The following is a 56,648-nucleotide window of genomic DNA, read 5'->3' on the forward strand; positions in this document are numbered from 1 at the left end:
GCGCCACCACCCTCAACGAGTACCGCGAATTCATCGAGAAGGATGCCGCGCTCGAGCGCCGCTTCCAGCAGGTGTACGTGGGTGAGCCATCCGTTGAAGACACCATCGCTATTTTGCGCGGGCTTAAGGAGCGATACGAGGCGCACCACAAGGTGGCGATCGCGGACGCGGCTCTCGTGGCCGCGGCATCCCTCAGCCACCGCTACATTCCCTCGCGCCAGCTGCCCGACAAGGCCATCGACCTTATTGACGAGGCAGCGAGCCGGCTGCGCATGGAGATCGACTCGGCGCCCGTGGAGATCGACGAGCTGCGCCGCGGCGTGGACCGCCTCAGAATCGAGGAGATAGCGCTCAAGAAGGAGAAGGACGACGCATCCAAGGAGCGGCTGGCAAAGCTGCGCGAAGACCTGCGCGAACGCGAGTCGAAACTCGCCGAGCTGCAGCAGCGCTGGGACGCCGAGCGGGCATCCCTCAACCGCGTGGGTGAATTGAAGACCCAGCTCGACAACGCGCGGATGCTGCGCGACCGCGCGATGCGCGAGACCAACTACCAGGAGATGTCGCGTCTCGAATACGAGGTCATTCCGCCCATCGAGCGGGAGATCGAGGCCGCGCAGCGAGCGGAGAACGACCCGAGCGTCGAACGCATGGTGAGCGACCAGGTGAGCGAAGAGGACATCGCCGAGGTCATCGCCGCATGGACCGGTATTCCCGTCGGGCGCCTGCTGCAGGGCGAGACCGAGAAGCTGCTGCACCTTGAGAACGAGCTGGGCAAGCGACTCATCGGCCAGAAGCAGGCCGTGCGGGCGGTCTCTGAGGCGGTGCGCCGCACGCGCGCCGGAATCGCCGACCCCGACCGGCCCACTGGTTCGTTCCTGTTCCTTGGCCCGACCGGTGTCGGCAAGACCGAGCTGGCTCGGGCGCTCGCCGAGTTTCTCTTCGACGACGAGAAGGCGATGATCCGCATCGACATGAGCGAATACGGCGAGAAGTTCTCCGTCTCGCGGCTCGTCGGTGCCCCTCCCGGCTATGTCGGTTACGACCAGGGCGGTCAGCTCACCGAGGCTGTGCGGCGGCGTCCGTACTCGGTCGTGCTGTTCGATGAGGTCGAGAAGGCGCACCCCGAGGTGTTCGACGTTCTGCTGCAGGTGCTCGACGATGGTCGCCTCACCGATGGTCAGGGCCGCACGGTCGACTTTCGCAACACGATCCTCATTCTCACCTCCAATCTGGGGTCCCACTTTCTGGTCGATCCGAGCCTGTCGCCCGAGCAGAAGGAGCAGGCCGTACGCCAACTCGTGCGTGAGTCGTTCAAGCCCGAGTTCGTGAACCGGCTCGACGACATTGTGGTGTTCTCCACGCTCACGCAGCAGGAGCTCGGCGAGATCGTCGAACTCTACGTGGATCGACTGCAGAAGCGGCTCACCGCCCGCCGTCTCGACCTGGCGGTGACCCCGGATGCCCGCGCCTGGCTCGCCGAGCGCGGCTACGACCCCATCTATGGAGCGCGCCCACTGCGCCGCCTGATGCAGCGGGAGATCGACGACCGGCTGGCGACAGCGCTGCTGGACGGCAGCATCCACGACGGGGACACCGCCCGCGTCGACATTGCGGCCGACGGCGACTCCCTGACGGTCGTCGCCGCCCCGTTGGTCGAGTAGTTCGCGACGTAAGCTTGAACCCATGCGCGCAACGGTGATTCATGGGGAACGAGACATTCGATTCGAGGAGGTCCCGGATCCGGTTCTGAGCACGGGCGGCGACGCGATTGTGCGCGTCGTGGCGGCGTGCGTGTGCGGTTCCGACCTGTGGCAGTATCGCGGTATCCAGCCCACGACCGAGCCGCACCGCATCGGCCACGAATTCGTCGGCATCGTCGAAGCGGTCGGCCCCGAAGTGCAGAAGATCCAGGTCGGTGACTTTGTAATAGCCCCGTTCTACGACTGCGACTTCACCTGCGTGAACTGCCGCAACGGCGTGAGCACCTCCTGCCTGCACGGCGGATGGTGGGGCTCCGACGACCGGCTCGGGGGCTTCGCAGACGGCGCGCAGGGCGAGCGTGTGCGTGTTCCCCACGCCGACGGCACCCTCGTCGCCACGCCCACCCAGCCGGATGCCGCCCTCATACCCAGCCTGCTGACACTCGCCGATGTGATGGGCACCGGCCACCACGCCGCCGTCTCCGCCGGCGTGACGACGGGCAGCACCGTGGTGGTTGTCGGGGACGGCGCCGTCGGGCTGTGCGCGGTGCTCGCGGCGCACCGCCTGGGTGCCTCGCGCATCGTCGCCATGTCGCGCCACCAGAGCCGGCAGGATCTTGCCCGCGAATTCGGAGCGACAGACATCGTTGCCGAACGCGGGGACCAGGGCGTCGCCCGCATCAAGGAGATGTTCGACGGCATCGGGCCCGACTGCGTGCTGGAATGCGTCGGTACCAAGGAGTCGATGGACCAGGCGATCCGCTCCGCCCGGCCCGGTGGCATGGTCGGCTATGTTGGTGTGCCGAACGGTGGCCCGGAGTTGCCGGTGCGTCGCCTCTTCAACTCGAACGTCGGTGTGAACGGCGGCGTCGCCCCCGTGCGCAACTACGTCGAGGAGTTGCTGCCGGAGGTGCTCGACGGCCGGCTCGACCCGGGCCGTGTCTTCGACCTCGAACTGCCGCTCGCGGATGTCGCAGAGGCCTACGCGGCGATGGACGAGCGCCGCGCCATCAAGGTGCTGCTGCGCCCGTAGTCGACGCCCCGGTCCGGGCTACTCGTTGACGAGAATGAGCTCGGTCAGCGGCAAGCGGGTGCGCGGTGTGAGTTCACGCTCACGCAACGCCTCGGGCAGCTCCTCAGCGGATGCGAGAACGCCTATTGCCGCAACGGAGACGGGCTCGAAACGCTCTTCGATGGAGAATGCCTGGCGCAGGCCGTCCGCAACGAATCCGCCCATCTGGTGCACATGCAGACCATCGTGATGAGCCTGCACGGAAAGGTGCGCAAGAGCCTGGCCGAGATCGTACTTGGCCCACGGGCGTGCCTTGCCATCGGCATCCGTCACCTCGGCGACACCCACGATGAGCGCGCTGGCGGATGCGGCCCAGACCGTGTTGAAGCCCATCAGGTTCTCGACGATCGTGTGGAATGCCGCGCTGCCGCGACGCGCCACGATGAAGCGCGACGGCTGCGAGTTGGCGGCCGACGGCGCCCAGCGGGCAGCCTCGAGGGCGGCGGTCAGCTTCTGCTCGTCGAGCGGGGCGGAGGCGTTATAAGAGCGGGGGCTCCAGCGCTCGGCGAGTACCTCGTGTATCGGGGTGCTGGTCTCGGCGGTGTGCGAAACGAATGCGGTGGCAAGCGACATGCGGGCCTGACTTCCTGGAGTTGACATGGATCTGTGCTCGGCGCCGTTGCCACTAGATGCAAACGCATGAACTGCAGGGATATTCCGCGCAGGTGAAAAAAGTGGGGGGCCGCCGGGCAGACGCCTGTTACGCGGCCAGCTCTTCGGTGATCGCCGCCACGAAGGCGTCGATGTCGCCCTCCGTGGTGTCCCAGGAACACATCCAGCGCACCTCGCCGCGCGCAGCATCCCAGTCGTAAAACCGAAAGCGCTCACGCAGCCGGTCGGCGACGCCGGGGGGCAGCACGGCGAAGACGGCGTTGGCCTGCGTCACCTGGCTGAACGACAGCCCCGAGATGGATCCGTCGTCGATGCCGCGCTCCAGCGCACTGCGCAGCCGGGTCGCCATGGCGTTGGCGTGGCGTGCGGAACGCAGCCACAGGTCATCCGACAGCAGCGCGATGAGCTGCGCCGAGGCGAAGCGCATCTTGGAGGCCAGCTGCATGTCGAGCTTGCGCAGATAGGTGAGCCCCTCGGATGCTTCCGGGTTGAGCACCACTATCGCCTCACCGAATAGCAACCCGTTCTTGGTGCCGCCGAAGCTGAGCACGTCCACGCCGGCGTCGCGAGTGAAGGCGCGCAGCGGCTGATCGAGGGTGGCGGCGGCGTTGGCCAGGCGGGCGCCGTCCATGTGCAGCTTCATGCCCTTGGAGTGCGCGTGCTCGGAGATGGCGCGCACCTCGTCCTGCGTGTAGCGCGTACCGAGCTCGGTGGTCTGTGTGATCGAGACCACGAGCGGCTGAGCGCGGTGCTCGTCGCCCCAGCCCCAGGCCTGGCGGTCGATGAGCTCGGGCGTGAGTTTGCCGTCCGGAGTGTCCACCGTGAGCAGCTTGATTCCGGCCACCCGCTCGGGGGCGCCGTTCTCGTCCGTGTGGATGTGCGCGGTGCTCGCGCAGACGACCGCACCCCAGCGCGGCAGCATCGACTGCAGGCCCACCACATTGGCGCCGGTGCCGTTGAACACCGGAAAGGCCTGCACGCCCTCGCCGAACTGCTCGGCGAATACCTGCTGCAGCCGCTCGGTGTACGCATCCTCACCGTATGCAACCTGGTGCCCGCCGTTCGCGCCGGCGAGTGCGGCGAGAATCTCGGGGTGCACGCCGGCGTAATTGTCGGATGCGAATCCACGGTAATCGGGGTCATGCAGCTGTTCAGTCACGCCCACCAGTCTCTCATTGCGGGAGCGAGCACACGCATCCGCTCACCCGCGCAGGGCCTCCTTCAGGGGCACGCGGGCGCCGGTGCGCAGCAGCGAGTTGGAGTAGACGCGTGCGCCGAAGACAATCACCACGGCCGTCGTGGCCAGCAGAATCACGAGTGAGACCAGCGGCTCCCACCATTGCGCCGTGCCCAGGAAGATGCGCATGGGCATCCCCACCGGCGCCGAGAACGGCACGTATGACATGATCGCCAGAACCGTGGGGTTGTCGTTGAAGAAGATCACGAGAAAGTACGGGGCCATCACAAGCAGCATCACCGGGGAGGTGACGGCGCCCACATCTTCCTGGCGCGAAACGAGCGCTGCTGCCGCCGCATACAGCGCGGCAATCAGCACGAAACCGAAGACAAAAAACACCACGAACCAGATGACCGATGGCCCGAGGCTCGACAGCAGCGACCTCTGGCCGGTGAGCATGAGCGCGACGCTGGCAAGTATGGCGGTGGCCAGAATCTGCGCGAACGCCAGCAGGCTATTGCCAATCACCTTGCCGGCAAGCAGGATGCGTGCGCTGATCGTCGACAGCAGAATCTCCACGACCCGGGTCTGCTTCTCCTCCACCACGCTCTGCGCGATGGTGGTGCCGAAGGTCATGGCCGACATGAAGAACACGAGACCGAAGCCGATGGCCACGAAGTAGCTGAGCAGTGGGTTCTGGGTGGGCTTCTTCAGCAGCGTGACCTCGGGGGCGATGCTGAGCCGGCTGACCACATCCGTCGGCGCCGATTCGAGCGCAATGACGCGAACCGCTGGAGTCGCGTCTGTCGTGCCGGCCTGCGCATCCGCCGGCACCACCGCTGCATCGACCTTGCCATCGCGTACGAGCTTCTCGGCTGCCGCCACATCGGCTGCGGCCACCTCGTCGAAGCCGCCCGCCGTGTGCACCACGGCCGCGGCGCCGCCGACCACGGCAACCTTGGTGGGCGAGGCGGAGGCACTGGCAATGCTACCGATCACGATGGAGGCCAGCACGGCCAGCAGCAGCAGGCCGGTGGAGATGAGGAACGCCTTGCTGCGCAGCCGGGAACGGATCTCGCGTTCGGCGACCAGCCAGACCGGGCCGCCCGGCGACAGCACGGATGCGCGGTCACCAGTGGGTGCGGAGCCCCGGCTCGGCGTCGAGGTCTGCACGGTGCGTGTCGAGCTCATTTGATGATCTCCCTGAAGATGTGGGCGAGCGAGGGCTGGTGCGGGCCGAACGATGCGACGTGACCACGCTCGATGGCGAGGCGCAGCACCTGCTGCGCCGTGGCATCCGTCGCGGTCTCGAAGACGGCATAGTCGCCGTCGAGCTCGAGCACCGTCACGTCGGCGACCTCACGCACCCAGCCGGCGTCTCCGCCGAGCAGCATCTCGTACCGGGGCAGGGAGTGCTCGCGGCGCAACTGTTCGGTGGGCCCGGCGGTGCGGATCGCTCCATCGGCGATGATCACGAGGTCGTCGCAGAGTCGCTCCACGATGTCGAGCTGGTGCGAGGAGAACAGCACGGGCGCTCCGGCGTTCGCCCGCTCCTTGAGCACGCCGAGCACCACATCGACGGCTATGGGGTCGAGGCCCGAGAACGGCTCGTCGAGCACGAGAATCTCGGGGTCGTGCACCAGTGCCGCGGCGATCTGCGCACGCTGCTGGTTGCCGAGCGAAAGCGTCTCGACGTCGTCGCCGGCGCGTTCGGTGAGCTCCAGGCGCTCGAGAAGAGCGGATGCGTTGCGCTGCGCCTCCTGCGCGCTCAACCCATGCAGGCGGGCCAGATAGACCAGCTGTTCGGCCACGCGCATCTTCGGGTACAGGCCGCGCTCCTCCGGCATGTATCCGAAACGGCGACGATCGTGGGTTCCCACCGGGGCGCCGTTCAACAGCACGGTGCCGCTGTCGGCGGAGAGCACGCCGAGCGCGATGCGCATGGTGGTGGTCTTGCCGGCCCCGTTGCTGCCGACGAAGCCGGTCAGGCGCCCGGGCTGCACCGTGAACGACACGTCCTTCAGCACATGGTGGTCGCCGAACGACCTGTTGACTTTCGCAATCTCCAGCACGTACTACTCCCTGGACTGTCTCGCAGGCCCCGTGGTGGCGCGTGCTCTGCTTCAACGCTAGAGGTGGCACTGGTGTCGTGGCATCCCCCGCGCGGCGGGTTGCGGGCATCCGCGCCTCTCCGCCGTGCGAGGGAGGGGACCCGCTGTGGCAGGATGTGAAAAATGGCCAGGGTGTTGACGATCTACCTCGCGTCGCGCGCGGTGACGACGGCGTTCATGGCGACCCTGTTTCTTGTGGCGAGCGGGCAGGGCTGGAGCTTCGCGAGCCACCGTGCGCATGCCACGTTCTTCACCTTCTCGGGGTCGTGGGACAGCTCGTTCTACAAGCGCATCGCGCTCGAGGGCTATCCGCTGCAGCTGCCGACGGATGCCGCTGGTCACGTCGAGCCCAACGCCTGGGCGTTTCTGCCGGTGTTCCCCTGGCTGTCCCGCGGGGTGATGGCCGTGACCGGCCTGGAGTTCTACACGGCCGGCGTCATCGTTGCTACGGTGTTCGGGGCGGCTGCGGCAGTGGTGCTCTACAAGCTGCTGGTGCGTCGCGTCGCAGACCGGCCCGCGCTCTGGGCGGTGATCTTCTTCTGCTTCGGCCCGCTATCGTTCATGCTGCAGGTGGCATATGCCGAGAGCCTCTTCCTGTTCCTGCTGTTCTGTGCGCTGTGGGCGATGGTCACGCAGCGGTATCTGCTCATGATTCCGTTCGGTGTGCTCGCGGCGTTCACGCGCCCGGGCGCGCTGGCGCTGGCGCTCGCTCTCGGCATCCAGCTGCTCGTGAGGCTGCTGCGCCGGGAGACGGTGGGTTGGCGCAAGGCGAGCGCGATCATCGTGGCCGGGGCGGTGATAGCGGCGGCAGGGTTGGCGTGGCCCGTCATCGCCTCGGCGGTCACGGGCCACCCCGGCGCATATCTGGAGACGGAGCTGTCCTGGTGGACCGGATTCGTGGGCCGGGTGAGTTTCGTGCCGCTCACACCGTGGTTCATCATGGCCGGACGATATCTGGGGGTCGCGGGCATTGTGCTGGTGATTGCCGTGATAGCGGGCTTCGCGTGGTGGCTCTCGCGACGCTCCCTGCGACGCGTTGGCGAAGACATTGTGGGCTTCGGCGCAAGCTATGGCCTCTACCTTGTGGCCGTGTTTCTGCCGCAGCAGAGCCTGTTCCGGCTGCTGATGCCGCTCGCTCCGCTGCTCGGCGACCCCGCGCTGTCGCGCACGCGGCTGCGGCGTGGCGTTCTGCTGGGCGCAGCTATCGCGCTGCAACCTGTCGCGATAGTGCTGCTCTGGTTTCTGGGATACCCGTAGGCCCGGCTTCGTCACGAGAGATCGCGCGGGATCGCGCGGAGTTCTCTAGGGTGGGGAGTGGATCACAGGGGGTGAACCGTGCAGATTACCTGCCCATATTGCGGCGCGCCCGCCGAGGCGACCCGCAATCCGTTCCAGGGAGCGGGTCTCGCCGTGCACTCCTCCCTGCTCAAGTGCAGCGGATGCGACAGGGTCGTTCTCGACGTCGACCCGCGTCAGCTGCAGCCGCAGCCCCCGCGCCGCGGTCTCTGGGCGCGGATGCGCGCATCCATTCGCCGCTTCTTCGCTTAGCGGCTTGGGCCCTGCCCCGCCTGTGTGTCACGCGTCTCGCATACTTCGCTGAGGGGCAAGCTTTGGCCCCTGATTTCGCGAAAAATGGGGCCAAAGTTCGCCCCTCAGCGGGTTCGGGGCACCGCTATGCCGTGTTCGTAGGCGTAGATCACGGCCTGGATGCGGTCGCGCAGCGCGAGCTTCATGAGAATCTTCGAGACGTGGGTCTTCACCGTGGCCTCGCCCAGGTATAGCCGTCCGGCGATCTCGGTGTTGGAGAGCCCCTCGGCGAGCAGCGTGAGCACCTCGGCCTCGCGAGTCGTCAACGATGAGGTGGCGGAGGGCTTGCTCGAATCGGTCGTCGCATCCGGAATCGACGTGGCCGCGCCGGTGTCGGCAGCGAACCGCTCCACCACGCGCCGGGTCGCCTCGGGCGAGAGCAGCGCGTCGCCGCGGGCGACCGTGCGTACGGCCTCGATGAGCCGCTCGGGCGGAGAGTTCTTCAGCAGAAATCCGCCGGCCCCCGCGCGCAGCGCCTGGAAGAGGTAGTCCTCTCGATCGAAGGTCGTGAGAATGATGACCGCGGCGTCGATCGTGGGGTCGGCGGTGAGTTGCGCCGTCGCCTCAAGGCCGTCCATGTCGGGCATCTGCACGTCCATGCAGATCACGTCGGGCCGCAGCTCGCGCGCACGTGCGATCGCCTCACGCCCGGTCGCTGCTTCACCCACCACGCGGATGCCGTCCTCCGACTCGAGGATCACCCGGAACCCGGCGCGCACCAGATCGTGGTCGTCGACGACGAGCACGCGCAGCGGGGTGGGGTCGTTGCTCATGATGCGGGCTCCAGCGACGCGGAGGCGGAGGCGGTCAATTCGAACCGCGCGCGAACGCGAAAGCCACCGCGCGGCTTGGGGCCGATCTCGATCTGGCCGCCGACCGCTGCAACACGCTCGCGCATGCCGATGTGTCCGAGCCCGCTGCCGGCATTTCGCCGGGAGCCGCCGCCCGTGTCGGTCACTTCGAGCTCAAGCGCACCCGCCAGATACCGGATGCGCACCGTCGCGCTCGCGGCGGCACCGGCGTGTTTGCGCGTGTTCGTCAGCGCCTCCTGAACGATGCGGTAGGCGCTGAGGCCGATGGTCGCCGGTACGGGCCGCGGCGTTCCGACGCGCTGAAGGGTTGTGGTCAGGCCTGCCTCGTTTGCGCGGTCGACGAGCTCGTCGAGCTGGGCGAGGCTGCGGGTGCTGCTGGCGCTGGCCGTCTCGGGGAGTCGGCCGGCGGCATCCATCTCATCGGAGCGCAGCGCGGTCAGCAGCCGGTGCAGTTCGTCGACGGCCGTGCGCGCGCTCGACTCGATGGCCTCGAGTGAACGCGTCGCGGTCGCCGGGTCGCGCTCGAGCACGCGGCGGGCGGCGCCGGCCTGCACTCCCATGAGCGACACGTGGTGGGCTACCACGTCGTGCAGCTCGCGGGCAATGCGCAGGCGCTCGAGCGCGATGGCCTGCGCGGCTGTGCGCTCGCGCTCGGCGGCGAGTTCGCGGGTGCGGGTCTCGAGCGCTGCGGTGTTGCGCGCCGTGCGATAGGACGAGTCGCCGAAGTAGTAGGCGGCGCCGAAGTACAGCACATTGGTGAAAATCTGAATCAGGCCGATGGCCAGATAGGGCGACACGAGACCTGCGCGGGAGACATTCGGAACGGCGGTGGGGTCGCCGACCTGCAGCCAGAGCGAGCCGAACAGCCAGATGAACATCGACACGATGATGAGACCGCGCACCGCGGCGGCACGGGCGCGATTGCTGTGCCAGGCGCCGACCGTATAGAAGGCGAAGAAGGTGGTGATGTTGCCGACGAGCATCTCGGGAACGCTGAGCTGCTGGCCCACCACGAAGGTTGCCGTGACCACGAGGGCGACGGTGCACGGCCAGCGTCGACGCGCGGCGAGCGGCAGCGCGATGAACGCGACCCAGAGCACGTCGACCCACACGGGCGCGGGGTGCGGATAGAAGCCGGCGCGGGCATACAGCGAGAGGCTCAGCGCGGCGCCGAGTGCAAAAACCACGGCGAGAATCGCGTCGTTGCGGTAGCCGCGGCGGTCGGGCGTGGGCCGCGCCCAGGCCTCGAAGGCGGCGGCGGATGCTGTGGCGTGCATCCCTCAACGCTACAGAGCGCGGTGGGCCGCGGCATCCGTCGGCTGGCGGACGCCGAGACGCTGGTTGAGGAGCGAGGGACGAGCGTCTCGAAACCTGCGGCGGCTCTGGTTTCGAGACGAGGCCTCGTTCCTCGACCTCTCCTCAACCAGCGGAGAGCGGCACCCGCGCCGCGTTGAGCTCGGCGGCGGGCGCATCCCACAGCCCGACGACCCGCGCGGCGAGCTCGCCTTCGAGACCCTCGAGCGAGCGCACCACGAAGATCGTCGCGGCTGCGGTGTCGCCGGCCTTGGCGAAGCCCTGCGCGACGGCGCGTGTCCACGTCTCGGCCGCCGCCTTGAGGGCGGCGTAATTCGCCCCACCGGCGGTCGGATGCTCCACCGAGACTGACGAGACCATCGCCAGCCGCCCGGCCGGTGACGCCACCAGATCGTCGTAGAACGCGCGGCTGGTCAGGCGCAGGGCGGTGAGCGACTGCTCGAGAAACTCCCAGTCATCGTCGGACTGCCCCGCGAGGCCGCCCCCGCCGCGCCAGCCGCCCACGAGATGGATGAGACCGTCGAGGGGGCCTACCGTCTCGTGAACGTGGGTGGCGAGTGCGGCGACGGCAGCGGCATCCGTGAGATCGCAGAGAAGCGGAACCGTTCCTGGAAGGTCGCGCGCCAGCGCATCGAGTCGCCCGCGATTGGAGCCGACGGTGACGACGCGCGCGCCAGCCCCGAGCAGAGCGGATGCCGCGGCCCGCCCTGACGCGCCCGTCGCCCCCGCGATCAGCACGATGCGGCCTGCAGCGGGTGTCGGCTCAGGCATCGGCGGTGATACCCGCGGTCGACTCGATCACGTCGCCCATCTTCTTGGCGAGCGCCTCGTAGAACATCGAGAGGGGGAATTCGTCGTCGAGCACGGCGTCAGTGTAGCCCTTGGGCAGGCCGGCGAGAACCTCGTCGCTCAACCCCCGTGCCCACGCGCTCGCCGGATTCGGTGTCAGTGTCGCCGAGACCAGCTCGTACGCAGCCAGCCAGTGCGCCTTCTTCGGCCGGTCGATGGAACGCCAGTACAGCTCGTTGATCTCGTCGCTGAGCGCGATGACCACCGAGGTCACCTGCGCCCAGTCGATCGTGAGCTTCGTGTCGGTCCAGTGCAGCACGCCGTGCTGGTGCATCCACGCGAACAACAGCTGGCCGCCGAGTCCGTCGTAGTTGCGCACCCGGCTGCCCGTGATGGCGAAGCGGAAGATGCGGTCGAAGATCACCGCATACTGCACGAGTTTCGCGTGCTCGCGGGCCGCGGGCGAGGCATCCTCGTCGCGTTCGATCTTCACAGACTCACGAAACGCCGTCAGGTCGCAGCGCAGCTCCTCGAGCGAGTATAGAAAATACGGCATGCGCTGCTTGATCATGAACGGGTCGAACGGCAGGTCGCCACGCATGTGCGTGCGATCGTGGATGAGATCCCACATCACGAACGTCTGCTCCGTGAGCGCCTGGTCGTCGAGCAATCGCGCCGCGTCCGCCGGCAGATCGAGCCTCGTGATTTCGGATGCTGCGCGCACCACCCGCCGAAACCGTGCGGCCTCGCGGTCGGCGAAGATCGCACCCCACGTAAACGTGGGGATCTCGCGCATGGCCACCGATTCGGGGAACAGCACGGCCGCGTGGGTGTCGTATCCGGCGGTGAAATCGACGAAACGGATGGGCACATACAGTTTGTTGCCGTAGTCGCCGGCCTCCAGCTCGCTCACGAACTCGGGCCAGAGCACCTCGATCAGCACCGCCTCCACGAGCCGGTCGGTCGAGCCGTTCTGGGTGTACATCGGGAACACGACCAGGTGCCGCAGACCATTCTCACGGTGCTGCTGCGGCTGGAAGGCGACGAGGGCGTCGAGAAAGTCGGGCACGCCGAATCCGCCGTCGGCCCAGCGCGTGAAGTCGGCGACGACCGCGTCAAGGTAATCGGCGTCGTGCGGGAACAGCGGGGCGAGATCGCGGATCGCGGCGACTATCGCATCGACGTGCTCGCCGGCGGCGTCGCCGGTAGCGGCCTCCGTCGCGGCCTCGGGAATCGAGCCGTCCTTGGTCTGCAGCGTCTGCAGCGCGGTCGCGGCGGCTTTGAGGGCCAGCCAGGCCGGGTCGGATGCGATGTGCTCGAGCCGCCGGGCGGCATCCGGGGTCAGAGCGTCTTCGACGACCTCGGGCTCTCCAACGATGGCATCGCTCGTCACGCTGGTGACATTGAGACTGGACATGGTGAACCTCCCGTCGCTTCGGTCGGCCGCGACTGCGGCGCTGCGAATTCTTGCTCTCACTCCAGCGTATGCGCGCATCAGAAGCGTTTTCTTGTTACTTTCGTAGATCTGTTGCGCACCCCGCGCACCCCGCGCACGACTTCGCCGTGAGGCGACCTCGGGTTTCGAGACGAGGCCTCGTTCCTCGACCTCTCCTCAACCTGCTGAACCTCTTCGCTGGTTGAGGAGCGAGGAACGAGCGTCTCGAAACCCCGCCGCCCGGTCTTCGTGTGGGATTTCGAGACGGCGGCTTCGCGCGCCTCCTCAATCAGCGTTCGCGGCGACGATCTCGGCGATGCGGGCCGGTACCGTCGCATCCTGCAGCGAACTCGTGTCGCCGAGCGGGCGGCCCGCGGCGATGTCCTCGAGCAGCCGACGCATGATCTTGCCCGAGCGAGTCTTCGGCACATCCGGCACGAGATAGATGTCGCGCGGCTTCGCGATGGGCCCTATCACGCGGGTCACGTGGGCACGCAGTTCAGCTACGAGAGCAGCGGATGCGTCGGCATCCGTGCCGCCGACGCCCGACGGGATCACGAACGCCGCGATGGCTTCGCCGGTCGTCGCATCCGCCACCCGCACCACGCCCGCCTCGCCCACGGCCGCACGCGCGACGAGCGCCGACTCGATTTCGATCGTCGACAGGCGGTGCCCCGACACGTTGATCACATCGTCGACGCGGCCCAGCAGCCAGATGTCCCCGTCGTCGTCGTATTTCGCGCCGTCGCCCGAGAAGTAGTACCCCTGCGTGGCAAAGCGCGCCCAGTAGGAGTCGCGATACCGTTCGGGGTTGCCCCAGACGGTGCGTGCCATGCCCGGATACGTGCCGTCTATCACGAGGTAGCCGCCCGATCCGCGCGGCACCTGAACGCCGTCATCGTCGACCACGAGCGTGCGCAGCCCCGGCAGCGCCCGCAGCGCCGACCCCGGCTTGAGCGTCGAGACCCCAGGCAGCGGCGCCATCACCGCGGCCCCGGTCTCCGACTGCCACCACGTGTCGACAATGGGCGCCCGGCCGCCGCCGATGTTCTCGTAAAACCACACCCAGGCTTCGGGGTTGATCGCCTCTCCAACCGTACCGAGCAGGCGGATGCTGGACAGGTCGTACGAGGCGGGAACGCCATCCGCAAACCACGTCATGAAGGTGCGGATCAGCGTCGGCGCCGTGTAATACGTCGTCACCCCGTAGCGCTCGATGATCTCGAAGTGCCGGGCGGTGTGCGGCGTGTTCGGCGTGCCCTCGTAGATGACACTCGTCACCCCGTTCGACAGCGGACCGTAAAGCACATACGTGTGCGCTGTCACCCAGGCGAGATCGGCCGTGCACCAGTACACGTCGGTCTCGGGCTTGGCGTCGAAGACCGCCCAGTGGCTCCATGAGGCGTGCGTGAGATACCCGCCGCTCGTGTGTACGAGACCCTTCGGCTTGCCCGTCGTGCCCGAGGTGTACATGATGAACAGCGGCGTCTCGGCGTCGAAGAATTCGGGTTCGTGAATCTCGGATGCGACGCCCACGCTTTCGTGCCACCACACGTCGCGCCCGTCCGTCCACGGAATGTCGGGCGTCGCCTCGCCCGTTCGCCGCACCACGAGCACGTGCTCGATGCTGTCAACGCCGGCCACAGCAGCATCCGCCGCCTCCTTGACGGCGACGGCCGTGCCGCGCCGGTACTGACCATCGCTCGTGACGAGCAGTTTGGCGCCCGTGTCTTCGACGCGAAAGCGCAGCGCCTCGGCCGAGAAGCCGCCGAAGACCAGCGAATGAACGGCGCCGATGCGCGCGATGGCCAGCGTGATAACGATGGTCTCGACTATTACGGGCAGGTAGACGACCACGCGGTCGCCCTGTTCGATGCCGAGCGCGGTGAGCGCGTTCGCGGCCTTGGACACTTCGCGCTGCAGCTCGGCGTAGCTGATGCTGCGCCTGTCGCCCGGCTCGCCCTCGAAGTGAAACGCGACCCTGTCGCCGTTTCCGGATGCCACGTGCCGGTCCACGCAGTTCACCGCCACGTTCAGCTTCCCCCCGGCAAACCATTCGGCCTTCGGGATGGAGAGCTCGCCGGTGTCGGAAGTCGAAGCCGGACGCCACGTGTGCGCGGTTTGCCATGGTTCGGCCCAGTCCAGCCGGCCGGCCTGTTCCTCCCAGAACGCGACGGGGTCTGCCGCCGCGCGATCCCACCACGTCGCATCCACATTGGCCTGGGCGGCGAAGTCGGCGGGAGCGGGGTAGCGGCGCGTCTCGCTCAGCAGGTTCTGAATGGTGGGCTGGCTGGGGGCTGTGGGCACCATTCACGGTAACCCGTGGCATCCGCTCGCCTGGTCGCGTGGGGAAACCGGGCGTAATACGCTGCCTCCTCCCGTGACAGCTCCGGGCCGCCTGCACAATTCAGGCTGCATGTACGGCGCACCGGTCACCCAGCATGGGCGCGCGGCGTGTCCTCGCGTCCGGCCTGAATTGTGCGCGGCGGTGAGGCTTCACTGGTGAAGTGCCCAGCGAAAAATTGCGATGATGGACGGATGACGAGAACGGTTGCGGGCGCCACGGTGCTCATCACGGGAGCGGCCAGCGGCATGGGCCTGCTCTTCGCCGAACGCGCTGTCGCCGAGCGCGCGAAGGCCGTGATTCTCTGGGACATCAACGGGCGTGCTCTCGCCGCCGCCGCGAAATCGCTGCGGGCTGCTGCGCACCCGGGCACGAGCGTCCACCCGTACACGGTCGATATCGGCGAACTCGGCGCCATCGCGCAGACCGCGCAGAAGGTGCGCCAGGAGGTCGGCGGCCCCGACGTGCTCATCAACAACGCCGGCATCGTGCGCGGCAAATTCTTCTGGGAGCACGACAACGGCGCCGACACCCGCCCCACCATGCAGGTCAACGCCCTGGCTCCCATGTACATCGCCCGCGAATTCCTGCCCGGCATGATCGACGGCGGCACCGGCACCGACGGCGTCGCACCGGCCAGCAACCGGATGCCGCGCGCGGCCCGCATCGTCACCATCGCCTCAGCCGCCGGTACCGTCGCGAATCCGCGCATGAGCGTGTACGCGGCGTCGAAGTGGGCGCTCATCGGCTGGAGCGAGTCACTGCGCCTCGAGCTCGTGCAACAGGGCTTCGGGCACGTGAAGGTCACCACGGTGATGCCGAGCTACATTTCGACGGGCCTGTTCGCCGGCGCGCGCGGGCCGCTGCTCACGCCGGTGCTCACCCCCGAGTACGTGGTCGGCCGGGTCTGGAAAGCCATGCTCGCCGGCACACCGACCCTCGCCCTGCCGTGGACGGTGAACCTCGCGAGAGCCGTGCGCGGCGCCTTGCCCACCCGAGCGTGGGATGCCGTGGCCGACCGCGTCTTCGGCATCTATCACTCGATGGACGAGTTCACCGGCCGCTGACTGTCGCCCCGCGACGATTCGCCGGGTTCGGTTCCTGGCCCCGCGGAAGCGTCCACCGGCGCGCCCACCGCATCCACGAGCTCAAGCCCTGCCGTGTCGAGGTGCACGTGGTTGCCACCATCGATGTCCAGGCTCTCCGGCAGAACGTCGCGCTCGATGGTCGTGGCGAGCGGCTCTTCCTTGATGAAGCAGAGCAGGATCAGTGCCACGAGAATCAGCGGAACCATGTAGAGGAACACCGGGGTGAGCGCGTCGTTGTATGCGCCGATGATGATGTCCTTGACGGCGCTGGGCAGCTTGGCCACGATCTGCGGTGTGAACGAGTTGCTCGAGCCGCTCTGCCCACCGGCGCCAGCGGGCATCCGCTCGGTCAGAAGCGTGGCCAGGCGGGAGGCGAACAGGCTTCCGACGATCGCGCTGCCCAGGGAGGCACCGATCTGACGGAAGTAGTTGTTCGAGGCGGTTGCCGTACCGACCTGCGCGATCGGGAAGCTGTTCTGCACGATGAGCACCAGGATCTGCATCGACAGCCCGAGCCCGAGACCCATGATGGCCAGGTAGGCGCAGATGACCCAGATGGGCATGCCGGCGGTCATCGTGGAAAGGAGGAACAGCGCGACGGCCACGATGGCGGTGCCGAGGATCGGCGCCCACTTGTAGCGGCCCGTCTTGCTCACGATCTGGCCGGAGCCGATGGAGGAGATGAGCAGGGCAGCCATCATCGGGATCATCAGGAACCCAGCCTGGGTGGCGTTGGCGCCGGTGACCATCTGCAGGTAGGTCGGCAGGTAAGCCAGCGCACCGAACATCGCGATGCCGATGATGAGGCCGGCGACGGTGGTCAGGTTGAAGTTGAGTTTCTTGAACAGGTGCAGCGGCATGATCGGCTCGGATGCGCGACGCTCACGCAGCACGAAGAGCACACCGGCGACCACCGTGCCGACGATCAACAGGATGATCGTGGGCGAATCCCAGTCGTACGTCGTACCACCCCAGGTGCTGACGAACACGAGCCCGGCCGAGGCGAGGGCGATGAGGGCCATTCCCCAGCCGTCGATGCGCGTCTTGCGCTTGGTGGTCGCGGGCAGGCGCAGGAAGAAAGCGGCGGATGCGATGGCCAGGATGCCCAGCGGAATGTTCATCCACAGGCCCCAGCGCCAGCCGATGCCGTCGGTGAACCAGCCGCCGAGCAGCGGGCCGGCCACCGAAGAGAGGGCGAAGACGCCACCCATGATGCCCATGTACTTTCCACGCTCACGAGCGGGAACGACATCGGCGATGATCGCCTGGGAGAGAATCATGAGGCCACCGCCACCGATGCCCTGCACGGCGCGCCCGATGATGAGCCAGGTCATGTCGCCGGCCCAGCCGCCGATGATCGAGCCGAGGATGAAGACACTGATCGCGCCGATGAAGATGCCCTTGCGGCCGATCAGGTCGCCGATCTTGCCGTAGATGGGCAGCATGATCGTGGAGGCCAGAATGTAGACCGTGATCACCCAGGTCATCTCGTTGACACCGTTGAGCTCGCCGACGATCGTCGGCAGCGCGGTGCTGAAGATGGTCTGGTCGAGCGATGCCAACAGCATTGTGACCATCAAGCCGGCAAAGACGAGCAGGATGCTGCGCTTGTTCGTGGGGGTGGCTTCCGTGGAAGCCGGAGTGAGTGTTTGAGTCATCGGAGTCTTTCTGTTACTTCTCGTACGAGCGTGATCGCTCGCTGTTCAAGTTCTTCTATGGGGGCTTTGCCGTCGGCTTCGGCCCACTCCTTGACGGCGGCGCGGATGCTGCCGCCGCACACCATCAGCACGACCTGCGCCATCGGCGCCGTACGTGAGGCATCGACATCTGCGAAGCGGGGGTCGCGTGCCATCAAGGTCTGCGTGGTGGCGGTGAGCTGTTCCAGCATCCGGTTCATCTGGGCCATGTGGCGCCTCAGCAGTTGCGGGTGCTGCTGCAGGATCGTCATGCGCGAGTGGTGCAGATCGGTGTCGCCGATCGAGGAGCCGAGCACGCTGAAGAGCAGCCCCATCAGCGATTCGATGAGGTCAGAGCCGGCGGTGCCGGACAGATGTTGCGTGACGGTTTCGTCGGTGATCTCGGGGTCGTGCAGCCCGAGGATCGCATCTTCTTTGCTTTCGAAATAGTTGAAGAAGGTGCGGGGCGAAACGTCGGCGAGCTCGCTCATGGCATCGACCGTGAGGTGTTCCAGTCCGTCGCGCAGCACGATGTCGACGGCGGCGTGCTCCAGACGGGAGCGGGTCTCCTGTCGTTTGCGGTCGCGAAGACCGACGGGCTGCAATTCATTCACTCGAATATAATTGCACAACCTGCAGAATTGCGCAAATGAAGAATTGCGTTCACGCACTCTTGCAGGAGTGCAACGCTGCTGTCGGGGTTAGGGTCCTATGTCCACTTTCGAACCGCCCACTTCTCGAAGAGGCTCAGGATCGCATCCGTGAGCTTGCCGAAGATGGCCAGCAGCACTATCGCCAAAAAGAGGCGATCCGTTCGGCCGTTGTTCGACGAGTCGCTGAGCAGGAAGCCGAGCCCCATCGAGGATGCGATCAGCTCGGCGGCCACGAGGAACAGCCACGCCTGGGCGAGTGCGAGCCGCAGCCCCGAGATGACCGAGGGCAGCACGGCCGGCAGCTGGATGGTGGTGAACAGCTTCACCCCGCGCAGGCCGAACGCGCGGCCGGCCTCGACGAGCTGCCGATCCACGTGGCGCAGCGCGGTCGCCACCATCGTGTAGACGGGAAAGAAGGCGCCGATGGCGATGAGGGTGATCTTGGAGTCTTCGCCGATCTTCATCCACAGAATGAGCAGCGGCACCCAGGCCAGCGACGGTACGGCGCGGATTGCCCCGAGGGTCGAACCGAAGAAGATGTCCCAGAATTTGCTGAGGCCCACTATCGCGCCGAGGACGAGGCCCAGGCCGGCGCCTATCGCGAAGCCGATGAGAACGCGCTGGGCCGAGATGGCGATGTACAGGCCCAGCAGCCCGCGGTCGGCCAGGTCGAACGCCGCCTCCACCACCGCTATCGGCGGCGGCAACTGAGCGCTGCTGTATTGGCCAGAGGTGGCCAGCAGCTGCCAAGTGAGAAGTATTGCCAACGGCAGCAGCAGCCCACCCGTGATGCGGAACCAGCGCCGCGAGGTGAGCTTACGCCGCCCGGCTGTCGACGGGGCGCCGTTACGATCCCGGCGAGGCGCCGCCGAGGCGCCGAATGTGGAAACCGTCACGGCCGCCTCGGCGTTCGCCTCACTGGTGTAACTCATTGCTGCGGATGCCTACTTGCCGATGACGCTCGGGTCGGCCTTCTTCACGAAGGTGGGGTTGAGCAGCGACTTCAGGGCCTTATCGATGTCGCTCTGCGACTTCACGTCGCCGGAGGCGACGAAGATCGGGCCGACCGTCTTGAGCACCTTCAGTTGTGCGTCGCCGGGAATGGGCGACACGTCGAGGTTGGTGCGCTCAGCAATGACCTTCGTGGCGACCTCCGGCGAGATGCCCGCGACGTCGCTGAGAATCGAGGCCGTCTCCTCGGGGTTCTTCAGTGCCCAGGCGCGTGCGTACTCGTAGGTGTTGACCACCGTCTGCGCGACATCCGGCTTGGCCTTGAGGAAGGCCTCATTGGCGTTCAGAAAGCCGTAGGTGTTGAAGCCGACGTTGCGGTAGATGAGCTTGGCGCCGCTCGTCTCGGCGTTGGCCATGATCGGGTCGAGGCCGCTCCATGCCTGAACGGAGCCGTTCTGCAGCGCGCTCCAGCCATCGGCGTGCTGCAGGTTCTGAATGGTGACGTCCTTCGTGGTGAGGCCGTTGGCCTCGAGCGACTGCAGCAGGAAGAAGTACGGGTCGGTGCCCTTCGTGGCTGCGATCTGCTTGCCCTTGAGCTGCGCGACCGAGGTGATCTTCGAGCCGGGGGCCACCACGATGGCCGACCACTCGGGCTGCGAGTAGATGTCGATCACCTGAATCTCGGAGCCGTTGGCGCGCGCGAGCAGCGCGGCCGAGCCGGCGGTCGACCCGATGTCGACGGCGCCCGAGCGCAGCGCCTCATTGGCCTTGTTGGAGCCAGCGGACTGCAGCCAGTTGACCGTGATGTCCTGCTTCTTCAGGGCGGCCTCAAGCCAGCCCTTCTTCTTGATCACCAGGCTCAGTGGGTTGTACGTGGCGAAGTCGATGTTGAGCGTGCCGCCCTTTGTCACGCCGTCGCTGCTCGAACCGGAGGCGTTGGCATTCTCGCCGGCGACGCATCCGCCCAACAACAGTGTGGTGGCGGCGGCCGCGGCAATGAGCGCGGCGGTCAGTGTGCGTCTGTTCTTCATGGATGCCTCAAGGTTTCTGTGTGGGAGTGAATGCTGCTGTGCTGCTGCGTTGTACTGCGGATGCTGCCGGTGCGGTCAATAGGGAAAGGTCGGCATGGTGGTGCTGGTCTCGATGCCGCGCGCGGCGCCGTGCCGGTCGATGCCGAGGCCGGCCAGCAGGCGGCCGCGCATCTCGGCGAGTTCGGCCGAGCCGCGATCGCGCGGCCGGTGGCCCGGCACGGTGAGGGTCTCGAGAATCGTTGCACCGGTCGTTGCCTCGTCGGCGTTCTGCGGTCGGCCGAGCAGAATGATGCGGTCGGCCAGCTGCAGGGCCTCGTCCACATCGTGCGTGACGAGTAGCACTGTGGTGGGCGCTGCGGCGTGGATGTCGAGAAGCAGGTCCTGCATCTTCAGCCGGGTGAGAGCATCCAGCGCGCCGAACGGCTCGTCGAGCAGCAGCACGCCGGGGTTGCGGGCGAGGGCGCGGGCCAGCGAGGCGCGCTGCGCCATGCCGCCCGAGACCTCGCGGGGCCGCAGTGAGGCGGATGCGCCCAGTTCAACGAGATCGAGCAGCTCGGCGACGCGGCTCGCGCCGACTTCGCGCGGGGTTCCCGGCCGCAGCCCGAGCGACACATTGTTCTCGAGGCTGCGCCACGGCAGCAGGCGGGGTTCCTGGAAACCGACAGCGCAGCGTGAGTCGATGCCGGCCACGAGCGTGCCGTCGATCTTCACCGATCCGGTGGTCGGCGCGTCGAGGCCGCCGGCGATGCGCAACAGCGTGGACTTGCCGCATCCGCTCGCGCCGAGAATCGCCACCACTTCGCCGGGGTTGACGGTGAGAGAGACGTCCCGCAGAACCCGCTTCGGCTCGGCGGAGGCGCCGCGGTTCTTCTCAGGAAAGAAGGTGCGTCCGAGCCCTAAGAACTCCACCGCGAAGGCCGTGTTGGCGGCCGATTCGCCCGCGGATGCCGAACGATCGACCGCAGGGCGGTCGATCGTGGCACGCGCACGCGATGGCGTCGACATGTAAAGACTCCAGGGTGTTGCGAGGGTTGATTGGGCGTGAGCACGCAGGCTCGGACTGTGCGACGCTATCGCAGGCACCCTGACGAGCGCACGCGCGCGTGCAACGAAACGTAACGTTCGCACGAGGCGGGTCGCGGGGTGGTATCGCCCGTCAGAGGTCGTGGCGCTTCAGCCAGTCGGTGAGCACCGTGGCGAACTCTTGCGGATGCTCCACGCTGGGCAGGTGCGCCGTGTCGCTGAAGATGTAGCCGTCGGCATCCGGAATCGCGGCCGCCAGGTACGCCTGCTGGGCCAGAACCGCCGACAGGTCGAACTCGCCGACCGTCACGAGCGCAGGCACCTCGATGTCGCAGACGCGGTCGTATGCGGGAGGTTCCAGCGCGACCACGACGGGGGCGTCGGCGCCGTGGCCCGCGTTGGGGCGGTTCAGCGAGTACGCCTCCACGACGAATGAGGCATCGATGCCCTGCCGGTCGCGGGCCGGCCCGAACGCCCAGAGTTCCGTCTCGAGCTGTGCCAGACGGTGCCAGTCCTTTGCCTCGTACGCGTCGTCGAGGGCGTCGAAGGCGGCATCCTCCTCGTCGGTGAGTTCGGTGTCGGGGAATCCGCCGGGGCCGGATCCGATGGTGACCAGTGCGTTCACGCGATCCGCGGCATCCACGGCGAGGTCGATGGCGATGCGCCCGCCGCGCGAGCAACCCACCACGACCGCGCTGGCCACGCCGAGGTGGTCGAGCACGGCGAGAGCATCCGCCCGGTCGGAGAACGGCACGTTCTCCGTGCGACTCTGCCCGAAACCGCGGGCATCGAAGCGCACCACGAAATGGTCGTCGGCCAGTGCTGGTATGAGACTGTCCCACATGCGCAGCGTGGCGATGCCCGCATGGATGAGCAGCACCGCCGGCTTGGAGATGTGGCCGTCTGTCTCGTAATACAGCGTTGCGCCTGGCACGTCGAGGTGGGGCATGCCCTGAGCCTACGCATGCGACAGGCTCGGGCGCCAGAGCGCGCCGATGCACTCTAGGCTGGGGCAATGGGCGGAGTGCTGGTCGGGTTCGCGATCATCGGCTTCGTCATACTGGTGGGCTACGTGGTCGGTCGCATCGGAATCGGCGGCCCCGGGGCGCAGGGCACTCTCAATCGCATTGCCTTCTTCGTGACCAACCCGGCGTTGTTGTTCACCGTGCTGGCCAAGGCCGATCTGCACATCATCTTCTCCTCCTTCGTGGCCATCGCGCTGATCAGCGCGGTCGTCGCCAGCCTGGTGTTCGTGCTCGCGGCGCGCTTCGTTTTCAGGCTCAAGGTGAGCGAGGCGACGATCGGCGCTCTCGCATCCGGATACGTCAACGCCAACAACATCGGCCTGCCCGTTTCGGTCTACGTGCTGGGCAGCGCCTCGTTTGTGGCACCCGTGCTGCTGCTGCAGCTGCTGGTGTTCGCACCGGTGGCGCTGACGGTGCTGGATGTCTCCACCAGCGGTCGCGCATCCATCGGATCGATTTTGAGCCAGCCGGTGCGCAACCCCATGATCATCGCCTCGGTGCTCGGAGTGATTGTCGCGGCCACCGGGCTGGCGCTGCCCGACGTGGTGTTCAAGCCCTTCGAGCTGCTGGGCGGCGCGGCGGTGCCGCTCGTGCTCATGGCGTTCGGGATGTCGCTGCACGGCTCACGCCCGCTGCGCGCTGGATCGGGGCGCAAGCAGATTCTGCTCGCGGCGGCGCTCAAGTCGGTCGTGATGCCGGTGGTCGCGTATCTGTGTGCGCACTTTGTGTTCGGGCTGAGCGGCGAGCACGTGTTCGCGGCGGTTGCACTGGCCGCGCTGCCGGCAGCGCAGAACGTCTATAACTTCGCCAATCGTTACGACACGGGTCTCGTGTTGGCGCGCGACAGCGTTCTCCTCACGACGGTGCTCGCGGTGCCCGTGCTGATAGTGATCGCGGCGCTGCTGGCGTAGCATCCGGGGGGGGGGGGGGGGGTACCGCGCATCAACTCTTCGTGCTCGCGCGCAACGACCCGGTCAGGCGCCCGCGCGAATAAGGAAGGCCCAGGGCGATGTCGCCGTGTGAAACGCGAGAGTTGCGACGGTGTTGCTCATCGCAGCCGCGAACTCGTGCGAGCCGACGATGGTCGTCATTTCGATGGGTCGCAATTCGGCGTCACTTGCCAGGCCCCTGATTGCGTACCCGATGTCTTCCGTGTTTTCGTCGGTGGTGTCGGCAAACCATGACAGAAGTGGAGCGTCTCCGTCGTGCGCGAGCGGGAGTGCACTGAAGATGGCTTCGACAGCTTGTTCAACAGTGGTGGCCGCGACCTGCACTGACGGCAGGTTGAGGTACCGGTACGGATTGTCGTCGCTGACGATGGCCAGCGACTGGCCAGGCTGAATCGACTCCAGGACGCGGAGGAGATCGACGGTGATGACGGGGCTGAGATTCTTAAGCACGGGTGGTTCCTTCCGTTCGGGTGGAGAAGGTCCGGCAGGGGTCACCGCTCGGTCGCACGAGGTGCGACCGAGCGACGCGCGAGTCGGGTCTGGCGCATCTGGTGCTGAGCCCCGCGGCCGGTGGGTAATCCGACCATCGCGAGCTGTTTGTACTTCGCAAGCATAGCGGTCCCCCTTTATGCCGACATACCCATCTGTCTACCCAAAACGGGGGTAGAAGATCGATCAGCGCGTGGCGATGAGGGGGAGGAAGACTTCGTCGACGATGGACTCGGCGACGTCGTCGGGCACGGCCTTGAGCGTCATCAGCAGCTCCTGCCGATAGAGGTCAAACGGCACGCTGACCACTCGCGGAGTGAGCTTGGCCGCTTCGACCTCGCCGCGCGCCACGGCGCGATCAAGGATCACGCGCATGGCGCTCTCTCGACCCGATAGGAAGGCGTCGCGCAACTCGGCAATTCCCGTTCCGGTCTCGGCGTAGTAGCCGCCCAGCTGCAGGATCATCTGCACGCCGATTCCTGCCCGGTGAACGTTCGCCTGGTGCAGGATCTCAATGAGGTCGCCACGGAGGGTACCGGTGTTTGGGATGGGTATCTGCTGCCGTGAGCCTGCCCGAGCGGCGGCGGCGTGGATCAGCTCGGCCTTGTTCTGCCAGCGTCGATAGATGACATCGCGACTCGTGCGTGCGCGCTCGGCGACGGACTCGATGGTGAAGCGGTCGTAGCCCTTCTGGGTGAACTCCTCCCAAGCGGCGTCGAGCAGCGCGGTCTCGAGCGCGGCACCGCGGCGGCGCTGCGGCACGCGCTGCTGTGCGGCATCCGGAGGGGTCATGGTTCGTCAAGTTTAGATGCTTGCACTTTACCTACAGAGTGTAGCTAAACTATTTATTACCTACACGGTGTAGGTAATAAATCCAGGAGGACGGATGTCTACGACGCAGACCGAACCGACCAAGGTCGACCCCGCCGTGTGGCGAGTCGTCTGGGCCGTGCTCATCGGAGGGCTGGCCGTGTTGTTCGACACGACCATCGTCGCCGTCGCACTGCACACGCTGGCGAGCGAGCTGCACGCATCCGTCGCGACCATCCAGTGGGTGACAACCGGCTATCTTCTCGCCCTGGCCGTGACGGTTCCGATTGCGGGCTGGGCGCAGCGGGTGCTGGGCGGCAAGCGAGTGTGGATGCTCGCCCTCGCGCTGTTCCTTCTCGGATCCATCCTGTCGAGCCTCGCGTGGAGCGCGGCAAGCCTGATCGCCTTTCGTGCCGTGCAGGGTGTCGGAGGCGGCCTGATGCTGCCGCTCATGTCGACCCTCGTCGTGCAGGCGGCGGGCGGTAAGAACCTCGGCAGGATCATGTCCGTCGTGAGTCTGCCCGCAGTGCTCGGGCCGATTCTGGGGCCGCTCCTCGGCGGTCTCATCCTGCAGCATCTGCACTGGTCGTGGATGTTCTGGGTGAATGTGCCGTTCTGCGTCGCCGGCCTCGTGCTCGCCTACCTGGTACTGCCGAAGGACGGGCCCGTGCGCCGCGTTCCGCTCGACGTCACCGGTTTCGTGTTGATGGCGCCCGCGCTCGTCGGGGTGTTGTGGGGCGTCTCGAACTCCAGCAAGACGGGCGGATTCGGCCGGGGAGACGTTGTCGCGCCGCTCATCGCGGGGCTGGTGCTGCTCGCCGCGTTCGTGATCTGGGCGGTGCGACGCAAGGATCGTGCACTGCTCGATCTTGGCCTGCTGAGGCACTGGCCGCTCGCCTCGTCGTCGCTGCTGCTCTTTCTCAGCGGCATCACCCTGTACGGCGCGATGCTGTTGATACCCCTGTACTTTCAGCAGCTGCGCGGCACGACCGTGCTCGAGGCGGGCCTGCTGCTCATCCCGCAGGGCCTCGGCACTCTCGCGAGTCGCTCGATGGCCGGCCGACTCTCTGACAGCATCGGCGCGCGCTGGCTGGTCATGACCGGTTTCATCCTTGTACTGCTCGGCACGCTGCCATTCGGCTTCGCCGGCGTGCACACGAACGAATGGTGGTTGATGGCGGCGCTCTTCGTGCGCGGCCTCGGCCTGGGCATCGTCACGATTCCGCTGATGGCCCTCGGCTTTCGCGGCCTCGAACGCGCCGAGGTGCCGGATGCGAGCATCCTCACGCGAATCGCCAGCCAGATAGGTGGATCATTCGGCGCGGCGGTTCTCACCGTGATCCTGGCGGGTGCGGCCGTCGGAGCCTCCTCGAGCGCCGAGCTCGCCAGCGCATTCCAGCAGTCGTTCTGGTGGGCGGTCGGATTCGCCGGGGTCGGCGTTCTGCTCTCGTTCGCTCTGCCCGGGAGGGTCTCCGACGGGGTGGTACGGCGCTAGAAGATCATCGGGCGGTCGTCGTCTTCGGGGTCGACGGCGAGGTCGACGACGACGGGCACGTGGTCGCTCGGGGCGTCGCCCTTGCGCTCGTTGCGGTGGATGGAGGCATCCGTCACCAGCTCGGCGAAGGCATCCGAGCCCATGATGAAGTCGATGCGCATGCCCTCGTTGCGGGGAAACCGCAGCTGCTTGTAGTCCCAGAACGTGAAGCCCTCGGGCACGCGGGGGCGCACCACATCGCTGAGGCCCACGGTCTCGAAGGCGGCGAATGCGGCACGTTCGGCAGGCGAGATGTGCGTGGAGACACCCTGCACGAAGGTCGGATCGCCGACATCCGAATCGAGGGGGGCCACATTCCAATCGCCCATGAGCGCGAGGGGCAGCGCGGGGTCATTGCCTAGCCAGCGCTGCGTGTCTGCGGCCAGCGCGGCCAGCCAGTCGAGCTTGTATGCGTAGTGCGCATCGTCGAGTGCGCGCCCATTGGGCACATACAGGCTCCATAACCGGATGCCCTCTACCGTGACGCCCATCGCACGCGCCTCGAGCGGCTGATCCGGGCCCTCCTGGCCCTTCAGGAAGCCGGGCATTCCCTCGAAGGAGGTCGTGACATCCGTGAGAGGAACGCGGCTGGCGAAGGCGACGCCATTCCATTGGTTCAGCCCGTGGATCTGCACCTCGTAGCCGGCCTCTTCGAACGCCTCGGCCGGAAACTGCTCGGGCTTGCACTTGATCTCCTGCATGCCCAGCACGTCGATGTCTTCGCGCACCAGCCAGTCGACGACGCGACCGACACGGGTGCGGATGGAGTTCACATTCCAGGTGGCGACGCGCATGACACCACGCTACCGAACTCGTGCGACGCCGGCGCGGGCGATCGCATCCGTGAGGGGCGAACTTTGGCCCCTCGATTCGCGATCTGAGGGGCCAAACTTCGCCCCTCAGCGCAATGAGCGACCGCTTGCGGCCCACTGCGGCAGCGGAAAGAACGCGACGGAATCTCATCCGGCCAACGTACGGTGTGCCCTAAAGTTGGGGGCGTGACGGATACGCGCCAGCAACTCATCGACTTCATCTCCGCCGAGGCGGTCTTTCACGGCGACTTCACGCTGACCAGCGGCAAGAAGGCCACGTACTACGTGGACCTGCGCAAGGTGAGCCTCGACCACCGCGTGGCCCCGCTCATCGGGCAGGTCATGCTCGACCTCATCGCCGGGGTGCCCGACGTGTTTGCCGTTGGTGGCATGACGATGGGGGCCGATCCGATCGCCGCGGCGGTTCTGCACCAGGGCGCGGCGCGGGGTCTCTCATACGATGCATTCGTGGTGCGCAAGGAGCCGAAGGATCACGGTCGAGGCAAGCAGGTCGAGGGCCCCGAGCTCGCCGGCAAGCGCGTGATTGTGCTCGAAGACACCTCGACCACCGGCGGCTCGCCCCTGGCCGCGATCGAGGCGCTGAAGAAGGTCGGCGCCGAGATCGCCGGCGTCGCCGTGGTGGTCGACCGCAACACCGGCGCCCGCGAGGTCATCGAGGCTGCCGGATACCCGTACTTCGCCGCCATCGGGCTTGAGGACCTGGGACTGGTCTAGTGGCCGACGGGCACAATGACGAGCCGGATGCCACGCATCCGCTCCCCGAGGAGCCCGATGCGCAGCAGTCTGACTTCACCGCGCCGCCGCCTCCTCTTTCCCCGCCGTCCCTGCCCACCTCGACGGGGGGCTGGACGCTCACCGACTCCGGAATGATTCCGGAGGTGCCGCCGGACCCCGAGGAGGAGCCGGAGGCATCCGAGACCGAGCCCGAGGCGGGCGAGCCCGAGACGGTAGCCTTTGCGTGGAACCTCGACGCCTCCACCCCGGACGCTGATCCCGCGGAAGGGCCCGGCACCGAGCTCCTCCACGTGCCCACCTACGAGGCCACCGAAATACTCGACACGGCCGACGCCGACGCGGCAGAAACGACGGTGCTGCAGCAGCCGGCCACCCGTGCCGAACGACGACAAGCGGATGCCGCGGCCGCGCTGGCGGCCTCGTCTCACGCATCCGCCGCCACACCGCAATCGCGCGGCACCCGCACCCTGATCGGCGTCGCCATTGCCCTCGTGGCGGTGCTGGCGCTGATCGGCCTGTTCATCCTGGGCACGCGCCTGCCTGCCATCCTGACGGCACCAACCCCGACGCCTACCGCCACGCCGACGCACTCGGCTACTCTGACCCCCACCCCGACACCGACGCCGACCGTGATGCCGAAGCCGACGGTCGCGCAGAGTGCGGGCGTGCACGAGTGGAGCACCCTCGGCGGCGGTGAATGCCTGCAGCCGTATACGACGCCATGGGCCGAGACGTTCACGGTCGTCGACTGCCGCACACCGCATGCGGGCCAGATGGTTTACACGAACCTGCTGTCCGCCGATCCGAAAGCCGCGTACCCGGGAGCGGACGCCATAGCGAAGCAGATCAACATTCTGTGCACCAAGCCCGGCATCGTCAATCTCGAGGCTGCGGGCGCCTACCCGGACCTGCAACTGCAGGGCAGCTATCCCGCGACCGCAGCCCAATGGACCGACGGCGACCACTCGTACTTCTGCTTCGCCAGCCGCTCCTCGGCCAAGCCGTTGACGACGAGCGTCGCAGGCAAGGGCCCAACGGGCTGACGGCTACCGCTGGTTGAGGAGAGGTCGACGAAGGAGGCCTCGTCTCGAAACCAAGGCCGCGCGACGGGCTTTCGAGACGCTCGTTCCTCGCTCCTCAACCAGCGACGGGGCGCGCGTGGTTGGCGATGCGGTGTTCGAGGCCGCGTCGCACGGCCGGCCACTCTGTGTCGAGAATCGAGAAGACGACGGTGTCACGCAGTGAGCCGTCGGGCAGGATGCGGTGGTTGCGCAGCACGGCGTCCTGCTTCGCACCGAGCCGGGCTATCGCGGCTCGAGACTGCTGATTGTGCCAGTGCGTGCGAAACTCGACGGCGATACATCTGAGGCTCTCGAAGGCGTGCGTGAGCAGCAGTCGCTTCGCGTCGGCGTTCACCCCTGTTCCCTGGGCGCTCGCGGCCAGCCAGGTGGAGCCGATCTCGAGGCGGCGGTGCTCCGGCTCCAGGTTGAGAAAGGTGGTCACGCCACAGATCGCACCGGTGTCGGCGCGGCGGATCGTCCATGGGGCCAGCCGCCCGTCGGCCTGCAATTGCAGGCGACGCTGCACATCCGATGCGACGGCATCCGGCTCGGGAACACTCGTGTACCACGTCTTCCACAGCTCGCCATCGCGCACCGCGGCTTGCAGGCCGCCGACGTGGTCGACGGCGAGCTGCTCAAGCGTGGCAAGTGTCCCGGCGAGCGGGGGAGTCGCGGCGAATTCCATGCCTCGACTTTAGTGCGCCCTTCAGCGCGCACCCGAACCGGCAAATCCCGTCTCGTATGCCAAAATCACGGCTTGCACCCGATCTCGCAGGCCGAGTTTGGACAGGATGCTTGCGACGTGCGTCTTCACTGTCGCAGGGCTCACGACCAGTGCCGCGGCTATCTCCGCATTCGTCATCCCGCGGGTCAGCTCAGTCAGCACCGCGCGTTCGCGTTCGCTCAATCGCTCGAATATGACCGGGTCGGCGGATGCGGCGTCATGGTGCAGAAACTCGTCGACCATGCGGCGCAACACCACCTGGGCAAGCGCCGTCTCCCCTGAGGCAACGGCCCGCACACAACGCACGAGCTCTGCGGGGTTCACGTCCTTGAGCAGATAACCGCTCGCGCCCTCGCGGAGAGCGGCGACCACATACTCGTCGAGATCGTATGTGGTCAGCACCAGCACACGGGTGCGCGGGGATTCGCGCACTATCGCGCGTGTGGCGTCGAGCCCATTGAGCTGAGGCATCCGGATGTCCATGAGCGCCACGTCCGGGTCGAGTTCACGTACGAGCGCAACGGCCTCCGCCCCGTTCATGGCCTCCCCGCACACCTCGAAATCGGGCTGTTGTTCGAGGATGATGCGGAAGCCGCTACGCACGAGCAGCTGGTCGTCCGCGACGACGATGCGGATCACCGGGCGGCCTTTGCTGGTGCGACGACCTCGCTCGGCGCCGGCGATGGAGCTGGCGACGGGGGTTGCGCGGGCGATTCCGCCGCCCGGCCGTAGGGCAGAGTGGCGCGTACGCGCCACAGGCTGCCATCGTCGCTCGGCCCGGCCTGCACGGTTCCGGAATGGGCCGCGGCCCGTTCGACCATGCCCACGAGCCCGTTGCCGCGGTCGCCGCCCGGGTCGGCGTGCCCGGGCGCGCCGGCACGGATCTCGTTCTCGATGACGATGCGCAGGCCACCCCGCTCATACGTGACCGTCACACGTGGCCGCGTTCCGGGCGCATGGCGGCGGGCGTTCGTCAAGGCCTCCTGCACGATGCGGAAGGCCGCCAGGGAGACTCCCGACTGCGCGGCGACGGGAGATCCGACAATCGTCAGGGTGGCACCATCGGTCGCCGCGAGCTCCGGTAGTCGCTCCAGACCGGGCCGAGGGTCCACATCAGGGCCGGTCCTGCCGCGCGCGACCGTGAGCAGCGAGCGCACCTCGGCAAGCCCTTCCCTGGCCGAGGTCATGACGTGTTCCACCGGGCCCATGGCGGGATCGGATGCGGCGAGCAGTTGCTGTGCAGCTCCCGCCTGCACGGCGATGCTGCTGAGAGTGTGCGCAAGAATGTCGTGCAGATCGCGGGCGATGCGCGAGCGCTCGGCCTCCGCGGCCAGGGCGGCATGCCTCTCGCGTTCGGCGGCGAGCTCGGCGGTCAGCCGACGCAGGCGCTCGGATTGTGCGCGCGAGCGGGCGAGTAACCAGCCGGCCAAGGCCGGAGCGCCGACGATGATCGGTGGCGTCAACACTATCTCGACGGTCGATGTGCTCGTGCCCACCTGAATGATGAATGTCGCAGCGAGAATAAGAACGAGCGCGATGCCTGCCCAGATGCCACGAAGGTGATCCGCTACGGAGAACGCGAGCACGAGCACTGTCGCGAAAGCCCACAGCGGAGTGGCCGCGCCCGGAAGCTGAGAGAGAACCACGCATCCGATGGACGCGACGATCGCCATGACCATCGGCGCGCGTGTGCGCAGCACGACGGATGCGGCGGTGAGCGTAGCGACAATTTCGGTGATCGGATGCAGCACGGCGTCATCGAGCGCGGTCGTCACTATCGCGGCGGCGATGAGCAGCATCGCCATCACGAGATCGGGCCACGGAAGGCCGAAGAGCCTCCGCCATGAGCGCTGCATGATCCCAGAGTATGACCCAGGCGGGCCGGCGTCATCGGCCGATCGGGTGAGCGCGGGCTCGTTCGACTGGCCGAGACACCGCCTCGAGGAACCATCCGCTCGGCCGACGGAATCGCCCGGCAGCGGGAATCGCCGCACTGTCCCGCTTTTCTACGCTGGCGGCATCAGTTGGCGCTCGCCCCGGGTGCCCCTCACGAAAGGACATTCCCATGGCCGATACACCGGTCCCGCATCGTCCCCGCACGGCTCTCTTCTGTCTGTGCCTCATCACCGCACCCCTCGCCGAGGCGGTCGAGGCGATTCTCTCGCCCCTCACCGGCGGATCGACCGGTGACGACTTCGCCGCGATCGCCGCCGCGCCCGCTCGCTTCACCGTGGCGGTGCTGGTCGGCCTTGTCGGCACGATTCTGCTGTTCCCCGCGCTGCTCGGTCTGGCTCATCGCGCCTCGGCGCGCTCACCGCGGCTCGCGCTCGTGGCCGCCTGCGCCGTAGTGGTCTCTCTGGTGGGCTTCGCGGGCATCCGGATGGCCCAGGCATTTGAGTTGCAGCTCGCTACAGGCGGCCAGGCGGATGCTGTGGTTCAGTTCGAGGGCGCAGTGGGTAACACCATCGGCGCGACGCTGACCGTGATGTTTCTCGGGGGCAACGTGATTGGCATCATCCTGCTCGTCATCGCACTGTGGCGCTCTCGTCGCGTGCCGATCCCCGCGGTGCTGTTGTTTCTGTTGTTCCCCATCGCCGATCTGCTCGTGCCCGGTCACGTCGGACCGATCGTTTCGCACCTCGTGCTGCTCGCCGCGACGAGCTGGATGGCGGTGGGCTTTCTGCGTGCGGCGCCCGCGCGGCGCGGGCGCTACTCCACGTCGGATTCGATGGGCCCCGCCGCGAGCAGCTCGTCCACGCCGCCGAGAATCTCGTCGGGGCGGAAGGGATAGCGTGCGATCTCAGCCTCGTCGCTGATGCCGGTGAGCACTAGGATGGTGTGCAGGCCCGCCTCGATGCCGGCCACGATGTCGGTGTCCATGCGGTCGCCGATCATCGCCGTATTCTCCGAGTGCGCGCCGATCTTGTTCATCGCCGAGCGGAACATCATGGGGTTCGGCTTGCCCACCACGTAGGGCTCACGACCAGTGGCCTTGGTGATGAGCGCGGCGATGGCGCCGGTGGCCGGAAGCGGTCCCTCGGCGCTGGGCCCCGTGGCATCCGGGTTGGTCACGATGAAACGCGCTCCGGCTGAGATGAGGCGAATCGCCTTGGTGATGGCCTCGAAGGAGTAGTTGCGCGTCTCGCCGACCACCACGTAGTCGGGGTCGGTTTCGGTCATGATGAAGCCGGCCTCGTGCAGCGCGGTGGTGATGCCGGCCTCGCCGATCACGAAGGCGCTGCCGCCGGGGGCCTGCGACTTGAGAAAGGCGGCGGTGGCAAGGGCGGATGTCCAGATGGACTCCTCCGGAACATCCAGCCCCGACAGCCGCAGGCGCGCGCTCAGATCGCGTGGCGTGAAGATCGAGTTGTTGGTGAGCACGAGAAAGGGCGTGCCGGTGTCACGCCACTGCTGAATGAGTTCGCGCGCGCCGGGCAGGGCGTGGTTCTCGTGCACGAGCACGCCGTCCATGTCGGTAAGCCAGCATTCGACGTCGTCGCGGTTCTTCACGCGCGCCCCTTTCCTTGTGGCATCAGTCTAAGCGGGGCTTCCCCGTGGCTGCGGTGGCCTTCGAGTCCGCGAAATAGTTTTGACCGGGCGGTCAACCAAAGCTAGAATGGAGCCAATGACCCCTTCGGGAGCCATCTGACGAAAGGAAGATGATTTCGATGAAGAAGTGGACGCGTTGGCAGGACTGGGTGGCCGTGGCCGCCGGACTCTATGCGGCATTGGCCACGATGTGGGTGACGGCAGCGGGAGCATCCGTCGCGCTCATGATCGTTCTGGGCATTCTGCTCATTGCGGCCGGAGTGTGGAGCCTGGCAATGCCCGGCCTCGTGTCGATGGAATGGGTGATGGCCGTGATCGGCGCATTGCTGTTCATCTCGCCGTGGGTCGGCGTTTACGCCACGCAGGCGGGAGCAGCGTGGACCTCGTGGATCTGCGGCGCGATCGGTGTGATCGTAGGCGTGTGGGCGCTTCAGCCCGCCATGCGCACGCACCATGGCACCACGCACCACGGCGCCCAGGCCGCGCACTGATCCGGGGAACGCTGAACCAGTCGAACTGCGTGGGGCGGCAGCAACTCTGCCGCCCCACGTCTGTCTGAGAGGAACACATCGATGACCCGTGTGGCCGAGGCCCGCACCCGCATTCTCGACGCCGCGGAGCAACTCTTCGCCCGGCATGGCTTCGATGCCACGGCAACCTCGCTCATCGCCACGACGGCCGAGGTGCCGAAGGGGCTGCTCTTCTATTACTTTCCCGCGAAGACCGACATTCTCTCCTCGCTCATCGGGGAGCGTCTTGGCCCCGCGACGATCGATGCCGCCCCGCTCATCGTGCCGGGCAACCCGGTGCGCGCCCTGCTGAACGTGAGCGAGAAGCTGCTTCAGCTGCAGGCCGACTCCGAGGTGATGCGCGTGATCGTCTGGCGTGAGGAGCACACGCATCCCGAGGTCATGGCCGGCCTCACCGCACACGTACGTGCCCTGCACACCACGATCGAGCAGGTGCTGTCCGCGAGCCTGCGAGTGCCCGTCGCCGCGCAGACGTTGCGTGCGGCAGTCCGAGCCTGGGCCGCGATCATGACGGCCCGCCCGCGGACTGCCGTGATGTCGGATGCCTCGCGCGAAGAGCTGCTTCCCGTTGCGCAACTGATCTGCTCCGGTCTGGGGCAGCATCCGGCGGTCGTCGGCTAACGTCGAAGCTGTGCCAGAACCCGAGAACCCCAGCCACGAACTGACGACGCACGGTCTCGGGCCCTGGCAGGGCGAACGTCCGGTTGACCCGCACTACGACCCCGAGCTGTTGGAGCATGGTGACACTCGCAACGTCATCGACCGTTACCGCTATTGGCGCATGGAGGCGATTGTCGCCGATCTGGACGAGACGCGGCATCCGTTTCATGTGGCCATCGAGAACTGGCAGCACGACATGAACATCGGCTCGATCGTGCGTAGCGCGAACGCCTTCGCCGCCGACACCGTGCACATCGTGGGTCGCAAGCGCTGGAACAAGCGTGGCGCCATGGTGACCGACCGCTACCAGCACGTGATGCACCACCCGGATGTCGCCGCTCTCGTCGCGTGGGCGGCCTCCGAGTCGCTGCCGATCATCGCCATCGACAACGTGCCCGGCTCGGTGATCATCGAGACCTTTGCGTTTCCCGAACGATGCCTGCTGCTGTTCGGCCAGGAGGGGCCGGGGCTTTCCGATGAGGCGATTGCCGCAGCGGATGCCGTGGTCGAGATCTCGCAGTTCGGCTCGACCCGCTCGATCAACGCCTCCGCCGCGGCCGCCGTCGCCATGCACGCCTGGGTGACGCAGCACGTGACTTTCGGCTGAGCCGTCCTGCGCCGTCCTGCGCCGTGAGACGACGTGAATCGACGTTCCCATGGCCGGCGAACATCGATTCACGTCGTCTCACAGATGGGCGGACGGGTCTCGGTACGCTCGTGCCGCGCTACTCGACCGGCGGCGAAGGGCTATTCGGCCAGGTTGTCGCTGATCACGTCGAGGGCGAGACCCTTGGCGCGCACCGCGTCAGCTCCCAGGCGCTGGGTGAGCGCTGCGACCAGGCCCTCGATGAGAATGGCCTGCGGCAGCCGAGAGGCGAGCGTGATCTCGTCGCGGAAGGTCAGATCCGGCATCGTCACCACGAGGTTCACGGCGGCGATCTGCGTGAGCGGGCTGCGCGCGAATGCCGTCATGGCTATCACGGTAGCGCCGGCCGCCACGGCCGCATCCGCCACTCGCAACGTTGAGGCGTTGGAGCCGCTGCCGCTGATGACGAGCAGCACATCGGATGCCGTGAGCAGCCGTGCCGTGATCTGCTGGCCGATGACGTCGTGCGGTGCCTCGGTGGCGCGACCGATGCTCGTGAAGCGAGCGGCGGCATCGAGCGCGAGCGGGGCCGAGAGACCGTTGCCCACGACGACAACCCGGGTCGCCGTGGCCAGCGCCTCGACCGCGCGGGTGACCGCGTCGTCGTCGAGCAGCGCGACCATGGCCGTGACCCCCGCGGCGACATGCCGAAACGCGTCGCCGACGATGCCCGCGGCGCCCACACCCGCGGATGCCGCAGCCATGCTCGCCGGCTCGTAGCCGGCGTCTCGTGCGAGCAGAACGCGCAGCTGCTGGTAGCCCGAGAATCCCAGGCTCTGGCAGGTGCGTACGACTGTCGCCCGCGACGCGCCCGCGGCGTCGGCAACCTGCTGCGAGCTGAGCTCGACGATCTCGGACGAGCGGGCGAGCAGCACGCTGGCCACCGCCTGCTCGGTGGGCAGCAGCGAGGGCAGCAGCGAGCGGATGGTCGCGATCACCTCGCCGGGTCGGTTCGGGGTCATCGCCCGGAGTCCGGTGTGGGGTTCAGCCCGCCGTGTGATGCCGAAACAGATGCGGGCCCGGCAGCCTCCGCGATGCGCGCCACCTCGCCTTCGTCGAGGTCGAAGATCACGGCGCCGTCGTCGGGCCCGGGCGCGGCGACGAACATTGCGCGCACGTCGCCGACGGCGGGCACCTCAACGAGGGCGAAGCCGGCACCGATCGTCGCGCGTTCGCGACCGGCCGGGGCGAGAGCATCCGAGGTGTTGGTGATGCCGGGGGCGACGACCACGGCAATGCCGGCGGCCTCTTGCACGAGGGCGTGATGGTAGTGGCCGCTCAGAATCACGCGCACATCGGATGCCGCTGCCGCGGCCAGCAGTTCGCCCGGGTTCTGCAGTTGCAGCGCCGCAAGCAGTGCCGTCGCGGCAGGTACGGGCGGGTGGTGCACCACGAGAACCGTGCCGAGTTCGCTTGGCTGCTGCTGCTGCAGCTGCGCACGCAGCCAGTCGAGCTGGGCCGCGTCGAGGTCACCGTAGCCGGCACCGGGCACGGAGCTGTCGAGAGTGATCACGCGGTATCCGCGCACCTGGGTGACGGCATCCCGCGCGCCAAGCACGCGCTCGAAGGCGGCACGATCGTCGTGATTGCCCATGGCATAGACCACGGCGGCGCCGCGCGCCGCGGCCCACGGGTCGATGAGCGCACGCAGGCGGCGGTAGGCGGCATCCGTACCGTCGTCGGAGAGGTCTCCGGATGCGACGACCAGGTCGATCGCATCGAGTTCGGCCGCGCGCTCGAGCACGCGCCGCAGCGCGGCCTGGGTGTCGACGATGCCGTAGTGCAGCGTGTCGTCGCCGAACAGGTGGGTGTCGGAGAGGTGCAGAATGCGCAGGGGGCGCTCATCGGATGCCGTCACGCGTTCACCATACCGACTGCCCCTGACGCCTCGGGCGAGCCGCAGGGTGGGAGCGTATCGAGCGCGTGCTCCTGAGGTTCCCCTCGCTCGCAAGCTCGCTCGGCGCTGGGGTCGCGAATCGCTGGCGCGATTCTCCAAGCTCCACCGCGCATCAGCCGATGAGGCTGGGGCGCAGGTCGCGCAGGGTGCGGAAGTGCGTCATGCGGATCACGCCGATCGTGGCCAGCACGAGCGCGCCGAGCAGCCAGAGCGCGAGCACGCCAGCATCGCGCCAGGCGGTGTCGATATTGCCGCCGTACATGAGTTGGCGCAGGGCATCCACGACGAAGCCCATCGGCAGCACATGGTGCAGCGCCGCCAGTGGGGCGGGCAGCGTCTGCCACGGGAACGTTCCTCCCGCCGTCACCAACTGCAGCACCATCAGCACGAGGCCGAGGAACTGACCCACGCTGCCGAGCCACACGTTGAGGGCAAGGATCATGGCGGCAAAGGTCACCGAGGCGAGCAGCATGAAGGCGAAGGCGCCCAGCGGATTCTGCACGGTGAAGCCGAGAGCCCCGGCCACTATCGCGAAGAGGCCGATCATTTGCACCGCGCCGAGCAGCCCCGGCGTGAGCCAGCCGGCGAGCGTCACCTTGACGGGCGAATGCAACGCCGTGATGGCCCGACGCGAGACCGGCTTCACGATGAGGAAGAGCGCGTAGATGCCGATCCAGGCGGCCAGTGCCACGAAGAACGGGGCGAGCCCGGCGCCGTACGTTCCGGCCGAGGTCACGGCCGAGCTCTGGATCTTCACCGGGTCGGCGATGTTCTTCGCTTGCGCCGCGCGCGAGGCCTCGGTCGTGGCGGGAATCTTGTTCACGCCGTCCTGCAAGCCGTCGCGCAGGCTCACGATTCCGTCACGCAGCGTGGGCAGCCCGTTGGCCAGCGTGGCCGCGCCGCTGTTCGCGGCCGAGGCCCCATCGGCCAACTGGCGGGCACCGGATGCCGCGCTCGCGACCCCGGAGGAGAGCTGCGGTGCCGCATCCGCGAGTGCCCCCGCACCGTCGGCCACCTGCCTGCTACCGCTGGCGAGCTGATCGATCTGCGAGACGGCCCCCTGCACCGTTGAGTTCGCTGTTGTCACCCGCGAGCCGAGCCCATCGAGCGTGGACAGAATGTCATCGGCCTGCGCCTGAGTGAGGGCACCGGAGGCGACGAGGGAAGCGAGCTGCCTCTGAATGTCGGCGCGCGCGGTCGGCACCGCATTGGCCGCCTGCTGGGAGAGGGAACCCACCCGGTCGCCGACGTTCGCGAGCCTGCCGTTGCCCGCCGCCACCTGCGACGCACCGGATGCCAGCTGCGCCGTTTGGGAGGGCAGCGAGGCCGTTCTCGACGCGAGGGTATTCAGGCCGTCGCGCAGGCTCGCCGATCCGCTCGCCAGCTTCGCGGTGCCGGCCGCGAGCTGGGAGGCACCGTCGGCCGCGGTGGACGCGCCGTCGGCCAGTTTCGTGGCCCCGGCCGTCGCATCCTGCAGATTGGTGCGGATGGTTGCAAGGGAAGCCAGGAAGGTGCCGGCGGCCTGCTCGTTGACCTTCTTGACGATGGAGGCCTGGATGGTCTTGATGGCCTGCTGCCCGATGGTGGAGGAGAGGTAGCTGTTGGCGTCGTTCGTGGTGAGGATCACCTTCGCCTGGTGCGGCGTGCTTCCGCTGGACGAGGTCAGCGACGCGGAGAAGTCCTTCGGCAGAGTGACGCTGAAGTCGTAGCTCTGGTCGCCCACCCCGTGTGCCGAGGTGCCGCTCGAGACGCGGTGCCACTGAAAGGTGCCATCGTTGATGAGCTGTGAGGCCACCTCGTCGCCGTAGTTTGAGTACGCGCCGTCGCTGGTGACGCCGGCGTCGTCGACGACGAGCGCCACGGGAACCTGGTCGAGCTTCGCGTACGGATCCTGGTTGGCCCAGAGGTAGAGGCCGCCGTAGAGCACCGGCACGGCCACCAGGGCGATGAGCGCGATCACGGCCATCCTGCTACTGGTCAGGCGGCGCAGCTCTGCCGCGATCATGGCGGGGATCTTCATTCCTGCACCTCTGGTTCGGTCCCTGGGGCTGTCATCTGTCCTGTTCCGAGAGCGGCTCTCGCTGCGTCACCGGCGATCACGAGCACGGCATAGCCGCGTTCGGCGAGGTCGCGGGCAATTCCCCACCATTCCTCGGGGTCGCCGCCGTGCCGGTCGGGCGCGGTGATCACGACACCCTCGACATCCAGGCGCATGACGGCCAGCTCGGTGAGAATGCGGATGCGTACGGCCGGCGGTACCGTGCCGATGGTCCACGAGCGCCAGTCGGTGAATCCCAGGTCGGCGATCATCTGCCGGGTCGCCCGCGGGTGCGCGGCGCGACCCGCGAACATGAGTTCTTCGGCGACCACGCCGAAAACGGTGACGTCGGATTCCGGCTCACTGACATCCGGGGCATCGACGAGGGCGACGCGGTCGCGCAGCCCGCCGGCGTCGGCAACGTCGTCGATGGTGACGGTGCCGGTGTCGGGGCGCATGCGGCCCGAGGCGATGAGGCCGAGAACGGAGGGGCGCTGGGCGGTCTCGGCCGAGACCAGCATCGCGGTGCCCGATTCAAAACTCACGCTGGTCAGCGGCAGCGCGGCGCCGTCGCGGCCCTTGCTCACACCCTCGGCGACAACCTTCACTTCGCCACCCCCCGCTGAATAGTGTTCGACAGTATCGGCGTCGAATCGACGAGCACGCCCGCCTCACGCCAGGAGAGACCGGCAGTGCTCAGTGCACTCAGCATGACGAGTCGGTGGCCTTCCGCGCCGTTCAAACCGCGGCGGGTCGCCTCATCGAGCACGGCGAGAACGGAGTCCTCGAGCAGCTGGGCAACCGTGTGCGGCTCGATGTCGCGTCGCAGAATTCCGTCACGGATGCCGCGGCTCACGGTGGAGCGCAACTGGCGTCGCAGGGGCTCCAGCGCCGCACCCACCTGCGCGCGGAACGGGCCGCGCACGGCGAGCTGCGCCATGATGCGCACATCGGCCACCTCGTCCCAGAGCCGGGCGCCGATGAGGGCTATCCACACGCGAGGGTCGGCGTGACTGGTGGCGACGAGGGCGGCGGAGATGCGTTCGGCGCCCCGGGTGAGCACCTCGGCGACCAGCTCGTCACGGTTGGCGAAGTGGCCGTAGACGGCGCGGCGCGTGAGACCGGCGTGCTGCGCTATCGACTCGAGCGAGGCATCCGGGTCGCCGCGCAGCACGGTCTTCGCGGCGGCGAGCAGCGCCTCGCGGTTCTCGGTGGCATCGCGCCGCGGGGCGCGCACAACGGTTGAGCTCATCACCTCAGAATAATAACTTGCACATTAATGTGCAAGTTTATGCCGGCCTTTCAATGTCGACTTGTCCCCCGTTGGGGGGCCTGAAGATGAACGCTCTGTGAAGGGCTGAGAAAATGCCGGATCGGGCGGCCCGACGGGTTCTACCGTGAATGCTGCCCCGTCCTCGATCGGGGCCCAGCCACACGATCCTCGAAGTGAGAACTCCCGCCGATGCACACTGCCCGCCCGAATCGCGCCGGCTCACTCGGGGTCGGCATCGTGGCGGCATACTCGGTGGCCGTGCTGGTCGTGGGCATCGTGCTGGCGGCGGCAGGGTCGGGTGGCGCAGGGCCAGTCGGCGCAGGGACGGGTGGCGCAGGGCCGGGAGGCGAACGACCGGGGCATGCGGCAGCGGATCGCACGGCGACCACGCTGCGGCTCGGGCTCGACTCCTGCGGGAGCGAGTGGCGTGCGCCGCGCGGCGGTGCGCAGCACTTCGTACTGACGAACATCACCATCGCCGGCATGGAGGTGTACCTGCAGAACGCCTCGACGAAGGCGGTCTACCTCGACGTCGAGAGCCTCGGCTCGGGCGCCTCGTTGCCCGCAACAGTGACGCTCGGTGACGGCCGCTACCGCTTCGTCTGCCTGCCGGCCGACAACGGTGCAGTGCTCGGGCCCGTGGCGCGTATCGCCGACTCCGGCGTGACGACGGGGCTCACTCCGGGCATCGTGCCCGTTACCGCGAATGATCTGCTGCAACCCTCGAAAAAATACACGGCCTGGATCACCGCCCAGTTGCCCACGCTCGTCTCGGCGGTGACGGCCCTGAACGGGCAGGTCGCCGCCGGTGACCTGCCCGCCGCGCGTCGGGCGTGGCTCACCGCCCACCTCGAATATGAGCGGCTCGGCGCCGCCTATGGCGCGTTCGGCGAGCTCGATGCAGAGATCAATGGCCTGCCCGCGCTTGGCGCGACCGCAGCGACGGATGCGGGGCTGGGCGGCTTTCACCGGGTGGAGGCGATGCTGTGGAGCGGGTATGCCGCATCCGCCATCGCACCGGTGACCGAGCGACTGCTGAAGAGCGTGCGAACACTGCAGGCGACGTTCGCCACCGTGCGTATCGACCCGCTCGAGATCGGCCTGCGCGCGCATGAGATTCTCGAGAACGCCGTGCAATTCGAGCTCACCGGGCGGGCGGATGCCGGCTCCGGAACCGATCTCGCCACCGTCTCCGCCAACATCGATGGCACCCGCGCCGCGCTGGCGCCACTGCGCGAAATACTGGCGACCCGCTACCCCGAGCTGGCGAAGACGGATGCCTGGCTGACGCGCTCGGCGGCGGTCGTCGCGTCGTTCCACCGCAAGGATGGCAGCTGGGCACCCGTGGAATCCCTGAGCCGCTCCGATCGTGAATGGCTCAATGCAACGCTGGGCGAGACGGTCGAGCTTCTCGCGCCCATCGCCTCCATCTGCGACATCCGGAGGGCGACATGAGCGACGGCGATATCGGCACAGGCGAGAGGAGTGTGGGAAGCGCGAGCGGGGCAAGCGGCGCGCAGCGACCGCACGAAGCCGCCGCAATCGGCCGCCGTGGCTTCATGCACGGCCTGATCGGGGCCGGATTGGCGGCGCCGATCGCCGCTTCCCTCGCCGCTGTCGCGCCGGGGCAAGCGGCGCACGCGGCGGGATCCGCCGTTGCCCCCGCGGCCTCCTCTCGTTTCGAGGGCGAACACCAGCAGGGCATCCTCACGCCGTCGCAGGCCAGCGCAGCCTTCCTGGCCTTCGACGTGACGGCCGTCGATCGTGCCGAGTTACAGGAACTATTGCGCACCATCACTCAGCGCGCACGCTTCCTCACCGCCGGCGGCGCCCCTGCCGAGGTTGGCATCACCGCGCCGCCGGCCGACTCCGGAGTGCTCGGGCCGGTGGTCGTGGCAGACGGCCTCACCATCACGCTCTCGGTCGGGGCCAGCCTTTTCGACGCACGCTACGGGCTCGCCGGGCGTGCGCCGGTGCGACTGCGTACCATGCAGGATTTCGCCAACGACGCCCTGCGACGCGAGGTGTGCGACGGCGACCTGCTGCTGCAGATCTGCGCCCACCACCCCGACACCGTGCTGCACGCGATACGCGACATCGCCCGGGCCACGCGCGGGGCCATGCAATTGCGCTGGCGCCAGGACGGCTTCGTCTCGCCGCCGCGCCCGAGCGGCACGCCGCGCAATCTCATGGGCTTCAAAGACGGCATCGCCAACCCGAAGGTCTCCAGCGCGCACGACATGAACACTCTGGTCTGGGCGGATGCGACGGTCGAGCCTGCGTGGGCGGCGGGCGGCTCGTATCACGTGGTGCGGGTCATCCGCATGCTCGTCGAGTTCTGGGATCGCGTATCCATCCACGAACAGGAGAACATGTTCGGCCGTCGTCGCGACTCGGGCGCTCCGCTGACGGCGAGCGCGGAGTTCGATGACCCGCACTACGAACTCGACCCGACCGGCGATGTCATTCAGATGGATGCCCACATGCGGCTGGCGAACCCGCGTACCGCGGCCACGGCATCCTCTCGCATGCTGCGCAGGGGATACAACTACGACTCCGGAATCGACAGCAACGGCAACCTCGACATGGGACTGGTCTTCTGCTGCTTCAACCAGGATCTCGAGCGCCAATTCGTCACGGTGCAGAAGCGCCTGGCCGACGAACCACTCGCCGACTACATCTCCCCGTTCGGTGGCGGCTATTTCTTTGCGTTGCCCGGGGTCACCAACCGCAGCGACTGGCTCGGCCGCTCGCTGCTCTCCAGCTGAACCGTCTGATCACGAAATTCACCATGAGAAGAAAGCAGAGGTCATTGTGTTCCAACGAATGAGCGCCCGCACGAAACGGGCGGCGTTGTTCTCGGTCGCGGCACTCGGCGTGGGCGCACTCGCGCTCGGTGCCGCCGCACCGGCACTCGCCAGTCCAAACGGCCACTCCGAAGGCACGGCAACTCCCATCAAACACCTCGTGGTGATCTTCGGAGAGAACATCTCCTTTGATCACTACTTCGCCACGTACCCCACGGCGAAGAACACGGATGGCACGAAATTCACGGCGGCCAAGGGCACTCCGAAGGTCAACAACCTCGTCACCGCAGGATTGCTGACGAACAACCCGAATGCCTATGACCCGAGCCGCCTGACGCCGGACCAGGCCGTCACCTGCGACCAGAACCACAACTACGGCGCCGAGCAGAAGGCCCTCAACGGCGGGGCGATGGACAAGTTCGTCGAGAACACCAGCACCGACACCTGTAGCGGCCAGTACGGCAGCCCGGGTCTCGCGATGGACTACTACGACGGCAATACCGTCACGGGCATGTGGAACTACGCGCAGAACTACGCCATGAGCGACAACAGCTGGGACACCACCTTTGGGCCGTCCACCCCCGGCGCGCTGAACCTGATCTCGGGTCAGACCCACGGAGCACAGGCCCTCGACTCGGTGACTCTCGCGCCGGTCGCCAGCAGCTACGCGGTGCGCTCGCCCGACGCATCCGGAGTCGGAACGGTGATCAATGACCCCGATCCCGCCTACGACGACTGCTCGGACAGCAACCACACCTCCACGTCGGCGCTGGCGAGCATGAAGGGCACCAATATCGGTGACCTGCTCAATAAGAAGAAGGTGACGTGGGGCTGGTTCCAGGGTGGCTTCACGCCCACGACCGCATCGAACGGATCGGCCGGCTCGTACTCGAGCTGCGCGAGCACGACGACGAATGTCGCCGGCGCCGCGTCGAGGGACTACTCGCCGCACCACAACCCGTTCGCGTACTACAAGTCCACGTCGAACCCGCATCACCTGGCACCCTCCTCGGCGGCAATGATCGGCAAGACCGACCGCGCCAACCACCAGTACGACCTGACGAGCTTCGACACCGCGCTGGCGCAGAACAATCTGCCAGCAGTGTCGTTCGTCAAGGCACCTGAGGCGCAGGATGGTCACGCGTCGTATTCCGACCCGCTCGACGAGCAGAAGTTTCTGGTGAAGCAGATCAACGCGATCCAGAAGTCGAAGTCCTGGTCGAGCACGGCCATCGTGGTCTCCTACGATGACTCGGATGGCTGGTACGACCACGTCGCTCCGAAGATCCTCAACGGCTCGACCGACACGGCGGATGCCGCCGGCGACAGCACGATCTGCACGAGCGGGCCGGCAGCGGCATCCGGTTACGCGGATCGCTGTGGCCCGAGCCAGCGGCTGCCGCTGCTCGTGATCTCGCCATATGCGAAGAAGAACTACGTGTCGCACACGGCGACGGAGCAGACTTCGGTGCTCAAGTTCATTGAGGACAACTGGTCGACGGGTCGCATCGGTGACGCGTCGTTCGACGAGCGCGCCGGAACTCTCACCGACATGTTCGACTTCGCCAGGCCGCAGGAGCGCCGGGTACTGCTCGCCTCGAACGGTTCGGTGAGCTCGATCGAGCCGATCGATAACGGTGGCAACGGTCATGGCAATGGCAATGGCAATGGCAATGGCAATGGCAACGGGAACGGGAATGGGAACGGGAACAGTGGTGGCAACCATGGTGTCGGCTGGGGCCACAGCGGTCACGGCGGTCACGGCGGCGCCGGCTGCGGCAGCCACGCTGTCTAGCTGAATCCCCAGCACACTCGAGGCGACGGTGTGGGCCGATCCAAGGATCGCGACTCGCATCGTCGCCTCGACGTGCTTCGGGGCTAGCATCGAGGCATGAGCGGAGACAACCTGCTGGGCGTGCCCGAAACCCGACTTGCCGACGAGCCGGAGGTGCGTCAGGCGCTCGCCGACGCGGGCCGCGATACCGGGCGGCTGCGCGAGATAGCGGCCGCGCATCCGTCGTCACCGCTGGCGTGGGCCATGCTGGCCGACGCCGTGTACCGGCCTCACGACGCGCTCGAGTCCTATGCGTACGCGCGCGTCGGCTACCACCGCGGCCTGGATGCGCTGCGCCGGGCGGGCTGGAAGGGGCAGGGCCCGATTCCGTGGGCGCATGCGCCGAATCGTGGCGTGCTGCGCTCGCTCTTCGCGTTGCGGCGGGCGGCGGATGCCATCGGCGAGGTCGGCGAGGTCACCAGACTCACCGACTTCCTGCGTGGCGCAGACCCCGCGGCGCTCGCCGAACTCGAGTTGGAGGGGGCGCCGACGCAGGCCATCCCCATCATCTCGCCGCCCACCGAGGCCATCGTCATCCGCGGCACCGACTGACCCTTCCGCTGGTTGAGGAGCAGCCGAGGAACGAGGCTGCGTCTCGAAACCTGCGTGGCGCGGGCGGGTTTCGAGACGGACCCTCGTTCCTCGAGTCCTCCTCAACCAGCCAGTGTCTGCGCGCTTCGGTACTATGGGGTGGACCCGAACGGTGCGCCGCTGCGCCTCGAGTCCGGCCAGTGAACTGACCGTGAGGAGCACCACATGCCAGCAATAGTGATCGTCGGCGCCCAATGGGGCGACGAGGGCAAGGGCAAGGCCACCGACCTGCTGGGCAGCCGCATCGATGTCGTCGTCAAGTTCAACGGCGGCAACAACGCCGGCCACACGGTCGTCATCGGCACCGAGAAGTACGCGCTGAACCTGCTGCCCTCCGGCATCCTGACCCCCGGCGTCACCCCGGTGATAGCCAACGGCGTCGTCGTCGACATCGAGATTCTTTTCAAGGAACTGGATGCGCTCATCGCGCGCGGCGTCGACGTTTCCCGTCTCAAGGTCTCCTCGAACGCGCACGTCATCACGCAGTACCACCGCACCATGGACAAGGTGACGGAGCGCTTCCTGGGCAAGCGTCAGATCGGCACGACGGGCCGCGGCATCGGGCCGGCGTACGCCGACAAGATCAACCGGGTGGGCATCCGCATTCAGGATCTGTTCGACGAGAACATCCTGCGCCAGAAAGTCGAGGGCGCTCTCGACCAGAAGAACCACCTGCTCGTCAAGGTCTACAACCGCCGCGCGTTCTCCGTCGACGAGATCGTGGACGATCTGCTCAGCTACGCCGAGCGGCTTCGCCCGATGGTGGCCGACACGAGCCTGTTCATCAACCAGCAGCTCGACGCCGGCAAGAACGTGCTCTTCGAGGCCGGTCAGGCGACGATGCTGGATGTCGACCACGGCACGTATCCGTTCGTCACCTCCTCCAGCGCCACAGCCGGCGGCGCCGCGATCGGTGCGGGCATCGGCCCGGCACGCATCAGCCGGGTCATCGGCATCGTCAAGGCGTACACGACGCGGGTCGGGTCCGGCCCGTTCCCCACCGAGCTGGAAAACGAGCAGGGCGACTGGCTGCGTGAGGCCGGCGCGGAGTTCGGCACCGTCACGGGCCGCCCGCGGCGCACCGGCTGGTACGACGCGCTCATCGCGCGCTACGCCACGCGCATCAACGGCGTCACCGACTTCGTGCTCACCAAACTCGACACCTTGACCGGGCTGCAGACCATTCCGGTGTGCGTGGCATACGAGGTCGACGGAGTGCGTCACGACGAGATGCCTTCTTCGCAGAGCGACTTCCACCACGCGGTTCCGGTGTACGAGGAGTTCCCGGGCTGGAGCGAGGACATCACGGGAGTGCGCGAGTTCGCGGATCTGCCCAAGAACGCCCAGGATTACGTGCTGGCGCTGGAGAAGATGAGCGGCTCGCGCATCTCGGCGATCGGCGTCGGCCCCGGCCGCGACGCGATAGTCGTGCGCCACGACCTCGTCGGCTGAGCGCTGCCGAGAGCGGCCACATCGAGTGGCCGCCCCGAGTGGCTTTCTCAGCGGGCCGCTCTCGGTACAATCGACGCGGACGGGTTTCGCGCGAGCCCATGGGCACGAGATGAAGATGAGGCTTCGATGACGGAAGACGACGCGATCGAGCAGTTGCGCAGCATCCGGCGCAGCATCGACAACATCGACGCGGCCCTGATTCACCTGCTGGCTGAGCGGTTCAAGTTCACCCAGGAGGTGGGCCTGCTGAAGGCTGAGCACGGCCTGCCGCCGGCCGATCCGGCTCGCGAGCGCGACCAGATTCAGAGGCTGCGCGCCCTCGCCGAAGAGAGCCACCTCGACCCCGAGTTTGCCGAGAAATGGTTCAATTTCGTCGTGGCCGAGGTCATCCACCACCACGTGGAGGCCGCCGGGATGCGTGACGCGAGCCCGGACAGCGTCAATTAGCGTTCAGCAGGGCTGGGATCCGGCTCGGCTGCCCGACCTCAGCGGCCAGAGAATTGTGGTCACAGGCGCCAACGCGGGCCTGGGCTACTTCATGAGCGAGCAACTGGCGGGTGCCGGGGCACACATCGTGCTGGCGTGCCGCAACGAGAAGCGAGCGGATGCCGCGCTCGCCGCCCTGCGCCGCCGCGTGCCCGGCGCATCCGTCGAACGCATCTCGCTCGACACGGCCGACCCCGCCTCGGTGCGGGCCGCGGCGGAGCGCATCCTGAGCTTCGATCGCGTGGACGCGCTCGTCGAGAACGCGGGCATGGTGCATCCACCTCGCACCCGGTCGACGACTGTGGACGGCCACGAAATCGTGCTCGCCACGAACCTGCTCGGCCACTTCGCGCTCGCGGCGCTCACGATGCCGGCGCTCGAGCGCACCGCGGCGATCGTCGGACGCGCCCGCATCGTGAGCATGGGCAGCATGGCCAGCCGCCTCTCCGGTTTTCGCGTCGATGACCTGCAGCTCGAGCGCGGCTATACCGGGTGGCGTGCGTACGCCCAGTCCAAGATCGCGGTGCAATCGTTCGGCTTCGAGCTCGACCGCCGGCTGCGGGCCGCGGGCAGCGGCGTCGAGAGCCTGGTCGCGCATCCGGGATACTCGATCGGCGGGTTGAGCCCGCGCATCCCCGGCGTGAACGAGCCGAGCGCCACCAAGCGCTTCATCGACACGGTGCAGGGCGTGATGGCGCAGAGCAAGCAGCGCGGCGCCTGGGCGGCGGTGCGCGCCGTCGCCGATGCGGATGCGACGGGCGGGCAGTACTGGGGACCGCGGTTTCTCGTGCGCGGCCGGCCCGCGCTGAACGCCGCGCCGCATTCGAGCACGGATGCGGCCATCGCCGCCCGCCTCTGGGCCGCCGCCGAGCGCTACACCGGCGTGCCGTTCACCCTGTAGCCGCTCGCGTGGGTGTCCCGCGGCCGGTGGTCGAGGAGGCCGCCCGCGGCCGTATCGAGACCAGAGGGGCGATTAGCCGCCGACGACGGCGCCGAAGTGCTCGGGTAGTGTTGCGCGGTGCGTGGCGCGCAACTCCTCGATGCCGACGGTGAAGACATCCTGAATCTCGAGCACGGGCTGGGTGCCCACCTCGGCATCCGTCACCCCGATGCGTAGCACCGGGTACTCGCGGCCCTCGCACAGGCCCTTGAACTTCACGTCGTCTTCGCGCGGCACCGACACCAGAACGCGGCCGGTGGACTCGGAGAACAGGGCGGTCGCCGCATCCACGCCGTCGCGTTCGATGATGTCGCCGAGCCAGACGCGCGCGCCGACGCCGAAGCGCATGACGGCCTCGGCCAGGCCCTGCGCGAGCCCGCCGTCGGCGAGGTCGTGGGCGCCGGTGATGAGTCCCTCGAACGCACCCGCGTGCAGTAATCCGGCGAGCTGCTTCTCGGCGGCCAGGTCGACGACCGGCGGATGCCCGCCCAGGTGCCCATGAATCGTGCCGGCCCACGCGGAGCCGTCGAGCTCTTCGCGCGTGATGCCGAGCAGGTAGATGTTGTCGCCCTCGTCCTGCCAGCCGCTCGGGATGCGGCGGTCGACGTGGTCTATCACGCCGAGCACGCCGACGACCGGGGTCGGGTGGATGGGCGCGGTGCCGGTCTGGTTGTAGAAGGAGACGTTGCCGCCCGTCACCGGTATCTCGAGCTCGAGGCAGGCATCCGAGAGCCCTTCGACGGTCTCGGAGAACTGCCACATGACCTCGGGGTTCTCGGGGCTGCCGAAGTTGAGGCAGTCGGTGACGGCGGCGGGAACGGCGCCGGTGACGGCAACGTTGCGGTAGGCCTCGGCGAGGGCCAGCCGCGCGCCCTGGCGGGGGTCCAACTGGGAGAAGCGGCCGTTGGCATCCGTCGCGATGGCGAAGCCCAGGCCGCTCTGCTCGTCGACGCGAATCATGCCGCCGTCGTCGGGGAATGACAGCGCCGTGTTACCGCCGACGAAGTAGTCGTACTGGTTGGTGACCCAGCTCTTGTCGGCCAGGTTGGCGCTGCCGAGCAGTGCCAGAAACTGCTCGCGCAGCTCGTCGGTGTCGGTGTCGCCCGGTCGGGGCAGAGCGGATGCCGTGTCGGCCTGCAGCGCGTCGATCCAGCTCGGGTATTCCACCGGCCGGTCGTAGACGGGGCCGTCCACGGCGACGGTGCGCGGTTCGACGTTCACAATCTCTTCACCGTGCCAGTTGATCACGAGGCGCCCGGTGTCTGTCACCTCGCCGAGCACGCTGGTCTCGACATCCCACTTGGCGGTCACCGCGAGGAAGCCCTCGAGTTTTTCCGGGGTGACCACCGCCATCATGCGTTCCTGGCTCTCCGACATGAGGATCTCCTCGGCGGTGAGCGTGGGGTCGCGCAGCAGCACCTTCTCCAGCTCGATGAACATGCCGCCGTCGCCGTTGGAGGCCAGCTCGCTCGTGGCGCAGGAGATGCCAGCAGCACCGAGATCCTGAATTCCCTCGACCAGCTCGCCAGCGAACAGTTCGAGGCAGCACTCGATCAGCACCTTCTCGGCGAAGGGGTCGCCCACCTGCACGGCGGGGCGCTTGGTGGGGCCGCCCTCGCTGAACGTGTCAGAGGCCAGAATGGATGCCCCGCCGATGCCGTCTCCGCCGGTGCGCGCCCCGAAGAGCACCACCTTGTTGCCCACGCCGCGGGCGTTGGCCAGGTGTAGGTCTTCGTGGCGCAGCACGCCCACCGAGAGCACATTGACGAGTGGGTTGCCCTGGTACACGGAGTCGAAGACGGTCTCGCCGCCGATGTTCGGCAGGCCGAGGCAGTTGCCGTAGAAGCTGACGCCCGAGACCACGCCGTGCACGACCCTGGCGGTATCCGGGTCGTCGATGGTGCCGAAGCGCAGCATGTCCATGACCGCGACGGGGCGGGCGCCCATCGAGATGATGTCGCGCACGATGCCGCCCACGCCGGTCGCGGCACCCTGGAACGGTTCGATGTAGCTGGGGTGGTTGTGGCTCTCGGCCTTGAAGGTGACCGCCCAGCCTTCGCCGACATCCACGACGCCGGCGTTCTCGCCCATGCCCACCATGAGGTTCTTCTTCATGGCGGGGGTGACCTTCTCGCCGAACTGGCGCAGGTACTTCTTGCTCGACTTGTACGAGCAGTGCTCGCTCCACATCACCGAATACATGGCCAGTTCGCCACTCGTGGGGCGTCGGCCCAGAATCTCACGGATCTTCGCGTACTCGTCGCTTGTCAGCCCGAGCGCCGCGTACGGCTGCTCACGTTCGGGGTTCGCAATGGCGTTGGCAACGGTGTCGGGCGCGGTCTCGGTCACGTACGCGTGCTCCTTGAAGAAGGGATGCCGGGGGATGGCTCCATTCTACGGGCGCGCCGCGCTACTTCTGCCAGCCCCCGGGAGGCCCAACGATCAGCAGCACCGTCATGATGACGACCACCGCGGCCACGAACAGCACCACGAGAATCGCCGGATGCGTGAGGAACCACCGCAGCAGGCGCCGCACCCACGTCTGGTCGCGGGGGTCATCGGATGCCTCGCGGTGCCAGTCCCCGTCGAGCGCGCCGCGCCGATCCATGCTGATGTCGAACGGAATCGTCGCGTACGGAATGATCGCGGTGAACACGGCAAGCACGATGCGGCCGGTCTTCCAGCGCTGGTTCACGCCCACGAGCACCGCCGTCAGCGCATAGGTGATGAAGACGAGGCCGTGGATGGAGCCGCCGATGAGCACGGGAAGCGTGCCGAGATTCGCGACGTACTTCAGCAGCATCCCGACGATCAGCAGCGTCCACGTCACCGCCTCGGCGAACGCAAGGGTGCGATAGAAGAGGCGCGGGGAGAGGCGCGAAGTGGTGGGGGCGGCGGTCACAGAAGTAGTCACATCCTCATGCTCGCAAGACACGGATGTGCCCGGCATCGTCCAAAAGTTTGAACCCTGTGCGCGGTGCTGGTGCCGCCCTACGCTGGAGGCGACGGGGAGAGGGGCGAGGTGTTCGAGGTGAAATCGTGGCTCGGCCTGGTCGTAGTCTGCGTTGGCGCGATTGTGGCCGCCGTCGTGGTGGCATTCATCGTCACGGTCATTGTCGGTGCGATCGCCCGCCGCAAGGCGTGGGCACAGCGACTGGCCCGCCGCGGGCGCTGGCCGTTTCGCATTCTGCTGATCGACATCGCCCTGTGGATCGCGCTCACCGTCAGCATGCCGACGGCTTTTGCACGGGACTGGGCGCCTGTGGTCAATCACGTGATGCTCATCGCGACGATCGCATCCGGTGCGTGGTTCGCCACGGCCATGGTGATCTTCTTCGAGGACATCAGCCTGAACCGCTACCGTCTCGACGTGCCGAACAACGCGTACGCCAGACGCGTGCGCACGCAGGTGCTGCTCATCCGCCGGTTGACCGTGGTGGCCGCCGTGATAATGGCGGTCGGGGCCATTCTGCTGACGTTCCCCGGCGCGCAGGCGGCGGGCGCGAGCATCCTGGCCTCGGCGGGCATCATCAGCGTGGTCGCCGGTGTCGCGGCGCAGTCAACGCTGAGCAATGTGTTCGCCGGCATGCAGCTGGCCTTCAGCGGCTCCATTCGAGTCGACGACGTCGTGGTCGTCGAGCAGCAATGGGGCAAGATCGAGGAGATCACCCTCACCTACGTTGTGGTGCACATCTGGGACGACCGGCGCATGGTGCTGCCGTCGAGCTATTTCACAACCACCCCCTTCGAGAGCTGGACCCGTCAGCACAGCGAACTGCTGGGCGCCGTCGAGTTCGATCTCGACTGGCGCGTCACACCGGCGGAGATGCGCGAGGAACTGGCGCGGCTGCTGGAACGCACCGAGCTCTGGGACGGGCGCGTCGGTGTGCTTCAGGTGACGGATGCCGTCGGCGGCTTCGTGCGCGTGCGTGTGCTGGTGACGGCATCGGATGCTCCGACACTGTTCGATCTGCGCTGCTACGTGCGCGAGGGCTTGATCGCCTGGCTGCACCGATCGAGTGCGGAGTCGATTCCGCGCACGCGGGTGCAAATGGTCGAATCGGAAGAGGCGCTACCGCGCGAACCGCGGCGAAACGACGCGGATGCCGAGGGGCTGTTCAGCGGCAGCGCCGAGGCGGAGCAGCGGGCGACCCAGTTCACCGAGTCGATCCCCGTGGTCAAGCCGCAGGACGAATAGCGCGCGGACCGTCTCGACGGCTACGCGGCGACCGTGGCCTGGATGACGGAGGCGAAGAAGCGCAGGCCATCGACGCCGGAGCGCATCGCGGCATCCGTGTCGGGGCCGAAGCCGGGCTCGGTGGCGTGCTCGGGGTGCGGCATGAGGCCCACAACGTTGCCGCGCTCGTTGGTGACGCCGGCGATGTCGTTCAGCGAACCGTTGGGGTTGACGCCGAGGTAGCGGAATGCCACGCGGCCCTCGCCCTCGAGCCGTGCCAGCTCGTCGGCGGAGGCGACGAACCCACCCTCGCCGTTCTTCAACGGAATGGTGATCTCGTCGCCGGCCTCGAACGCGTTCGTCCACGCGGTCGAGGCGTTTTCGACGCGCAGCTTCTGGTCGCGGCGAATGAAGGTTCCATGGTCATTGCGAATCAGGCCGCCGGGCAGCAGGTGGGCCTCGGTGAGCATCTGGAAGCCGTTGCAGATGCCGAGAACCGGCATTCCATCGTTCGCTGCGTCGATGACCTCGGTCATGATCGGCGAGAGGCTCGCGATGGCGCCGCAGCGCAGGTAGTCGCCGTAGCTGAAGCCGCCGGGAAGAACGAGCGCGTCGACGCCCTCGAGGCTGTGCGAGCCGTGCCAGAGCGCAACCGGCTCGGCGTCGGCCAGGCGGATCGCCCGCAGCGCGTCGCGGTCGTCGAGCGAGCCGGGAAAGGTGACGACGCCGATGCGCATCAGGCGGATGCTTCCGCGCTCGCCCGCTCGACGACGTGAATGCCCACCACGTCTTCGATCACCGAGTTCGAGAGGATGTCGCGGGCGATCTGCTCGACGGCGGCGAGAGTCGCGGCATCCGCTGCGCCTTCGGTGGTGATCTCGAAGCGCTTGCCGACGCGAACGCCGAACTGGCCGTGCCCGGTGCGGGAGAGCGCCCCCGCGACGGCCTTGCCCTGGGGGTCGAGCAACTCGGCCTTGGGCATGACTTCTACAACGATGGTTGACACCGAAAATCTCGTCTCTGCGCGTCACAACGGGGGATGTTGACGATTCTACCGTCGTATGCAGTGCCGTGCTCGCCGCCGTGTTGCACCGTCGAAAACGACGGAGATTCATCCATATTGCGCTCGAAAGAAGTCGGGAGAGCCGCATTCGGCTCACATCTCCGTTGTTTTCGACGGGACAGAGAGGCGCGGATGATCGGGCACGCGTTGTGCGGCATCCGTTCATCGAGGCGTAACCCCCGCGTGTGGGGTGGTTACGCGACGGCTTCTAACGTGGCGTCACGGACGCACACGGCGCGCGTTCACCGGAAAGGCACACACCATGAGCACCGACGACGGAATTCTCCTGGCCGATGAGAGCACTGAGAACGATGAGCTGCGTGACTTCGATGAACTGAACGACCCCGGCGACGACGAGCTGAGCGACTTCGACGACGAGGAGATCGAGATCGAACTCGTCGTGCTCGACATGGCAGGCACCACCGTCATCGACGACGGCCTGGTCGAGCGCGCGTTCGAGGCCGCCGCCCGCGAGGCCGGTATCGCCGAGGACGGCGAGCAGTTGCAGACGGCGCTGCAATACGTGCGCGAGACCATGGGTCAGTCCAAGATCGAGGTGTTCCGTGCGCTCGCCGTCGACGAAGACCAGGCTCAGCACGCCAACGCCGCGTTCGAGACGGCATACGCCGACTTCATCGCCACGGACGGCGCCGAAGCCGTTGCCGGAGCCGAAGATGCGATTCGCCGACTGCGGGCGGCGGGCACCAAGGTGGTGCTCACCACCGGCTTCGCCCGCGAGACCCAGCAGGCGATCATCGCCTCGCTCGGCTGGGAAGACCTCGTCGACCTGGTTCTCAGCCCCTCGGATGCCGGCCGCGGCCGCCCGCACCCCGACCTGCCCCTGACCGCGCTTCTGCGCACCGGTACCAGCCAGGTGGGCGCGGTGGTGGTGGTCGGGGACACGGCATCCGACATCAAGAGCGGCCACGCCGCCGGCGCCGGCCTCGTTGTCGGCGTGCTCACGGGCGCGCACGACGAGGAGACGCTGACGGCGGCCGGCGCCGACGCCGTCATCGACAGCATCGCCGAGTTGCCGGAGTTGTTGGGCCTTGACTAGAACCGTCGCCACGCGGGTTCTCGCGCCGCCCCCTCGTCTCGGCAAGGGAGTGTCGGCGTTCCCGCTCGCCTCAGCCATGGTGTGGTCGGGCGCGGGGCATCCGCATGAAGCTGTAGCGGTGCCGGGCGTAAGGCTGGCACCGGGCGATGTGCTCGTGGAGGTCGAACTCACCACGGTGTGTGGCTCGGATGTGCACACCGTGGCCGGGCACCGGGCCGCGCCGACCCCTCTCGTGTTGGGGCACGAGCAGGTGGGTCGCGTGGTTGCGGTGGGGCGCGGCGGGGCACGCAGCGTGGAGGGCGTCAGGCTCGAGATCGGCACGCGCGTGGTGTGGTCGGTCGTGGTGGCGTGCGGGCGCTGCGCCCGCTGTCGGCGCGGGCTGGGACACACGTGCCTGAACCTGCAGAAATACGGTCATGAGCGGATGCGACGGGGCTGGGAGCTCTCCGGCGGTTTCGCCACGCATGTGCACGTGCTGGCAGGAACGGCGATAGTGATAGCCCCGGAGCACCTGCCCGCAGCCGTGCTCGCGCCCGCCTCGTGCGCGACGGCAACGGTCGCGGCCGTGCTGGAGGCGGCATCCGCGATAGTACCGATCGAGAACAGCGTTGTCGTGATTGCGGGGGCGGGCATGCTGGGGCTGACCGCCGCGGCGATGGCGAAGGATGCGGGGGCTCACGTCGTCGTGAGCGATCCCGACGAGGCACGCCGGAGGGGTGCGCTGGCGTTCGGGGCGGATGCGGTGGCCGATCCGCGCGCGGCGGCGACGCATCCGTCAAGCCTGGCCGCGGCCATCGCCGCCGCGGGCGGACGCGGGTCCGGCTGCACTATCGCGCTGGAACTCTCGGGGTCGGCGAGCGCCGTGCGCACGCTCGTCGATCTGGTGGATGTCGGCGGCGTCGTCATCTTTGCCGGCACCGTGTCGCCCGGGGCCGGGCTGCGCGTCGATCCCGAACACATCGTGCGCAGGCTGCTGACCATTCGTGGCGTGCACAACTACGCGCCACGGCACCTTGAGCAAGCGGTCGCCTACCTGGCCGGGGCGTGGCAGCGGTACCCGTTCGCGCAACAGGTCGCTCGTGTGCTGCCGCTGGAGGCGGTTGACGAGGCGCTCGCGCTCGCCGCGGTCTCGGGCCCGCGCATCGGGCTTTCGCCCACGCAACCGTGAGTTGAACGATGGTTGATTCTTCTGGTATATTCCTTACGGAATAATCTGGAAGGAGTAGATGATGTCGACGCAAGCGTTACTCACGCCGCTCGGCATCGCCGCGCTCGCGCTGCTCGTCGAGCGCTCCATGCATCCGTACGAGATGTACCAGTTGCTCATACAGCGACACGAGGACCGCGTCATCAAGGTGCGCCCCGGATCGCTCTATCACACGGTCGACCGGCTCGAACGGCACGGTCTGGTGCGCGCGCTCGGCACCGAACGCGAGGGCAACCGGCCCGAGCGCACCACCTATGAGATCACCGCGGCCGGCCAGCTCGCACTGGGCGAACGCGTCGCCGAGATGCTCTCGACGCCGGTCAACGAGTACCCGGAGTTTCCGCTGGCCATCGGCGAGGCCCACAACCTGCCGAAGAAGACCGTCATTGACCTTCTCGCGCGGCGACTTTCTCGGCTGCGCGCCGACGTCGACGCCCTCAACGCGGGCATCGAGCACATACGCGAGAAGAACGTCGAGCCCAAATATTGGGTCGACATCCGCTACCAGCAGGCCATGCTCAACGCCGAAATCGAGTGGATCGGCGACTTTACCGCCGAGCTCGAATCCGGCGCTGTCAGTTGGTAGGGGCATTCTTGTAGGCGCGCCTTGCGCCGCACCGGATGCCGCCCGCACACTCACCGCCCTTCACGTATTTTCCCCCGGCTTCACCGCCTGAAAGAAAGTCTTCGCATGAATAAAGTCACCCGTCCCTGGCCGGCGCTCTGGGCGCTCGTCATCGGATTCTTCATGATCATGATCGACTCGACCATCGTCTCGGTCGCCAATCCGAAGATCATGGAGGGGCTGAAGACCGACATCAATTCGGTCATCTGGGTCACCAGCGCCTATCTGCTCGCCTACGCCGTTCCGCTGCTCATCACCGGCCGTCTCGGCGACAGGTTTG

General features: G+C 67.4%; 56 protein-coding genes (2 of these 56 only partly in view). 25 read left to right on the top strand and 31 right to left on the bottom strand.

Annotated features, from left to right (window positions below; translation table 11 throughout):
- A protein-coding gene (locus ASC63_RS05780) for an ATP-dependent Clp protease ATP-binding subunit (protein ID WP_200936789.1) crosses the window boundary here: on the top strand, positions 1-1,661 show its 3' portion. 505 nt of this gene lie to the left of the window's left edge; 1,661 of the gene's 2,166 nt are visible here — the last part of the coding sequence; its start codon lies off the left edge, out of view; it ends in the stop codon at positions 1,659-1,661.
- 22 nt (positions 1,662-1,683) lie between these two features.
- The gene (locus ASC63_RS05785; RefSeq protein WP_055810728.1) at positions 1,684-2,733 is read left to right on the top strand and encodes a zinc-dependent alcohol dehydrogenase family protein; all 1,050 of its coding nucleotides are present in this window, start codon (positions 1,684-1,686) and stop codon (positions 2,731-2,733) included.
- An 18-nt stretch (positions 2,734-2,751) separates the two neighbouring features.
- Here ASC63_RS05785 and ASC63_RS05790 read toward each other — a convergent pair whose 3' ends face one another.
- From ASC63_RS05790 to ASC63_RS05805, 4 genes are all read right to left on the bottom strand, one after another.
- A complete protein-coding gene (locus ASC63_RS05790) occupies positions 2,752-3,345 on the bottom strand; it encodes a nitroreductase family protein (RefSeq protein WP_055810730.1) in 594 nt (197 codons plus the stop codon).
- Positions 3,346-3,472: 127 nt separating this feature from the next.
- Positions 3,473-4,543: a threonine aldolase family protein gene (locus tag ASC63_RS05795; protein WP_055815001.1), complete on the bottom strand. Its 1,071-nt coding sequence runs from the start codon at positions 4,541-4,543 to the stop codon at positions 3,473-3,475.
- Positions 4,544-4,585: 42 nt separating this feature from the next.
- The gene (locus ASC63_RS05800) at positions 4,586-5,752 is read right to left on the bottom strand and encodes an ABC transporter permease (protein ID WP_200936791.1); all 1,167 of its coding nucleotides are present in this window, start codon (positions 5,750-5,752) and stop codon (positions 4,586-4,588) included.
- Entirely contained in the window at positions 5,749-6,633 is an 885-nt protein-coding gene (locus tag ASC63_RS05805; protein WP_055810732.1) for an ABC transporter ATP-binding protein, read from the bottom strand. Before ASC63_RS05805 ends, ASC63_RS05800 begins: the two co-directional genes overlap by 4 nt.
- Before the next feature lie 162 nt (positions 6,634-6,795).
- On the opposite strand from ASC63_RS05805, the gene ASC63_RS05810 reads away from it, so the two are divergent.
- Together ASC63_RS05810 and ASC63_RS16240 are read left to right on the top strand one after the other, a co-directional pair.
- On the top strand, positions 6,796-7,929 hold the full coding sequence (locus ASC63_RS05810) for a hypothetical protein (protein WP_055810734.1): 1,134 nt from the start codon (positions 6,796-6,798) through the stop codon (positions 7,927-7,929).
- Positions 7,930-8,007: 78 nt separating this feature from the next.
- Positions 8,008-8,220 (top strand): hypothetical protein, encoded by a 213-nt coding sequence (locus ASC63_RS16240; RefSeq protein ID WP_157487590.1) that lies wholly within the window; start codon positions 8,008-8,010, stop codon positions 8,218-8,220.
- A 104-nt stretch (positions 8,221-8,324) separates the two neighbouring features.
- Here the strand turns inward: ASC63_RS16240 and ASC63_RS05815 are convergent, their stop codons facing one another.
- The 5 genes from ASC63_RS05815 to acs form a co-directional block, all read right to left on the bottom strand.
- Positions 8,325-9,032, bottom strand: a complete 708-nt coding sequence (locus tag ASC63_RS05815) for a response regulator (protein ID WP_055810736.1) — start codon at positions 9,030-9,032, stop codon at positions 8,325-8,327.
- On the bottom strand, positions 9,029-10,348 hold the full coding sequence (locus ASC63_RS05820; RefSeq protein ID WP_055810739.1) for a sensor histidine kinase: 1,320 nt from the start codon (positions 10,346-10,348) through the stop codon (positions 9,029-9,031). Before ASC63_RS05820 ends, ASC63_RS05815 begins: the two co-directional genes overlap by 4 nt.
- A gap of 142 nt (positions 10,349-10,490) precedes the next feature.
- The gene (locus ASC63_RS05825; protein WP_055810741.1) at positions 10,491-11,156 is read right to left on the bottom strand and encodes an SDR family NAD(P)-dependent oxidoreductase; all 666 of its coding nucleotides are present in this window, start codon (positions 11,154-11,156) and stop codon (positions 10,491-10,493) included.
- Positions 11,149-12,591 carry a DUF6421 family protein gene (locus tag ASC63_RS05830; RefSeq protein ID WP_082487281.1) on the bottom strand — a complete coding sequence of 481 codons (1,443 nt, stop codon included), beginning with the start codon at positions 12,589-12,591 and terminating at the stop codon, positions 11,149-11,151. Before ASC63_RS05830 ends, ASC63_RS05825 begins: the two co-directional genes overlap by 8 nt.
- 303 nt (positions 12,592-12,894) lie before the next feature.
- Entirely contained in the window at positions 12,895-14,919 is a 2,025-nt protein-coding gene (gene acs / locus ASC63_RS05835; protein ID WP_055810743.1) for an acetate--CoA ligase, read from the bottom strand.
- 228 nt (positions 14,920-15,147) lie between these two features.
- On the opposite strand from acs, the gene ASC63_RS05840 reads away from it, so the two are divergent.
- On the top strand, positions 15,148-16,020 hold the full coding sequence (locus ASC63_RS05840; protein ID WP_055810745.1) for an SDR family NAD(P)-dependent oxidoreductase: 873 nt from the start codon (positions 15,148-15,150) through the stop codon (positions 16,018-16,020).
- On the opposite strand, the gene ASC63_RS05845 is transcribed toward ASC63_RS05840, so the two are convergent.
- The 6 genes from ASC63_RS05845 to ASC63_RS05870 all read right to left on the bottom strand — a co-directional run bounded on the left by ASC63_RS05845 (position 15,990) and on the right by ASC63_RS05870 (position 22,324).
- On the bottom strand, positions 15,990-17,699 hold the full coding sequence (locus ASC63_RS05845; RefSeq protein ID WP_082487284.1) for an MDR family MFS transporter: 1,710 nt from the start codon (positions 17,697-17,699) through the stop codon (positions 15,990-15,992). The genes ASC63_RS05840 and ASC63_RS05845 overlap by 31 nt on opposite strands.
- Complete coding sequence (locus tag ASC63_RS05850) at positions 17,696-18,388, bottom strand: TetR/AcrR family transcriptional regulator (RefSeq protein ID WP_157487591.1); 693 nt, start codon at positions 18,386-18,388, stop codon at positions 17,696-17,698. Before ASC63_RS05850 ends, ASC63_RS05845 begins: the two co-directional genes overlap by 4 nt.
- Positions 18,389-18,426: 38 nt before the next feature.
- On the bottom strand, positions 18,427-19,302 hold the full coding sequence (locus tag ASC63_RS05855; RefSeq protein ID WP_082487287.1) for an ABC transporter permease: 876 nt from the start codon (positions 19,300-19,302) through the stop codon (positions 18,427-18,429).
- Between the two features lie 12 nt (positions 19,303-19,314).
- Positions 19,315-20,352, bottom strand: a complete 1,038-nt coding sequence (locus tag ASC63_RS05860; RefSeq protein WP_055810749.1) for an aliphatic sulfonate ABC transporter substrate-binding protein — start codon at positions 20,350-20,352, stop codon at positions 19,315-19,317.
- Between the two features lie 75 nt (positions 20,353-20,427).
- Entirely contained in the window at positions 20,428-21,357 is a 930-nt protein-coding gene (locus tag ASC63_RS05865; RefSeq protein WP_082487289.1) for an ABC transporter ATP-binding protein, read from the bottom strand.
- 151 nt (positions 21,358-21,508) lie between these two features.
- Positions 21,509-22,324, bottom strand: a complete 816-nt coding sequence (locus ASC63_RS05870; protein ID WP_055810751.1) for an alpha/beta fold hydrolase — start codon at positions 22,322-22,324, stop codon at positions 21,509-21,511.
- A 66-nt stretch (positions 22,325-22,390) separates the two neighbouring features.
- Between ASC63_RS05870 and ASC63_RS05875 the strand changes: the two genes are divergently transcribed.
- Positions 22,391-23,311 carry an AEC family transporter gene (locus ASC63_RS05875; RefSeq protein WP_055810753.1) on the top strand — a complete coding sequence of 307 codons (921 nt, stop codon included), beginning with the start codon at positions 22,391-22,393 and terminating at the stop codon, positions 23,309-23,311.
- Positions 23,312-23,374: 63 nt separating this feature from the next.
- On the opposite strand, the gene ASC63_RS05880 is transcribed toward ASC63_RS05875, so the two are convergent.
- A complete protein-coding gene (locus ASC63_RS05880; protein WP_055810755.1) occupies positions 23,375-23,800 on the bottom strand; it encodes a hypothetical protein in 426 nt (141 codons plus the stop codon).
- Positions 23,801-24,025: 225 nt separating this feature from the next.
- Positions 24,026-24,631 (bottom strand): TetR/AcrR family transcriptional regulator, encoded by a 606-nt coding sequence (locus ASC63_RS05885; RefSeq protein WP_055810757.1) that lies wholly within the window; start codon positions 24,629-24,631, stop codon positions 24,026-24,028.
- 94 nt (positions 24,632-24,725) lie between these two features.
- Between ASC63_RS05885 and ASC63_RS05890 the strand changes: the two genes are divergently transcribed.
- The gene (locus tag ASC63_RS05890; protein ID WP_055810758.1) at positions 24,726-26,144 is read left to right on the top strand and encodes a DHA2 family efflux MFS transporter permease subunit; all 1,419 of its coding nucleotides are present in this window, start codon (positions 24,726-24,728) and stop codon (positions 26,142-26,144) included.
- Here the strand turns inward: ASC63_RS05890 and ASC63_RS05895 are convergent.
- Entirely contained in the window at positions 26,141-26,977 is an 837-nt protein-coding gene (locus ASC63_RS05895) for an exodeoxyribonuclease III (RefSeq protein ID WP_055810760.1), read from the bottom strand. The genes ASC63_RS05890 and ASC63_RS05895 overlap by 4 nt on opposite strands.
- A 204-nt stretch (positions 26,978-27,181) precedes the next feature.
- Between ASC63_RS05895 and pyrE the strand changes: the two genes are divergently transcribed.
- Positions 27,182-27,730: an orotate phosphoribosyltransferase gene (pyrE, locus tag ASC63_RS05900; protein ID WP_055810762.1), complete on the top strand. Its 549-nt coding sequence runs from the start codon at positions 27,182-27,184 to the stop codon at positions 27,728-27,730.
- A complete protein-coding gene (locus ASC63_RS05905; protein ID WP_055810764.1) occupies positions 27,730-28,794 on the top strand; it encodes a septum formation family protein in 1,065 nt (354 codons plus the stop codon). The genes pyrE and ASC63_RS05905 overlap by 1 nt, the downstream gene beginning before the upstream one ends.
- 94 nt (positions 28,795-28,888) lie before the next feature.
- On the opposite strand, the gene ASC63_RS05910 is transcribed toward ASC63_RS05905, so the two are convergent.
- The 3 genes from ASC63_RS05910 to ASC63_RS05920 are packed head-to-tail and all read right to left on the bottom strand — an operon-like array spanning position 28,889 to position 31,392.
- Positions 28,889-29,497 carry a GNAT family N-acetyltransferase gene (locus tag ASC63_RS05910; protein WP_055810766.1) on the bottom strand — a complete coding sequence of 203 codons (609 nt, stop codon included), beginning with the start codon at positions 29,495-29,497 and terminating at the stop codon, positions 28,889-28,891.
- Positions 29,498-29,518: 21 nt separating this feature from the next.
- Positions 29,519-30,175, bottom strand: a complete 657-nt coding sequence (locus ASC63_RS05915) for a response regulator (RefSeq protein WP_055810768.1) — start codon at positions 30,173-30,175, stop codon at positions 29,519-29,521.
- On the bottom strand, positions 30,172-31,392 hold the full coding sequence (locus ASC63_RS05920) for a sensor histidine kinase (protein WP_055810770.1): 1,221 nt from the start codon (positions 31,390-31,392) through the stop codon (positions 30,172-30,174). Before ASC63_RS05920 ends, ASC63_RS05915 begins: the two co-directional genes overlap by 4 nt.
- Positions 31,393-31,601: 209 nt before the next feature.
- Between ASC63_RS05920 and ASC63_RS05925 the strand changes: the two genes are divergently transcribed.
- The gene (locus ASC63_RS05925; protein WP_055810773.1) at positions 31,602-32,327 is read left to right on the top strand and encodes a hypothetical protein; all 726 of its coding nucleotides are present in this window, start codon (positions 31,602-31,604) and stop codon (positions 32,325-32,327) included.
- On the opposite strand, the gene ASC63_RS05930 is transcribed toward ASC63_RS05925, so the two are convergent.
- The gene (locus tag ASC63_RS05930; RefSeq protein ID WP_442915064.1) at positions 32,246-33,007 is read right to left on the bottom strand and encodes an HAD-IIA family hydrolase; all 762 of its coding nucleotides are present in this window, start codon (positions 33,005-33,007) and stop codon (positions 32,246-32,248) included. The two genes, ASC63_RS05925 and ASC63_RS05930, sit on opposite strands and share 82 nt — an antisense overlap.
- A 197-nt stretch (positions 33,008-33,204) precedes the next feature.
- On the opposite strand from ASC63_RS05930, the gene ASC63_RS05935 reads away from it, so the two are divergent.
- The 3 genes from ASC63_RS05935 to ASC63_RS05945 all read left to right on the top strand — a co-directional run bounded on the left by ASC63_RS05935 (position 33,205) and on the right by ASC63_RS05945 (position 34,882).
- Positions 33,205-33,576, top strand: a complete 372-nt coding sequence (locus ASC63_RS05935) for an SPW repeat protein (RefSeq protein ID WP_055815015.1) — start codon at positions 33,205-33,207, stop codon at positions 33,574-33,576.
- Between the two features lie 81 nt (positions 33,577-33,657).
- Complete coding sequence (locus ASC63_RS05940) at positions 33,658-34,236, top strand: TetR/AcrR family transcriptional regulator (RefSeq protein ID WP_055810777.1); 579 nt, start codon at positions 33,658-33,660, stop codon at positions 34,234-34,236.
- A gap of 10 nt (positions 34,237-34,246) precedes the next feature.
- Complete coding sequence (locus tag ASC63_RS05945; RefSeq protein ID WP_055810780.1) at positions 34,247-34,882, top strand: TrmH family RNA methyltransferase; 636 nt, start codon at positions 34,247-34,249, stop codon at positions 34,880-34,882.
- Between the two features lie 140 nt (positions 34,883-35,022).
- Here ASC63_RS05945 and ASC63_RS05950 read toward each other — a convergent pair whose 3' ends face one another.
- From ASC63_RS05950 to ASC63_RS05970, 5 genes are all read right to left on the bottom strand, one after another.
- Complete coding sequence (locus ASC63_RS05950) at positions 35,023-35,883, bottom strand: MurR/RpiR family transcriptional regulator (protein ID WP_055810781.1); 861 nt, start codon at positions 35,881-35,883, stop codon at positions 35,023-35,025.
- Positions 35,880-36,779, bottom strand: coding sequence for a metallophosphoesterase (locus ASC63_RS05955; protein WP_235491898.1), 900 nt, complete (start codon positions 36,777-36,779; stop codon positions 35,880-35,882). The genes ASC63_RS05950 and ASC63_RS05955 overlap by 4 nt, the downstream gene beginning before the upstream one ends.
- A gap of 151 nt (positions 36,780-36,930) precedes the next feature.
- Positions 36,931-38,838 carry a YhgE/Pip domain-containing protein gene (locus tag ASC63_RS05960; RefSeq protein ID WP_055810783.1) on the bottom strand — a complete coding sequence of 636 codons (1,908 nt, stop codon included), beginning with the start codon at positions 38,836-38,838 and terminating at the stop codon, positions 36,931-36,933.
- Entirely contained in the window at positions 38,835-39,464 is a 630-nt protein-coding gene (locus ASC63_RS05965) for a hypothetical protein (protein ID WP_055810785.1), read from the bottom strand. The genes ASC63_RS05960 and ASC63_RS05965 overlap by 4 nt, the downstream gene beginning before the upstream one ends.
- Positions 39,461-40,108 carry a TetR/AcrR family transcriptional regulator gene (locus ASC63_RS05970; protein WP_055810787.1) on the bottom strand — a complete coding sequence of 216 codons (648 nt, stop codon included), beginning with the start codon at positions 40,106-40,108 and terminating at the stop codon, positions 39,461-39,463. The genes ASC63_RS05965 and ASC63_RS05970 overlap by 4 nt, the downstream gene beginning before the upstream one ends.
- Before the next feature lie 210 nt (positions 40,109-40,318).
- Here ASC63_RS05970 and ASC63_RS05975 point away from each other — a divergent pair, with 210 nt between their 5' ends.
- From ASC63_RS05975 to ASC63_RS06005, 7 genes are all read left to right on the top strand, one after another.
- Positions 40,319-41,584: an EfeM/EfeO family lipoprotein gene (locus tag ASC63_RS05975; protein ID WP_055810789.1), complete on the top strand. Its 1,266-nt coding sequence runs from the start codon at positions 40,319-40,321 to the stop codon at positions 41,582-41,584.
- Entirely contained in the window at positions 41,581-42,897 is a 1,317-nt protein-coding gene (efeB, locus tag ASC63_RS05980; protein WP_082487292.1) for an iron uptake transporter deferrochelatase/peroxidase subunit, read from the top strand. Before ASC63_RS05975 ends, efeB begins: the two co-directional genes overlap by 4 nt.
- 58 nt (positions 42,898-42,955) lie before the next feature.
- Entirely contained in the window at positions 42,956-44,731 is a 1,776-nt protein-coding gene (locus ASC63_RS05985; RefSeq protein WP_082487294.1) for a phospholipase C, read from the top strand.
- 96 nt (positions 44,732-44,827) lie between these two features.
- A complete protein-coding gene (locus tag ASC63_RS05990) occupies positions 44,828-45,322 on the top strand; it encodes a DUF3151 domain-containing protein (RefSeq protein WP_055810792.1) in 495 nt (164 codons plus the stop codon).
- Between the two features lie 204 nt (positions 45,323-45,526).
- Positions 45,527-46,813 (top strand): adenylosuccinate synthase, encoded by a 1,287-nt coding sequence (locus ASC63_RS05995; protein WP_055810793.1) that lies wholly within the window; start codon positions 45,527-45,529, stop codon positions 46,811-46,813.
- A gap of 126 nt (positions 46,814-46,939) precedes the next feature.
- Positions 46,940-47,260, top strand: coding sequence for a chorismate mutase (locus ASC63_RS06000; RefSeq protein WP_055810795.1), 321 nt, complete (start codon positions 46,940-46,942; stop codon positions 47,258-47,260).
- Positions 47,232-48,200 (top strand): SDR family NAD(P)-dependent oxidoreductase, encoded by a 969-nt coding sequence (locus ASC63_RS06005; protein ID WP_235491908.1) that lies wholly within the window; start codon positions 47,232-47,234, stop codon positions 48,198-48,200. The genes ASC63_RS06000 and ASC63_RS06005 overlap by 29 nt, the downstream gene beginning before the upstream one ends.
- A 72-nt stretch (positions 48,201-48,272) precedes the next feature.
- Here the strand turns inward: ASC63_RS06005 and purL are convergent, their stop codons facing one another.
- Both purL and ASC63_RS06015 read right to left on the bottom strand, forming a co-directional pair.
- Entirely contained in the window at positions 48,273-50,588 is a 2,316-nt protein-coding gene (purL, locus tag ASC63_RS06010; protein WP_055810797.1) for a phosphoribosylformylglycinamidine synthase subunit PurL, read from the bottom strand.
- A gap of 61 nt (positions 50,589-50,649) precedes the next feature.
- Positions 50,650-51,153 (bottom strand): DUF3817 domain-containing protein, encoded by a 504-nt coding sequence (locus ASC63_RS06015; RefSeq protein WP_235491927.1) that lies wholly within the window; start codon positions 51,151-51,153, stop codon positions 50,650-50,652.
- A 108-nt stretch (positions 51,154-51,261) separates the two neighbouring features.
- Between ASC63_RS06015 and ASC63_RS06020 the strand changes: the two genes are divergently transcribed.
- Positions 51,262-52,437, top strand: a complete 1,176-nt coding sequence (locus tag ASC63_RS06020; RefSeq protein WP_082487296.1) for a mechanosensitive ion channel family protein — start codon at positions 51,262-51,264, stop codon at positions 52,435-52,437.
- 20 nt (positions 52,438-52,457) lie between these two features.
- Here ASC63_RS06020 and purQ read toward each other — a convergent pair whose 3' ends face one another.
- Both purQ and ASC63_RS06030 read right to left on the bottom strand, forming a co-directional pair.
- On the bottom strand, positions 52,458-53,153 hold the full coding sequence (gene purQ, locus ASC63_RS06025; RefSeq protein WP_055810801.1) for a phosphoribosylformylglycinamidine synthase subunit PurQ: 696 nt from the start codon (positions 53,151-53,153) through the stop codon (positions 52,458-52,460).
- Entirely contained in the window at positions 53,153-53,422 is a 270-nt protein-coding gene (locus ASC63_RS06030; protein ID WP_055810803.1) for a phosphoribosylformylglycinamidine synthase subunit PurS, read from the bottom strand. Before ASC63_RS06030 ends, purQ begins: the two co-directional genes overlap by 1 nt.
- 319 nt (positions 53,423-53,741) lie before the next feature.
- Here ASC63_RS06030 and ASC63_RS06035 point away from each other — a divergent pair, with 319 nt between their 5' ends.
- The 4 genes from ASC63_RS06035 to ASC63_RS06050 all read left to right on the top strand — a co-directional run.
- Positions 53,742-54,536 carry a phosphonatase-like hydrolase gene (locus ASC63_RS06035; RefSeq protein WP_082487297.1) on the top strand — a complete coding sequence of 265 codons (795 nt, stop codon included), beginning with the start codon at positions 53,742-53,744 and terminating at the stop codon, positions 54,534-54,536.
- Complete coding sequence (locus ASC63_RS06040) at positions 54,529-55,704, top strand: alcohol dehydrogenase catalytic domain-containing protein (protein WP_055810805.1); 1,176 nt, start codon at positions 54,529-54,531, stop codon at positions 55,702-55,704. Before ASC63_RS06035 ends, ASC63_RS06040 begins: the two co-directional genes overlap by 8 nt.
- A gap of 61 nt (positions 55,705-55,765) precedes the next feature.
- Positions 55,766-56,329, top strand: coding sequence for a PadR family transcriptional regulator (locus tag ASC63_RS06045; protein WP_055810807.1), 564 nt, complete (start codon positions 55,766-55,768; stop codon positions 56,327-56,329).
- 105 nt (positions 56,330-56,434) lie between these two features.
- Positions 56,435-56,648, top strand: the 5' portion of a protein-coding gene (locus tag ASC63_RS06050) for a DHA2 family efflux MFS transporter permease subunit (RefSeq protein WP_055810809.1). It continues 1,298 nt past the right edge of the window; 214 of the gene's 1,512 nt are visible here — the first part of the coding sequence; it begins with the start codon at positions 56,435-56,437; the stop codon falls past the right edge of the window.

Origin of the sequence: Leifsonia sp. Root112D2 (assembly GCF_001424905.1) — a bacterium.
GTDB lineage: Bacteria > Actinomycetota > Actinomycetes > Actinomycetales > Microbacteriaceae > Root112D2.

Bases quoted from the DNA above. Each gene is read 5' to 3' on its own strand.
- ASC63_RS06035 (WP_082487297.1), top strand. From the start codon at position 53,742: ATGAGCACCGACGACGGAATTCTCCTGGCCGATGAGAGCACTGAGAAC.
- ASC63_RS05820 (WP_055810739.1), bottom strand. From the start codon at position 10,348: ATGCACGCCACAGCATCCGCCGCCGCCTTCGAGGCCTGGGCGCGGCCC.
- ASC63_RS05930 (WP_442915064.1), bottom strand. From the start codon at position 33,007: ATGGACGGCGTGCTCGTGCACGAGAACCACGCCCTGCCCGGCGCGCGC.
- ASC63_RS05845 (WP_082487284.1), bottom strand. From the start codon at position 17,699: ATGACTCAAACACTCACTCCGGCTTCCACGGAAGCCACCCCCACGAAC.
- ASC63_RS05810 (WP_055810734.1), top strand. From the start codon at position 6,796: ATGGCCAGGGTGTTGACGATCTACCTCGCGTCGCGCGCGGTGACGACG.
- ASC63_RS06045 (WP_055810807.1), top strand. From the start codon at position 55,766: ATGTCGACGCAAGCGTTACTCACGCCGCTCGGCATCGCCGCGCTCGCG.
- ASC63_RS05910 (WP_055810766.1), bottom strand. From the start codon at position 29,497: ATGGAATTCGCCGCGACTCCCCCGCTCGCCGGGACACTTGCCACGCTT.
- ASC63_RS05785 (WP_055810728.1), top strand. From the start codon at position 1,684: ATGCGCGCAACGGTGATTCATGGGGAACGAGACATTCGATTCGAGGAG.
- ASC63_RS05840 (WP_055810745.1), top strand. From the start codon at position 15,148: ATGACGAGAACGGTTGCGGGCGCCACGGTGCTCATCACGGGAGCGGCC.
- ASC63_RS05800 (WP_200936791.1), bottom strand. From the start codon at position 5,752: ATGAGCTCGACACGCACCGTGCAGACCTCGACGCCGAGCCGGGGCTCC.
- ASC63_RS05940 (WP_055810777.1), top strand. From the start codon at position 33,658: ATGACCCGTGTGGCCGAGGCCCGCACCCGCATTCTCGACGCCGCGGAG.
- ASC63_RS05815 (WP_055810736.1), bottom strand. From the start codon at position 9,032: ATGAGCAACGACCCCACCCCGCTGCGCGTGCTCGTCGTCGACGACCAC.
- ASC63_RS05950 (WP_055810781.1), bottom strand. From the start codon at position 35,883: ATGACCCCGAACCGACCCGGCGAGGTGATCGCGACCATCCGCTCGCTG.
- ASC63_RS05925 (WP_055810773.1), top strand. From the start codon at position 31,602: ATGGCCGATACACCGGTCCCGCATCGTCCCCGCACGGCTCTCTTCTGT.
- acs (WP_055810743.1), bottom strand. From the start codon at position 14,919: ATGGTGCCCACAGCCCCCAGCCAGCCCACCATTCAGAACCTGCTGAGC.
- ASC63_RS05960 (WP_055810783.1), bottom strand. From the start codon at position 38,838: ATGAAGATCCCCGCCATGATCGCGGCAGAGCTGCGCCGCCTGACCAGT.
- ASC63_RS05970 (WP_055810787.1), bottom strand. From the start codon at position 40,108: ATGAGCTCAACCGTTGTGCGCGCCCCGCGGCGCGATGCCACCGAGAAC.
- ASC63_RS05865 (WP_082487289.1), bottom strand. From the start codon at position 21,357: ATGTCGACGCCATCGCGTGCGCGTGCCACGATCGACCGCCCTGCGGTC.
- ASC63_RS05935 (WP_055815015.1), top strand. From the start codon at position 33,205: ATGAAGAAGTGGACGCGTTGGCAGGACTGGGTGGCCGTGGCCGCCGGA.
- ASC63_RS05790 (WP_055810730.1), bottom strand. From the start codon at position 3,345: ATGTCGCTTGCCACCGCATTCGTTTCGCACACCGCCGAGACCAGCACC.
- ASC63_RS05985 (WP_082487294.1), top strand. From the start codon at position 42,956: ATGAGCGCCCGCACGAAACGGGCGGCGTTGTTCTCGGTCGCGGCACTC.
- ASC63_RS05870 (WP_055810751.1), bottom strand. From the start codon at position 22,324: ATGCCCCACCTCGACGTGCCAGGCGCAACGCTGTATTACGAGACAGAC.
- ASC63_RS05855 (WP_082487287.1), bottom strand. From the start codon at position 19,302: ATGAGTTACACCAGTGAGGCGAACGCCGAGGCGGCCGTGACGGTTTCC.
- ASC63_RS05920 (WP_055810770.1), bottom strand. From the start codon at position 31,392: ATGCAGCGCTCATGGCGGAGGCTCTTCGGCCTTCCGTGGCCCGATCTC.
- ASC63_RS06000 (WP_055810795.1), top strand. From the start codon at position 46,940: ATGACGGAAGACGACGCGATCGAGCAGTTGCGCAGCATCCGGCGCAGC.
- purQ (WP_055810801.1), bottom strand. From the start codon at position 53,153: ATGCGCATCGGCGTCGTCACCTTTCCCGGCTCGCTCGACGACCGCGAC.
- ASC63_RS05995 (WP_055810793.1), top strand. From the start codon at position 45,527: ATGCCAGCAATAGTGATCGTCGGCGCCCAATGGGGCGACGAGGGCAAG.
- ASC63_RS05825 (WP_055810741.1), bottom strand. From the start codon at position 11,156: ATGCCTGAGCCGACACCCGCTGCAGGCCGCATCGTGCTGATCGCGGGG.
- ASC63_RS05885 (WP_055810757.1), bottom strand. From the start codon at position 24,631: ATGACCCCTCCGGATGCCGCACAGCAGCGCGTGCCGCAGCGCCGCCGC.
- ASC63_RS05990 (WP_055810792.1), top strand. From the start codon at position 44,828: ATGAGCGGAGACAACCTGCTGGGCGTGCCCGAAACCCGACTTGCCGAC.
- ASC63_RS05890 (WP_055810758.1), top strand. From the start codon at position 24,726: ATGTCTACGACGCAGACCGAACCGACCAAGGTCGACCCCGCCGTGTGG.
- ASC63_RS05975 (WP_055810789.1), top strand. From the start codon at position 40,319: ATGCACACTGCCCGCCCGAATCGCGCCGGCTCACTCGGGGTCGGCATC.
- ASC63_RS05860 (WP_055810749.1), bottom strand. From the start codon at position 20,352: ATGAAGAACAGACGCACACTGACCGCCGCGCTCATTGCCGCGGCCGCC.
- ASC63_RS05875 (WP_055810753.1), top strand. From the start codon at position 22,391: ATGGGCGGAGTGCTGGTCGGGTTCGCGATCATCGGCTTCGTCATACTG.
- ASC63_RS05830 (WP_082487281.1), bottom strand. From the start codon at position 12,591: ATGTCCAGTCTCAATGTCACCAGCGTGACGAGCGATGCCATCGTTGGA.
- efeB (WP_082487292.1), top strand. From the start codon at position 41,581: ATGAGCGACGGCGATATCGGCACAGGCGAGAGGAGTGTGGGAAGCGCG.
- ASC63_RS05895 (WP_055810760.1), bottom strand. From the start codon at position 26,977: ATGCGCGTCGCCACCTGGAATGTGAACTCCATCCGCACCCGTGTCGGT.